The organism is Shewanella sp. AC91-MNA-CIBAN-0169 (assembly GCF_040310165.1).
GTDB lineage: Bacteria > Pseudomonadota > Gammaproteobacteria > Enterobacterales > Shewanellaceae > Shewanella.
In genome coordinates, this window is record NZ_JBEOPM010000025.1 from 1 (window position 1) to 57,671 (window position 57,671).

The window sequence follows — 57,671 nt, forward strand, 5'->3', positions numbered from 1 at the left end:
GAACGGCAGGGGTGATCCAAGAGGGGATTGCTGTTGATCCCCTTTTGGCCCGTGCAGGGTGGAACCTTGCGATGTTAGTCTGGTGTGGGTGAAGCGCCACGACGTTAGTGGCCGCAGGCCATATTAATCCAATCCCTACTCCCCTATTCTACCGATTATCTGCCGTTGGCTTTTTCAGCAATTTGCGCTGCAAGGTTCTGCGGTGCATGCCGAGTTGACGGGCGGTTTCTGATACGTTGCCATTGTTGTTGGCAAGGACTTGTTGAATGTGTTCCCATTCGACCCGTTTGGGGTTAAGGGGTAGTTCTTCAATATCATCGTAAGTCGTTGTAGTGTCTGGTGTGACTAATAATGCATTTAATAAGGTTTGGGTGTCGACGGGTTTGGCGAGGTAATTGTCTGCGCCGAGGCGGATGGCTTCTACTGCAGTCGCGATGCTGGCAAAGCCAGTGAGCAATACCATGTGGACGTTGGGTAATAATTGTCTTAATGGTTTAATTAACGACAAACCATTATGTTCAGCCAGTTTCATGTCTAACACGATATGCGTTGGCACAAATTGCCTGGCCATTAATAAACTGTCGCTGGCGTGATGGCAGGTTTTACACTCAAAGCCATATTTGCCAAGGCGGCGAGCTAAAATGGCGGCTAGGGCTAAATCGTCTTCTATAATCAATAGCTTGTTCATGATGTTCTCAATTCAGCTTGTATTTATTTCAACGTCTATTTATTTCAACATCTATTTATTTCAACGTCTGTTTACTTCGACTCGCGTCTATTCGTTTAAAATAGCTTCAACTCGTTTTTTATACGCTTAACGGCAACGTCACGATGGCTTCGGTGCCACATTCTGGGTGAGGTTTAAGGTATAACTTACCGCCTAAACGCTCAAAGCTGGTGTGACTTAATAATACCGCAATGCCCATGCCTTTGGGACTTTTCACCATGTTACTGCCTAAAGTTTGCAATACATGAGTCGCAATGCCGACACCGTAATCACGTATAGTCATAGTCAGCTGATTGGGTTGTGACAAACCAATATTGATATCTACGCGAGTCTGGTGTTGATTATCTTCACTGGCTTGAATGCCATTTTGAATTAACGCCATTAATGCGGGTAACAAGCTCATGTCGGTCAACACGATACGTGACTCAACTTGTGGTGCTATGGATATATTCAGTTGCGCTTCTGGCATCAATAAACTTATCTGCTCGGTTAAAGTTGCCACTAACTCATCGACCCGCTGTTGTGCTAGTTTTTGCTCCCGTATCGATTCGGTCGCTAAACGTAAGTCAACTAAGGTGACTTCGCAGCGATTCAGTGCTTGCTGCATTTCGCTGATCAATTCCAGTTGTTCTGCATCATGATGGGTATCGACTAACTCATCGGTGAGTAAACGCAATGTGGCTAACGGCGTTGCCAGTTGGTGGGCCATTTGCGCTGATGCGGTGCCTAAGGCCAATATTTTTTCCTGGCGTAACTGCGCTTCTCGTAAATAACGTAGCTCGGCATTTTTTTGCCTAATGCGTTTAGCAATAAAGCCTACGGTAACGGTTAACACCAACGCTGAAATCACAAAATTAAACCACATGCCTAAATAGTGCGAGCCCATGTCCATACTGTGGCTTGCAGGCATAGCTTGATTTGCGGCCATTGCCTGGTTTGCTTGCATAACGTGGTCAATTGGCATTTGGCTCATGTCATGGTCCATTACCGAACCACTATTTTGTTCGGTAATATCAACAATCATCAAAGTATAAAATATCGTCGATACGATGGTTAAGCACCACGGTGCCCATCTGGGTAAGGTAATCGCTGAAATAGCAATCGGTAATAACAGCAATGAAACAAAGGCATTGGTTGCTCCACCGGTAAAATATAACCAGGTAGCCCAAAACAAGGTGTCTAACAATAAGGTTAAAAACAACAAACCATTGTTGTTCATGCTGAGTCGATGAAATCGGTAGCTAAAGCCGACATAACAAGCTTCAAATATGAGCACGTAAGACAAGGTTACTGGAGGCGTGGTTAAGCCAAATAAGTCGGTAGCAAACAGAATAAGGCCGATTTTAAGGCCCCAATTGACTAATCGCAGTAAGGCTAATTGTTGCTGACTTGCATTAAAAGGCAGACTCGCATTTGTCATACTATTATTTATCCTAATTTTTATGATGCATTAAGCTAAAGAACCCGCTTTCAAATGTTAGAGCCTTACAACACGGCAATTGTGGAGCATTTTATCAAAAATTTACCCTTGCAGTGCCAATATTAACGATATTAATTCAGCGAAGCAGACTCACTTTTTTAGTCAAAAATAAAGTTAACAAGTAACAAAAACGCCTCGCCTGGCGTTAAATATGTAGATACAATGCATATCGATTCAAATAACGAAATCAACCAACTGCATTATAACCCCTCTGACAGGGTTATTAACGCATTTGGACGTTGGCTATGTTTGCATTCATAGGTCATTTTTTCGAAATGTAACCTTTTTAAATATCTAATAATAAAACGATAAAACCAAGGAAGTTGTTCAATGATTAACGACATTATATCGCTCGTCAACAATGTGCTATGGGGCGAGTACCAAGTACTCATTTATATATTGGTATTTGCCGGTGTGTGGTTTTCATTGAAGTTAAGATTTATTCAACTTCGCCATTTTGGTTATATGTTTAAAGTAATGAAAGGCAGTACTCAAGGTGACAAATCGGGCATTAGCTCGTATCAAGCCTTGTGTACCGGTCTTTCTGCCCGTGTCGGTACTGGTAATTTAGCCGGTGTCGCCATGGCAATATCACTCGGTGGTAGCGGTGCGGTATTTTGGATGTGGGTTATCGCGCTACTGGGTATGGCGACCGGATTTGCCGAAAGCATTTTAGGTCAGCTATATAAAGTGCGCGACGATCATAAAGAATACCGCGGAGGACCCGCCTATTATATCCGCGCAGGACTGAATAAACCTTGGTTAGCGGTATTATTCGCATTATGTTTATTCCTGGGTTACGGCATTAGTTTCAGTGCCATGCAAGCCAACACCATCACCGACGCACTCAACCACACCTTCGAAATTTCACCCGTTTATTCTGGAGCGGTCATTACTTTAATTGCTGGCATCATTGTTATGGGAGGCCTTCGCAGCATTGCTCGTTTTGCCGAGTTCGTGGTGCCTTTTATGGGCTTAGCATTTATTTTGGCAGCGGTAACCGTCACCATTATTAATATCCAGCAAGTACCTGGGGTATTGATGGATATTATTAACTCTGCTTTTGGGTTAAATGAAGCAGCAGCTGGTGCGCTCGGTGCTGCGATTAAAAATGGTATTCAACGCGGGTTATATTCTAACGAAGCTGGCGCAGGCAGTGTGCCACATGCGGCAGCGGGCGCCACTCCGGTGCCCAATCACCCGGTTGCGCAAGGTTACGTACAAATGCTTGGGGTGTTTATTGACACTATGGTGTTGTGTAGCTGTACCGCCATTGTGATTTTATTGGCCCAAGGCAATATTGGCAGTGAAATGGAAGGTATTAGGATCACTCAAAACGCCATGACCTACCATATGGGCATAAGCGGCGATATGTTTGTTGCCATCATTATTACGCTATTCTCTTTTACGTCTGTAGTAGCAAACTACGCCTACGCCGAAAGTAACTTGCATCTGTTTAAACTCGACAACATCTATGGTCGCACCATTTACACACTATTGTATTTAGGCATGGTGTATTGGGGAGCGAATGCCTCATTAAAAGAAGTGTGGAACATGGCCGACATGGCACTAGGTTTAATGACGGTAGTGAACATCAGCGCCATAATGCTGTTAACCCCGACCATCGTAAATTTAACTCGCGATTATCAAGTTAAACTTAAAACCACTAACAAGCCTGAGTTCAAACTGGCCGATGTAGAAATACAAGGTAAAACCGAAAAAGGGGTTTGGTCTTAGCCTTTATTCAGCGCATTTTTACAATGGATTTAACTTTGAGTGTAAATTGAGCACTTAGTTTTGAAAGCGGAATTGAATACATTAGTTCAATTCCGCTTTATCGTTAATAACGGCTCATTATAGCCGTACTAATATAACGCCAATATCAAAATGCCACCATTACATCATTACTAGTACAACGCTAATGTCACAACACCAATATCACAACACCACTCATGCTTATCCACTGCATTTACCCGTCAATTTTGTAATTCAAATAACCTCTCGTGAATGCAGTTTTGTTGTTTAATCGACATTATTTGCTCAATTAGGAATCGTTCATATCAAATCCATAATTAAGCATAATCAGCAACAATGGCCATTATGGTTAAAAAATTGCCAAAAGATACTGGCCTTATCTCATAGGGTTAACGTAAAATAGCCAACTAACCAAAGAGGATGTAATGGCTAATATTTCTAAATTTGATCGCGATGACGTACTTGAAAGAGCAAAAAATCTGTTTTGGCAGAAAGGTTTTTTGGCCACATCAACGCGAGAAATTCAAACAACTATGGACATGCGACCAGGCAGTATTTATGCCGCATTTGGTAGTAAAGCTGATTTATATCAAGCGACACTTATTCGTTATGCTCAAACGGGCGAACGTAATTTAAATAATATGTTAGAACAACATGATCGTGCATGGGTTGGATTAACACATTATCTACGTGGGCTGATTAAACCATGCTGTGAAGGTTCACCCAGTGAATTGTGCATGTTAGTAAGGACGTTATCTGAATTAGATGAATCTCATCTAGATACATTAAACGTTGCCCGTGAGCAGCTCAACAAATTTGAACAACGATTTGCCAGTATTATTGACCAAGCCAAACTTGAAGGCGACTTACCTGCCCATTTAGACAGTCAACTCACGGCGAAGAAAATTCAAATCAACATTATTGGTTTGCGATCTTATTTAAAAGCAACCAATGACGTTGACACAGTGAGACAACAGCAAGAAGAATTTTTTAAACAACTTGCTACTGCTTAAACACAAAAAAGCGCCTTATTGAGGCGCTTTTTTAATTCACGTTTTAACTCACATTTTACTTAATGCCAGAATATCATGCTAACTATCGACTTCATGAGTAGATCGTCGCATCTCAAATTCAAATTCAAATAATAACAGCACTAACCATCGCAAATTGTATCAACACGGTTCAGTATCGTACAGATTACTTACGTGTCGCTCTTAACATCCACGCCGTTTTCTCGTGTATCCGCATACGGTCAGACACTAAGGCTACCGTTGACTCATCATCAGCAGCTTGTGCTAACTTAAGCACTTGTCGCGATGTTTTAACAACTTGCTCATGGCCTAGGGTAAGTAAGTCAACCATATCAGTAGAACTCGGCACACCTTCTACTTCTTTAATAGAACTCAGGCGCGCAAACTCTTTATACGTTCCCGGTGCGGCCACATCCAAGGTACGAATACGTTCGGCAATATCATCGACCGCTGTCGCAAGTTCAGTGTAATGTTCTTCAAACATTAAGTGTAATTCGCGAAAATGTACCCCGGTAACATTCCAATGGAAATTATGGGTTTGCAAATAAAGCGTGTAAGAGTCAGCCAATAAACTTTTTAAGCCTTCGGCAACTTTTAGTCGGTCATCTTTTTTTATACCAATATCGATGTCAGTCATTTTATTCCTCGTAAAGTAGAATTAATTAGTCATAACATTACAGCATTTGTATAAATGGTGATTACAAGCCAGCAAGATTAACAATAAACACCTCTACTATTAACATGTTGCTTACATTGTATCTCAGCGAATATTTATCGTCGTTTTATTAAACCAATAAAAACACTCGCCGTTAAAACAAATTTACACCACTAATAAAACGGGTCTCAATTCAAATAAAGTGCATTTAGTAAAGCAAATTACTTAATTGAATGTCTACATAAATTAACGTCATAAACTCGCGTAAAATAAATCATTTCGAGTCAATCAATCGTGTTTTCGCTAACTCATCGTTAATGCTAGTGAGTATTTATACTAACATTACCACTTAATGGATCAACCGCTGGCCATTAAACTCTGTTAATAATTTCAGATTAATCTGCTTAACGGACATTGAAGCGGAGCTCATATGGCTGCTTTACGCGGAAACAACACAAAATACATATATATCACCACCACAAGATTAATTAGCAACACAATCACACTGAGCAGGCTAAAGTGGCTCATCATTTCGTAAAGCTCAAAAGGTAAATAGATTGCGCCACTAAAAAGTGCAAACCATTGAGTCCAACGCATGTTATGCCATAAACCATAGGCTTCAATGAAGCGCACCAAAGTATATGCCGCAGCTCCTAATGCTAATAACGTCAGACTTGATTGCGATACCGATCCTATCGCTGCAATAAAAATACTCGGGTAATGACTTGCAGGGTTTAGGTGTAAATGTGTCACCCATTGTGTTGCCAACACCGACAAATTTGCACCAGCATACGCATGTAAGCCTATTGCAACCAATAAAGCCAATACGCCTTTACTTGCTTCTAGCATCGCTATAGCTCGTATCCCTTTATCTGAAGGTATCATCTCTCGCGTTTCCAGTTTAAACAGATTGACCTATCTTAACGGCTGTTAATAACCACGCCTATGAATATTTTATCGATAAAAAAAAGCACTTCGGTTGAAGTGCTTAGTCAGCGAATGTCATCCAGTTTATGGTAGAGAATAACGTAAAATACGTTTAACCACTTGGCTATATTGACGTAAAAAAGGCCCTGTATGATAAGCAATCCCATGGCGGGCAAATATTGCCACCACTTGTGGCGCCACTTGCTGGTAGCGTGACGATGGTAAGTCTGGGAACAAATGATGTTCTATTTGAAAACTCAAGTGACCAGTAAATATATGAAACAATTTGCCACCGAGAATGTTTGACGACCCTAACGCCTGACGATAATACCATTGACCTTGAGTTTCATTTTCACACTCTGCTTGGCTAAAGGTATGTACATCGGTGGTAAAATGGCCACAAAAGATAATGGTAGACGTCCATAGATTGCGAATTAGATTAGCCATTAAGTTACCACATATCACCCACAAAAATAGTGGACCGGCCAGCAGAGGAAATAGCAGGTAATCTTTGATTAGTTGCTTACCACCTTTACTAAAAAAGCGACGTTTGAGCTCACTAGCATCAACTTTTGATGATCGGTCTTGTTTCTTTTTACCCATAAAAACACGTTCTGCAGCGAGTTCATGGTAAGACACACCCCATTGAAATAGCATACTTAAATTAACGTAAGTAATAAATTGCCATAGGTTTTTAACCCGCCACGAAAAATCATTCGACAAACGCAGCAAACCATAACCAAAATCACGGTCCTTACCTATTACATTGGTGTAAGTGTGGTGTTCGTAATTATGGATCCGTTGCCAACTTTTACCATCACAGGCGATGTCCCAATCAAACTGACGCGAGTTAATATGAGGATCGTTCATCCAATCATATTGCCCATGCAGCACATTATGACCAATTTCCATATTGTCGAGAATTTTGGCGCTCGCTAAGCTCAACACCCCCACAATCCAGCATAGTGGATGGATAAACCCGAGCATCAATAACACACGACCGCCCCACTCTAAAGCGCGTTGCCACACAATCACTTTACGAATGTAAGCAGCATCAGTGGCACCAACCTCGCTTAAAGTTTGGCGCTTTAAGTCATCTAACTCGTTAGCTAACAACTCAAAATTAATATTTTTATTCATCGATTTATAATTCCAACTCAAGTGGCGTCACTGCCTGAGAAATGCATAATTGGATCAATTGTTCACCTTGTTGCGATAGCTCACCGGTGCGTAAATTTCTAACCACGCCCGTTTTTTTCACACACTGGCATTGGTGACACACACCAATACGGCAGCCAAAATTGGCAGTTATTCCCTGTAGTTCTAAACCATTTAGCAAAGTATCGTTCGTTGCTAATATAAGTTGGGTTTGTTTGCCTCGCTGCGTTAACTGAATATGCTGGTGGCCGTTATCTGTTTGGGGCAATACCGGTGCTTGAAAGTACTCGGCTTGACGGTGTTGTGGCGGGTGATTAATGGCATCTAATTGGCAGTCAACATCTTGCTTAAACTTGCCGGGACCGCAGATCAACACTTGGCTCGCTGCTGGGCACTCCTGTAATGCAGCAGCTAAACTGTCGCCATTTTTACGCACCAACATTTTCACAGAGAGCTGAGGGATCTGTTGCGCTAAAGCAGTAAGTTCATCAACATATAAGTGCTCGCCGGCTTTAGCAAAATAGATGAGCTGAATAGGGCTTAATGATTGCAATACTGATCGTTCTATAGACAATGTCAATTGATGCAACATAGCCATAAACGGAGTAATACCGCTGCCTGCAGCAACAAACCATAATGGGGTTTCAGGCAGGTCAACAACACTCTCACCTAGCACAAAATCACCTTGCGGCGCGCTTAAGTTAACATAACAACCAGCAGTGATATGCCGACTTAACCCTGAGGTAAAAGCGCCATTCGCGTTATGTTTAATGGTTAAGCGAATAACCCGTGTTTTGGGGTATTGAACATGATGTTGTTCGGGCGACGACGAAATAGAGAAAGGCCGCGTCATTAACCGTCCATTTAGCTCAACCGTTAATAACACATGTTGGCCAGCTTTGGCTTGCGGCCAAGATTTTTGCGGGGCTAACTCAAGCTGTAATACATCATCGCGAAGCGGTTTAACTGACAAAACCTGGGCACGAAACCAGTGGGCTCGCCACGCAGGCTTAACACGTTGGATAAGCGGTTCGAAATAACTGCCTAATGATTCAGTATGAAATAAGGTTTTAGCAGTGACTTTGTTAAGTCGGGTCAATAAATTCATTTATAGCGTACACGTGTTAGCTCAATCTCAGCGCACGATTGTATGCTGAAATAACATCGAGGCGCAAGTGGCTGTTGACGCTATTTAACACATTATTAAAAAGGCGATTGAATGAGGCTTCAAATGACAACCCATTTCTAATAATAGAGATTATGACGATAAATAGTGGATATTGAGATGTTATCGAAATAGCAAATATAACGATTAAACACTCATGGGATAGCTTAACGGCGTGAGGTTTTAATTAAGCTTAACGGTTTTTGGCATCGAAATGACACTGGTGACATCGGTTTAATCGCCAGGACCAGATGATCTTTCAAGGTTGTTTTTGCAGCGAATTGTTGGTTATGACTTAAATAAAAGCTACAAGGCAGAGGCTTTGTAGCTCTTATTTGCATTAAAAGCCGATAACACAGTAGAAATGACCAACAAACGCTGTCCGAAGGGTTCGGCTAAAAAATCTTACTCTTTGTTGAGCTTAAAAGTGAACGCGAATAAGACCAATAACCAACGGAACCACAAACATAAATGATATGGTAATCAGGCCACCAAAGTCATTTAGCGCTGGTATATCGCCAATATTGCTAACGATATGCCATATAACACGCTTAAAAGAGTGCCGATGTGTTGTGGTGATTTTGTTGTCATATGATTAATGATTACTTTTGCTCTTGACCAAAGAGTCGTTCTACTTGTTTGTGCTCGTCTTCAGTTAACGAACTGTAATCTCTTGGGTATGACCAACCATAACCCCAGCGAAATTGGGTGGGTAAATATGGCGAGCCACCCACTCTTACACCGGCTAACATTAATAAAGCAATTTGCGGTTGGCCCACATTGGTAACACAGGCACGTAATGCTTTATCTGATGCGAGGCGTTCATCAAATGTGCCGCCCTTCCAATAGTCATAATCATGTTTTTGGCAACACGCTAACCATAATTCGCTTTGTTCAAACGTGCCATCTGGAAATGCGCTGCAACCATCACTAGTAAACGGTGCGAGTGTATCCGCTGCGACAGGATTAATTAACATCAATGCACTGGCGATAACGATGGCAGCATAATTTAGGCGGTAATTTTTCACTTTTTGCATCCAGCTTATCATTATTCAACTATCATGATGCCACAGCAACCATGACACTAATAGAAAACAAACGTTGCGTCGTGGTTAAATCCTCTGTTACATCAATGGTTAACTAATAATGAATCTAGACGAAAAGCCACACTAATAAACCATATTAATGTACCAAATGAGCAAACCATTTTTGGTACGGTTGATACACGTCGTAAAGCCAATTAAAGACTGCGGTATACACTAAAATAAAGCCTAAAACCCCAGCGTCTAATATTAAGGTGTCAATCAGACTTAATGCCAAATACCATGACACTAACGGAATCGTCACCAATAACATACCGCCTTCAAACCCCAACGCATGCACAATTCTAATGCCAATTTTACGCTCAACTCTATTTGGGCCGATTAACTTATCAAACTGCAGGTTGTAAACATAATTCCAAAGCATTGCAAATAGCGTCAACCCTATGCTGACAAGTAACATATCTAATGGATTTTTTTCAATTAATAATGCACTTGCAGGGACAATAATGGCCATGGCAACGAGCTCAAAAGACACGGCGTGAAACACTCTTTCTCTTCTTTGCATGTTTATCTCTATTTAATGGTGACGTTTTCGCTATTTTCATCCAATATAAAGATACATTAAAGTTAGTAAGTATCGGTAAAAACGATATGTATAGTATTGAACAGCTTGAAGCGTTTGTGCTGACAGTTAACACTGGGTCTTTTTCATCGGCGGCTAGAAGCCTTAATAAAGCCCAGTCGGTTGTCAGTCAGCATGTGATAAACCTTGAAATAGACTGCAATAGCGAGCTATTTGATCGCAGCGGACGTTACCCACAATTGACACCAGCAGGGAAAAAACTACTGCCCCATGCTCAAGTATTACTGAGCCAGCATCAACGCCTGCGTGATTGTGCCCAAAGCCTAGACCAACAAGCAGTGTCAGAGCTAACGATTGGTTTAGATGAAGGCATCCCGCTGCAAAAACTGTCCAATATTATTAATGAGCTCGAAACTCAATTTCCAACTATCACGCTTGAGTTTTTAACTGCATCAAGTATTGATATTATCGATATGATTGACACAGATCGGGCTGTGACCGGGATTATTTTCAGTGAGTTAACGATTCCGAATCACATTGATTTTGAATCAATCGGGTCAATTAAGTTTGATATGTATGTGGCAAGTTCTCACCCTTTAGCACAACAGGTGTGTGATAATTTAGCCAATTTAAAATTGCACCGCCAACTGTTGATCCGTTCGCGAAATACTAAATCCAGTAGCTTTCAGTCAGCCATGAGCCCAGATGCTTGGTACGCCGACAATTACTATATTTTGCTAGAACTGGCATTGCAGGGCCATGGTTGGTGTTTACTGCCCAATCATATTGCCAATAACTATGTTAATAGCGGTCAACTAGTTTTGTTACCGTCTGAATTTAAAGAGATTGGCTGGCAAGCGAATGTTGATGTTATACAGCACAATCGTTACAGTCACGAACCGGTATTTAAACAACTCAGGCATTCATTACGCCAATTATTGTCGTATTCAGCATGTTGATGAAACACTTTTAAAAATTGTTATTTGAATCCACAATAACCTCATAGTTAATGACATTAAACGAGAAACCTAATATGCAACAGCATCAAAAACCTCTGTTTATTTCACACGGCTCTCCTATGATGGCTGTTGAAAACAGCAAAACATCTCGATTTTTACAACAATTAGGCCAGCAGCGGCCTGCACCTAGAGCTATTGTGGTGTTTTCTGCCCACCTCGATGTCGCTGACGATGTGGTGATAACCGCCGGGGCGCAACCTGAAACCGTTCATGATTTCTATCGTTTTCCTGATGAACTGTATCAAATTCACTACCCTGCGCCAGGAGAGCCTGTACTGGCTCAGCAAATTTCCAACACATTTACTAACGCTGGCATCAAGGTGAATTTAGACCCAACACATGGCTGGGATCATGGTGTGTGGATCCCATTGAGATTAATGTATCCACAAGCAAACATTCCTATCGTACAAATATCCATTAACACCCGTGTTAGCGCTGAAAAAAATTATCAATATGGACAATTACTTGCGTCGTTAAAACACGATAATATTCTCATCTTAGGTTCGGGTGGAATAAGCCATAATTTAGGTGAAATATTTCGTCAGCCTAAAACACCAAATGGCGTTGATATGATGAATCAATTCACCAAATGGGTTGAAGAAAAGCTAGCAAATAATGATACCCAATCGTTATTAAACTACTTACAGCTCGCACCATTTGCTAAGTTTAATCATCCGACTCAGGAACATTTTTTACCGCTTATTGCTGTTTTAGGGGCGAGCGAAGCAAGTGTTGCTAAAAAAATACATCAAGACGTTGAGTATGAATTGTTAGCACTCGATGCTTATTCATTTAATTAAACACGATGTGTTAAGTAATAGGGATAGAGTAAAATATTTAAGCTCATGTATTAGTAGAATTAATCATAAATTTTGAATAAAAAACGCGCAGTTACATGCCGATAATTCAAACACAATGGACGTCGTTGGTAATTCATCATAAACTGCGTTTATGTTTATATTTCATTGTCGTTACATTTATAAGCACTCGCTAAGTATTTTTTTGGTAAAATATTGATCTTCATTAAGTTATCACGCTTATATTGCAGCACTACATACGCTATATTATTAAAAATGTCGTACTATAGCAGTACTATAGCAGTACTATAGCAGTACTATAGCAGTACTATAGCAGTACTATAACTGTACTTTGACTCGCATCGCTCATACGTTGAAAATAGCCCCAAGGAACCGATTTATGCTGATTGAACATGACATTACTGACGTTTGTGTTGGAATGTATGTAGTCGAAATAACCGAACCCAAAGATACTTTTTCGCTCACTAAACCTGGTGTGCTTAAAAGCGAAAAGGTTATTGAAGCATTAAAACGTAAATCAGTTACCAAACTACTCATTGATACCAGTAAAGCTGAAGTTGATGTCGCAACCATTGAGCAAAATATCAGTTGGCCTAAGCCTCAAGCGCCCCGAAAAGTGACGCCTGTACGCACCGATGTAAAAGCAAATTTCTTTAATCAAGAAATAGTTAGAGCGCGCCAAGTGTTCAATGAATCAAAAGACATTCAGAAAAAGCTGTTTCATAATGCGCAGCACGGTCTTCCGTTAGACATGGATCCGGTACAAAAGATCACCTCAGAATCCACCGATTTAATTTTTAATAATCCCAATGCCCTATCATGTGTGATAAATATTCGTAATAAAGATGAATATTTATTAGAACACTCTGTGTCTGTCTCTGTTTTGATGACCATGTTTGCCGTCTATAAAAAAATCGACAAAGACATAGTTAATCAACTGGCTATCGGCGCATTTTTACATGATGTTGGGAAAATCATGATCCCCGATCGAATTTTAAACAAACCAGACAAACTGACCGATGAAGAGTTTCATATTATGAAAACTCATGCCAGTTACTCGATTGAAATTATGAAGAATACCCCAGGCATCAGCCAACTAAGTTTAGAAGTGGCAAGCTTACATCATGAAAAACTCAATGGATTGGGTTATCCATTTGGCGTACCAGCAGAAAAAATTACCCTTTATGGGCGAATGATCAGCATATGCGATATTTTTGATGCGCTGACTTCGCACCGCTGTTACAAGCAGGGTTATGCCCAAGTTAAATCGTTCAGTATTTTGCGCGCGTTAGCTGAAAAAAATGAATTGGATAAAGACTTAGTCGACCAGTTTATTCGTTGTATGGGAGTTTACCCTATCGGTTCAGTGGTTCAACTTGAGTCAAATAGACTCGCTATTGTTGAAGGTCATAACCCAAAAGACCCTATCCGACCATTAGTCAGACCTTTCTATCATTTAAAACCAGACCGCTTTGAAGTAGGAAACAAAATTGATTTAGCGACTGTCACTGATGACTTAATTGTTAAGTGTGTACGTGCTGATGATTTTAATCTGAACATGGAACAAATTATTGAGTATTTAGCGCACGAAGGCTAATCCACTCCCGCTTTTTAATTGATTGTTTTATGTACTAAGCTAAGGCGAATATTAAGCGTGTTGCGCCTTTGGCGGACTTTTCACATCTGGGTGTTTCAATTTGATTAAATGTGAGCTATTACGGTTAAATTCCTTAATATCAAAAACTTAATCAATAGCTGTTATTTGGATTTAGACATAATTTTAAGTCCAAATAAATACCGCGTAACGTTAAATGGCCGTATCAACCAATAACATAGCAATGCACACACTATAAAAGCACTCAATAATAAACTTACCGATTTAATTGCGATTGAAGCTTGCCACTGCACAATATAAAACGCCAACATCACAATCACAGTTTGATGCAAAATATAAAACGGGTAGATCAATTCGTTGGTTTGATGCAGCCATGTTGGCGTCTTTTTAATATGAGCAATCGCAAAACCTGCCATGGTTAATAACCCAGACCAAGACACTAGCGTACAAACTAACCACCATAATTGCCATCGTGTGGTAAGTGACAAATACGGGCTTAAATCAGGTGAGTAATAGTAGCCATAAAACAGGATTGAACTCACTAACAAACTGGCTAAATAAGTGTATCGATGTTCAGCTAACGCGCGCCAAATAAGCTCGCTTTTGACAAAGCACATGCCTGCAATGAAGAAAAACAAATAAAACACACTCAATGACAGGTTTTCGATATGGTGACTGTCTGATGGCGAAACATATTTGAGCGCACCACGTAATACGATTAACACTAAAACTAAACTGAGCAACCCAAAACGATGACGGCTTATTCGTTCAAGCCAATGTTGTAACTTAATACCGGTCTGGCGTATTAACAAATACCTAAGTGGCACCGCAAGCAGCATAAAGATAACTAAAAATTCAATAAACCATAAATGATTACTATCAAACGACAACATCAACTCACCATACGCCGATGTTAAAGAGCTATATTCAGTAATGTTTTCATAATAATGTTGTGGCGGCACAATCAATATCATTCCCACCAGCAAAGGGATAAAAAGCCGATGAAACTTACTCGAGAGAAATTGGCGCACGGGCATTTTTTGCAGTAACAAAAAACTGGCTGCACCAGCGATAAAAAACAATGTTTGCAGTCTGAGTTGTTCAAAGTACACCATGATATCGTCAAGCACTTTGCTCGATTCATTATTCATCACATGCCAGTCGTCACCATTAAATGGCATCAATACATGGTGTAAAAAAACTGCAAAAATCAGTACCACCCGCAACCAATCAAGTTCTGAATAACGCCTGTTTTGTGGTAAAACCTCATCCATAGTCAATGCCTTCCTCTGGCCTGTTAGTATAAAATGTTGAGTATCTAGCTGGCTTAAGTGCAATGTTCCATCTCACTTAAACTTCATCACTTAGCTGCACTTCTTAAACTCTATCATTCAAGCTCTATTAATTAAGCCATACTTTTGGCAATTTTAGCTTTGTTGTGTAATGCCAACGCGACAAAAGCATCTACAGTAGCACGATCATTAGCACGCTTTACATGTAGCTGAGTGGGTATAGCTTTATGTGCATCAGTGAAAGGTAAAAAATGACAACCTTGACTGTATAATTTACGAATACAATAAGGCGCAATAGCAACACCTAGACCAGCAGCCACCTCAGTTAACAAGGTCTGCATATGTTTAGGTTGGCTAATAATATTGGCCGAAAATCCTGCTTGTTTACACAGCATAATAGTATCGTCAAACAAACCTACTGCTTCGTCACGGTTAAAGATGATCAACTTTTGCGGTTGTAATTGACCCAATTCTATTTGGCTATATTCAGCCAGGGGATGGTGTTGTCCCACAACGGCCACCAACTTGTCGATGTAAATATCACTACTGTTAAATTCATCAATAATCCCGCTGGGTAATGGCCGCGAAAACCCAACATCTATGCGGTTATCTTTAAATGCTTCAATTTGTTCTGTCGCGGTCATTTCAAATAACGTGACATGCACATCAGGATATTGCTGCGAATAGCTGCGAACTAAATCTGCCATAAAAGTCAAACATGCTGAACTTAAATGAGCGATATTAAGCTCGCCTATCTGCCCCTGCTGTGCTCGTTTTACCTGACTTTTAGCGTTGTCTGCCAATGCAATAATCTGTTTCGCATCGTGTAGCAATTGCTCTCCCGCGTTAGTGATTTTCACCTGGCGCGAATTGCGGATAAACAGCATAACTCCTAGCTCTTCTTCCAACATGGCAATATGACGGCTAATCGCCGGCTGTACCGTATTGAGATCACGCGCCGCGCCAGAAAAGCTGTGGTGTGACGCTACGCTAATAAAGCTTTTCAATGTTTTTATATCCACAATCACCTCTAATACGCTTTTGCTATAGATTCAATAAAATAATAACATTTTTATTATAGACGCTAACACTTTACTCTTTAGCCTAGTTATATTTACAAAGTCCCAATCACAGAGTCGTCTGCCAAAGGCTAGCTAAATTAGTTGCTATCGAGGGAATATATGAAAAGTTTACAACAGCAAACCGACGCTAAAATGAATGAGGGACGACAAAAGAACCCTGATTTCATGAAAGTCGTTGACGATATTATTGAACAAGCAAAAGCATTTCAACAAGGTGATAGTGCAATTAGTCTTGGCCAAAAAGCGCCCAACTTTTCGTTACCTCATTCTGATGGGAAATTAATATCTTTGGTAGATTTACTGCAACAAGGCCCTGTTGTAGTGACATTTTATCGTGGCAGTTGGTGCCCGTACTGCAACTTACAGCTGCGTGCTTTACAAGCACGGTTAGCCGATATTCATACCCTTGGAGCTCAATTGGTTGCCATCAGTCCGCAAGTGCCGGATGGCTCTATGACAAAAGATGAAATGCACGACCTAGAGTTCTTGGTATTGTCAGATCAAGATGTAAAAGTTGCATCACAATATGGGGTTGCATGGCAAGTGCCTGAATTTCTCGCTGAACATATGCGCGTTGATCGCAAGCTCGACCTTGAAGCCATCAATAATGGCAATGGCAGTGTGTTACCAATCCCCGCGACATTCATTATCGGTCAAGACGGCGTTGTCACCTGGCGTTATGTCGACGTAGATTACCGAACTCGTTCAGAGCCAGAAGACATCATACAAGCATTAAAGCTGCTGGCTTAACGTTCAATGCTGATACCAATGACAGAGTGATAGAACAATCACTCTTTCGCCCTCTTTTCTTAATCTTAGTTCTTCAGCAAATCACAGGTAAAACAATGACTCGTTTATCTAAACTTGGCAGCTTTTCGCTGCTGTGTATCGCCAGCCTCACCATTATGGTTGGCGCCCTTGTTGCGCCGGGGTTAATCAGTATATCCAATGCCTTGGGCATCAATGAATATGCTGTATGGTTGGTGACATTTCCGGCATTAGGCGCAGTATTATTTGCCCCAATAGCGGGTAAATCAATTGATAAGTTTGGTGCTTATCGGGCGCTCATCGTCGGTTTAATACTCTATGGGGCCTTGGGCTTTGCGGTGTATTGGCTGAATGGCCCTTGGTTTGTATTGTCTAATCGTATTTTATTGGGCGGTATTACTGCGGTAGTTATGGCGAGCAGTACCGTACTTATTTCGCAATGGTACACCGGTAATGAGCGGCTCAGCATGATAGCTAAACAAGGTATGGCTATCGAATTAGGTGGGGTATTGTTTCTGTTTTTAGGCGGTACATTAGCCAGTATTAATTGGGCTTATCCGCTGAGTTTATACTTAATAGCTTGGTTATTTTTACTGATGCTGTTGTTATTTGTGCCGCGTAAACATCCATCCATCACGGTTGAGGCTGAATGTGATAACAACCAGACTCAACAAGGACTATCACTTCATCAGGTTTATCTTTTTGCCACTATGGCAATGGTGATCTTTTTTACCGCTATTGTCGTGCTCCCAAAGAGCATGGTCCAACAAGGCTATAACGAAGCTCAAGTGGGTAATTTATTAGCGTTTATCTCATTGGTTGCAGTGGTTGCTGCGTACTTTATGCCAAAAGTTGCCAAACACATGAGCGCAACGTATTTGCTAGCTGTCGCATTTGTAGCATATGCTCTCGCACATGTTGGTTTTGCAAACGCAAACGGTATGCCGATATTACTCATTGGAGCTGTCTTTGCGGGTATTGGCTTTGGTTTTAGTATTCCGTTACTTAACCATATGACGGTAGAAAAAAGTGCAGCCAACGTTAGAGGCAAAAATTTATCCTATTTTACGATGGCCGTATTTGGCGGTCAGTTTATCACTTCGTTTGTTGAATTTATTCCCGGTGGCACCACGGTGAGCTTTTCTACCGCCATGCTATTAGCCAGTATTATGGCTGTGATATTGGTCGCCATGCAGTTCCGCGACAATAAAAGTTTCAGCAAACCCGCTACCGAAAAAAAGAGTTAGCCCGCTCAATGATTGGCGGCCGCTATATTGACTATATTGCCAGCATAGCGGCTGAATCAATCTTAAATCAGTGCCTTTATTCTCGCTAGTTGCGACTGAAACAATAAGCTATGTTGATGTGTTACTACCCTACTTTCAAGATCGCCTTGTTCGATGAGTCGACATGCTTCATCCGCCTCAAAGTGATAGCCCAATGATGCTCTGCTATCAATAAAGCTATCGACCAACTCATCTAGATGATACAAACTGCATTCAGACGCTCTGAATGCATCAGGAATAACAATGTAACCTTTATCGCCAATAAGATAAGCGTTATTACTTAATCGGCACTGAAACGACGAAGCTAAACTCACAGCGATATCACCACTTTTACCAATAATAATCACATCATCTTCAACACCGGTTTCACATACATGTGCTTGAACATACAGATTATCGATGTCAGCTTTAATAAAATAATCTGCAATCGCCAATGGGTAAATACCCATATCCAATAAACATCCACCCGCTAATTGCGGATTATATTCACGCCCATCAGGCGTAAAGGGGATCGGATAGCCAAAATCGACTTTGACGTGTTTAAGCTGACCAATACGGCCTTCATCTAACCATTTTTTTGCTTGTTTAATTGCTGGCAAAAAATAAGTCCATAATGCTTCCATTAACAGCAAGCCTTTGTCTTTGGCTAACGTAACCAAAATATTGCATTCTTCAACCGACACTGTCATCGGCTTTTCGCACAACACGTGTTTACCTGCCATTAAAGCATCATAAGCTTGCTGAAAATGAAAATTATGTGGCGTGGCGACATACACAATATCAACGTCTGGATCATCAAATAATGCTTGGTAGCCTTGATAGGCCTTTTCGGCGCCGTATTGCTTTGCAAAAGCATCGGCATCCGTTTGTTGCCGCGCGGCAACGGCATATAAATGACTGTTAGCCGAAAAGACTAAATCTTGACAAAATAAAGCCGCTATTCTGCCAGTACTCACTATGCCCCAGTTTATTCTAGTCATTCATTTTCCTTAATATTATGTCTAAGCCAAAGGCTATTAATCTATTCACAATACCTCCAAGACTAATGAATTAATAGTAAGAGCTAAATATCATCATTTTTTGTCGCAGTAGCCATTACGCTTTTCCTGTTTGTGCTACTTTATTGTATCGATATGCAAAATTAACTCGCGAGTGCCAATGAATACGTTAACCCTGGAATATATCAAAAGTATATTGCCTCCAAGGCCGGATAACAGCCATAAAATGACTTTTGGCCATGTATTGAATATTGCTGGTTCATTGCATTATCGGGGAGCGGCTTATTTGTCGAGTTTATCCGCATTACGAGTTGGTGCGGGTTACGTCACCTTAGCCAGTAGCCCATCGGTATGTGACAGTGTGAGTGCATTAACGCCAAATGTTGTTACCTTGCCACTACTCACTCATGTAACAGAAAGGCATGATGATGCAGGGCAAGCAACAGACTTATTATCAACAAAGATGCAGCCATCGAATACTCAGTCGAGTGACCTACAAGCTATTGACGTACAGGCCATTGATAAAAGGGCTGTGTTACAACTTCGCGATAAACTCAACCAAGCCAGTGTCATTTCCATGGGCAGTGGATTAAGTATTGGCCACAGTACTGACCAACTCATTATTAGCCCTAACATTAGCACTAACATTAGTTCTCTCGCTAACCCTCCACTCAGTAACAAACATCTTAGCAACGGCCATTCACAGGGTTTATCTGTTCCTGATGGCAATAATGGATTTTTTTACGCCCTATTAACTGAGATACAAGCTAATCCTAATCCGGTCATCTTTGACGCAGACGCACTTAACTTTATTAGTCACTTACTTCATCCTAGCGGCCCATCGAAAACATCTATCAACTTGCCCAAAAACAGCATTATCACACCACACCCAAAGGAGTTATCAAAGTTACTCAATGTTGATGTCAGCGAAATTCAAGCCAAACGGGTGCACTATGCCAGTATTGCCGCTAAGCAATTAAACACTGTGGTGGTACTTAAAGGCAAACACAGTGTGATTAGTGATGGCGAGCGAGTATTTATCAACCCAACAGGTAACAGCGCGCTAGCCAAAGCCGGAACCGGCGATGTGTTAACAGGTATGATTTCAGGGTTTTGCGCTCAAGGCGTTAGCCCAATAAATGCAGCGTGTTTGGGTGTCTATTTACACGGTTTGGCAGGCGACATTGCTGCAGAGGACTTAAGCCAATATGGCATGTTAGCCAGTGACCTACTTAACTATATTCCTAACGCTATTTTAAAAGTATTAGCCGTTTAACCGATGCTAAATCAGCGCGTGATGGTGACCAATACCGAGATGGCTTACCAAAGGCTAGATCGTAATAATCTAGCTATAAATGTTTATTCATACTCTGTTTTCAAACACAAAAGTAAATGACCTCTTCATTGATAAGTAGTGGTTATATGTCAAATTGTCTTTATACACACCAGTCTTATCTTTAAAAAACCCGGAAACATGGTATGTGTGCTCCGGGTTACCATTAGTTACTGCTGGTTGAGACTATTTAGCCGCGTTACGTGCTTCAGTCAGCCAACCGTTCCATTTATCCTGATTTTTGGTAATCCACTCATCCACGTGGCCTTGAATATCCTTGGCACTCTTTTCGCCTTCGTTCATCCGAGTGTTTTGTTCGTTGATATCGCCAAGCGGCAAGGTAAATACCTCAAAAAATTTCCTTGCTGCCGGATTCTGCTTGGTGAATTTTTTGTTGGCAACTATCTGGATGTCAGAAACAACAAAACCAAGTTTTACTGGGTCAGAAACCGCGCCTTCAATGCCACTCAACGTCATTCGTTCAACACCAGAACGTTGCGCTTCGGATGGCTTAATTTCAGGAACGTTTATCCACACAACGTCCTTGCCTGGTTTCAGTTTGAAAATGGTCCAGTTTGGTGCCCAGGTATAGAAAAATATTGGTCCACCATTTTTATAACCCGCCATCGCTGACGCCATTCCTGCTGCATATGAAGCGGTCACCGGATTAATAACATCTTTGAGATCGTATACATCCATATGGTGGCTGATGACTTTTTCACATCCCCAACCTGGAGGGCAAGCGGTCAGATCGGCCTTGCCATCGCCATTGGTATCAAAGGCTTTTTTCACCTCAGGGCGTTTAAAATCTTCAAGGGAGGTAATATTATATTTATCGGCCTCTTTCTTAGACACCAAATAGCCCTGCAGACCCCCGGCCTTAACCACAAAACCAACTTTCTCACCTTTGTCATAAAATCCTTTCGGCATCTGGCTGTCATGATTTGGAAACCAGCCATTGGTCCAATAATCAACATCACCGAGAGTCACGGTTTTGTAAAAGATCGGATTCGATAGATCTTTAGGTTTTTCTACATCATACCCCAGTGTTTCAAGACCTCGTCGTACAAGCGCTTCCTGAAAAAATCCCGTGTCCCACGTGGCCCGCGCAGGTTTAACGGTTACGCCTTCACCTGGTTGGTGATTATCGGCAAGAGCTGCAGACCCTGTCATGGTTATTGCAGCTAAAGCGACACCCATTATTACTTTCTTAATTATCATTTTCGTTCCTTATTTTTTGTTGCCATAGATTGGGTCATTATCTTTAAATAATTACCAATAATAGACCTGTACCTTTGGACTTAAATAAGCACATTCATTTTTTTATGAATTATATTTTAAATAATATGTTGAATTCGAAATGTATTTTGAAAAATATGATAAGAACTTAGGCTTGTTCCTTTGAAAAACATCATTGCCTCTTTAGGGGCTAAATCACTATCAGCTTAGTCCTCTATTTTGAAAGCGCTGGCATACGTTTTACTAAACACTTGGGGGGTTGTATAAAAATAACCCGTAAGCACGGTATGTGTGCTCCGGGTTACCAATAAGCTATTGCAGGTTGAGACTATTTAGCAGCATTACGTGCTTCAGTCAGCCAACCGTTCCATTGATCTTGGTTTTTGGCAATCCACGCATCAACGTGGCGTTGAATGTCCTGTTCACTCTTTTCGCCATCGTTCATCCGAGTATTCTGTTCGTTGACGTCGGCAAGCTGCAGGGTAAATACTTCAAAAAATTTCCTAGCTGCTGGATTTTGCTTGGTGAATTTTTTGTTGGCGACGACCTGGATGTCAGAAGCAACAAAACCAAGTTTTACCGGGTCAGAAACTGCGCCTTCAAGTCCCTTTATCGTCATTCGTTCAACAGCAGAACTTTGCGCTTTGGTCGGATTGATTTCAGGCACGTTGATCCACACAACGTCCTTGCCTGGCTTTAGTTTAAAAATGGTCCAATTTGGTGCCCAAGTATAGAAGAAGATTGGTCCACCATTTTTATAACCCGCCATCGCCGATGCCATTCCTGCTGCATATGCCGCTTTAACTGGATTGATAGCATCTTTGAGACCATACACGTCCATATGATGGGTGATTATTTTTTCACATCCCCAGCCTGGAGGGCACGCAGTCAGATCGGCCTTGCCATCACCATTGGTATCAAAGGCTTTCTTCACCTCAGGGCGTTTAAAATCTTCAAGGGAGGTAATATTATATTTATCGGCCTCTTTTTTAGACACTAAATAGCCACCCAGTCCACCGGCTTTCATTACATAACCAATCTTTTCAGCTTTTTTATCAAAATTTTTCGGTAATTGATCGTTATGCATTGGAAACCAACCATTGGTCCAATAATCAATATCACCGAGAGTGACCGTTTTGTAAAAGATTGGATTCACCAGCGTTTTGGGCTTTTCCACATCATACCCAAGAGTCTCAAGACCTCGTCGTACAAGCGCTTCCTGAAAAAAACCGGTGTCCCATGTCGCTCGAGCTGGTTTAACGGTTATGCCTTCTCCTGGCTTGAGAGTATCAGCAAGAGCTGCAGACCCTGTCATTGTGATTGCAGCTAAAGCTGCGCCCAGTATTACTTTTTTAAGTATCATTTTACGTCCTTATTTTTTGGGGTTGCCATTGATTGGGTGATTCTATCTAGAATGATTGCTAATAAAACAATCGCAAGACCGCCAACCGTGGCCAAACCAATATCAAGTGTATTTAAGCCCAGAACGACAGGTGCCCCGAGGCCTCCTGCGCCAATCATTGCGGCGATAACCACCATGGAGAGCGACATCATGATGGTCTGATTAAGACCAGCCATGATGGTCGGAAGAGCAAGTGGTATCTGAACTTTAAGTAAAACCTGCGAGCTTGTTGCCCCAAAGGCGAGCGCAGCCTCGACTAACTCTGGGTGTACCTGCCTGATACCGAGACTGGTTAATCTAACCAACGGTGGCAGGGCAAAAATGATGGTTGCAAGAACACCCGCAGTGTTGCCAATAGAAAAAAGCATCACTATAGGTACCAAATAGACAAAGGCTGGCGTTGTCTGCATCGCATCCAAAATGGGTCGTAGAATGTTATTAACACGATCACTGCGTCCAGCCCATATACCAAATGGCACGCCAACAACGGTGCAGAACACAACAGATGAAAATACCATGGCGAGGGTTATCATGGTTTCAGACCAGAAACCAAGCAGACCAATGAGAATCAACGATGCAAGCGTAAAACCAGCAAGTTTGAAACCTGACACCCGCCAAGCAATGACGCCGAACAGTGCAATAACAAGCAGAGGTGAAGTTGCCAGAAGTCCATCTGATACACTCGATAAAATGAAATCTACGGGCCATTTTATCATCTGGAAAAACCATCGATACCCTTCTACCAACCAGTCAACAAGGCTTGTAATCCATGCATCTAAGGGAATAACTCTTTCATTAAAACTGAACATGATATAACACTCCTGAAGCTAGTATTCTAAGATGCTGACTGCTCAAAATAAGTCCCCTTCTCTGCACGGTTTAAGGTACGAAGAAACAGATTTTTAGAAACAACTCCGCGATATCTATTTTCTGAGTTTACAACTGGAATAGGCCAAGAATGAGAAGCTACCAAAGGTAAAATGTCCTGAAGACTATCGGTTTCCTGAACAGATTTAGCTTCTGCAAGAAAGGCATGCTCAAGTTTGCTGGTACCATTTCCTTGGTCAATAGCGTCGCGCAGGGAATCTGAAGAGACAACACCTAAAAACCGGTGTTCTGAATCTAATACATAGGCAAATTCGCGATCTTTAATACTTAACATTTCTAATGTGGCTCGTGGGCTACCTGCTTTAGTATGCCAAACGACCGTTGGCTGGCTATCGCGGGCAATGTCCCCTGCCGAGATAACACCGGTTGGATCCACGCCACGGAAAAAAGCGCGTACATAATCGTCAGCGGGATTTTGCAAAATCTCTTCTGGCGTCCCGACTTGGATAACTCGGCCGCCCTGCATAATGGCAATTCGGTCACCAATACGTAATGCTTCGTCTAAATCATGGGAGATAAAAATGATGGTGCGCTCATGACGGTCTTGCAGTTTAAGCAGTTCATCTTGCATCTCTGTCTTAATAAGAGGATCAAGCGCCGAAAATGCCTCATCCATGAGCAAGATATCAGGATCAACCGCTAAGCCTCGCGCCAATCCCACTCGCTGCTGCATACCACCACTTAACTCTTTGGGATATGCATTCTCCAAGCCTTCGAGTCCGACTTGTTTTAAAGCATCTAGAGCTCGCTCTTCACGTTGTTTCTTATCCATACCATCAAGCTCGAGTCCAAATGCAGCATTTTCTAACACTGTTTGGTGAGGCATAAGAGCGAAAGACTGAAAGACCATACTGGTTTTGCTTCTGCGAAACTTTACCAGCTCATCCTTATTCATTTTGAGGATATTTTGACCATCAACTAACACCTCTCCAGACGTTGGTTCAATAAGCCTGTTTAGCATTCTTACTAGAGTTGATTTTCCTGAGCCGGACAGACCCATCACGACAAAAATTTCACCTTTGTTCACAGTAAAGCTTGCACCTTGAACTGCAACAGTTAGTCCTGTCTGTTCGTAAATTTCTTCTTTACTTTTCCCTTGTTCAAGTAATTTTACCCCCTTGCGAGGTTCAGAACCAAAAACCTTATAGAGATTTTTTATTACTATTTTTTCCATAATATTTTCCATGACGCTCTTTTACGCCGTTCTGCTTTTTTGTACTAACGCTACATAAAAAGCACGTGAATAAATTTTGCGCTGTTAAATATTTACCACACACTTTCGCGATATATTTTATACAGTAGTCCTTAAACGCTAATCATGTCAATGTTAGTGTTTTCAGAAATAGACATAAATCATTGAATTTAATTGTAAAAATAAAACCTAAATTACCCTTATATTTGTTAGGGGTAATTTATTGATTTAGTTGTCTACATCATCCTCGTTAACTAAGCACTATGTGGTTAATCATTTAGGCTTATCGTTAATTGGCTAGTTAGTAAATTTATAGGCTTCAGAAACTGAATTAATTTGCTGTTTTTTAATTCACATGAATCAAGTGTTTTATGCAGTGATGACTTATCTTTTCATGGCTAGATTATGAATATTTATCGTACGACTACACTACTACTTTGACTCACTAACGTTATTGTTGGCTTATACTTTTGTTAAGAAGTATTACATGAGTTTTTCTGGTTTCTCTTGTCACATTAATTACGTTGATGCTCCTCGCCAAGCAAGTCACATCACCCGCCCTCTGTTTGATGGGTTATTTATGAGTGTTACCCCTGTCATCGCGGGTTGTAAGCGATGACAGCAAATTACAACCTTCGTCTATAGCCATTTAGAATGATTACAAAAACAGGATGATTATAGAGTCGGGATCGGATCACATTTAACATGATAGTGAAAATTCTATAACCGCAAATAATGATATTTGGTGATGCTGATAATAGCGATATTCGCCATGTGCCTAGCTTACTTGCGGTGATCCTAACAATGACGATGTTTATGTTTGTATCAGCGGCAATTATTCGTGAGAAAGAACTAGATAATACGGCGTTTTTAATTGTAACTCCGATGTCGCTATTGGATATTTTTAGCACCGCTACGCGCTGGTTTAGATTCGTTATTATTGGTATCTTTCTCGTCTATCTGTGTCTGTTTACCATTGACCTTGTTTATTAATACCATTGCAAAAAACCAACTTCAAACGCTGTAATTATCCATTATTATATTGATGTCATCGATTTGGTTGTCTGAATTTGTGTTCCTTTATTAAACGATGCCTATATGCGGCACAATCGGTAGAAGAAGCATTGCCTACAGCCCATTTATGGCCAGAGGCATTGTACTTAAATGAGCACAAGTAATGTCATTAGGCCACAATCAACAGTCATTATTCGGCTTTATGTATTTTAGCTGTATTGGTTTTTTAGCGGCAAAGAACGTTAATAAACCTTTATAAACAGCTTAAATAACGATAGTTAGGTAGCATTGATTAAATGACAGTCCTAAATCGCGGTACTTATATAATCAGGCTGCCGCTTAATCGCTACTGCCAATGAGAAGTGTAACGAGCCTTAACATCCAATAGTCAGCGATATGCCATTATATTTTAAACCGACTTAGTTGCTGTTTTAGCATATGGACTTCATGATCTAATCGGTCTCTTTCATCAAGTAATTGTAAAATTAAACCAATGCCACCCCAGTCGAGTGCCAGATCACGTTGAATGCGCGTGGCTTTTTTAACTTGATGTAAATTCTCGACACTAAATTGCCATGTTTCTATCACCTCGCCCTGCAATGGAATCGCAATACTGTGCTCCACAAGTTCAAGTAGTAAGGCTGAGCTGATATCACTGCACTCACACAGTTCATCACTACTCAACCAACAATCTTGTTCGCTTATATTAATCTGCAGCATCGTTATTTACTCCAACTGGCACGTGGGTCGAATTTATTTTTCTCTGCTAATTCAGTCCACAATTGTGTGCTTGTTTCGTCTGGTGATGTCGGGACGACTATTTTGAGTACAGCAAATAAGTCCCCATGTACTTTTTTACTGAGTAAGCCTTTTCCTTTTATACGTAATCGCTGTCCTGACTGACTATTAGCAGGGATAGTGAGCTGAATATGACCGGTTAACGTGGGCAGTTTAAGCTTGGTACCCAGCACGGCTTCCCATGGCGCTATTGGCACAACAATGCTCAAATCTCGGCCATCAACATCAAACATGGGATGAGGCACAAACCGAATTTGTAAATAGAGATCGCCATTGTCGGCCTTGGTCGGTCCCGGACCGCCCTGTCCTTTCAAGCGAATACGTTCGCCATTAACAACGCCAGCAAGAATTTTAACTTTTAACGATTTAGGTTGCTCAACGATACGACCGCTAGGTTCTCGTTGTTGTAAGGTAAACTCGACTGGCTTAAGAGTATCGACCAATGTTTCTTCGAGAAACATCGGAAACTCAATTTCAATATCTTGGCCTTTTGGGGGCTGGGTTTGGCGTTGCCTATGTTGGCCACCTTGTTCAAAACCACCGTGGCTTGAACCAAAAATTGAACTAAAAAAGTCTGAAAATTCTTGATCGGTTTGAGGATCGCTTTGCTGTTGTCCCCAATTTTGACTGGCGCCATTCGCTCCACCTTGATTGGCATAGCTATTTTGGGTTCTATTAAGATGATGATGACGTAACTCGTCATATTCGGCTCGCTTTTTAGTGTTATGCAACACCTCATAGGCTTCACCAATTTCTTTGAATTTTTCTTCTGCATCTGGATGTTTACTCACATCGGGATGATACTGCACGGCGAGTTTTTTATAAGCGACCTTTACCGCTTTATCATTCGCTTTAGGGTCTATGCCTAATACAGTGTAATAGTCTTTAAAATTCATTTTATCCCCTCACAGAGAGCAAGTTTGCAACGGATCAATAAACAGCTTTTAACCCATCTACAGTAATCAGTTTAGGCCCACAGACAAACTATACGCTTGATCTTGATCAACTCTATTACAGTATGGTCAGTTTAGATAATGAGCATTAATTGATTAAAAAACATCTCTCCTTTAAATAACACTACATCAGCATAGCCCTATGAAATGGATTTATATCCTAAACACGATGCCTTAACTTCATTCACAAAAGTGCCAAGCTTAGTTAACAATATAAAGCTAACTCAATGACACAATAGCAGTACTATCATCCATTTTTGAACACGATGACACCTTACACAACGGCATGAAAACATGGTGTCAGCAGCATAAATTTGATCTGTAAAATATTCAGCCAAAATGGATAACACGCCCATCATCTCGGGCTATATATGTTGATAAATATCAATAAATTGACTTAGATTGTGCTGCTTAGTCTTGCTTAGTCTTGCTTAGTCTTGCACTTAAATTAACTGGCACCTCGAGTGCTGCGTTTGCTATCGAATTACATTACGTTCTCCAACCTTATATCGATGTTCACATAATAAGAGACTCTGCTTCATGAACAGCCTTTATCCTCAGAGAAAATTCGTATTTTTAGCTTCTATGGCGTTAATTACGCACGAATAAGTATGGATAGATTAACCACTTAGGCTGGAATTTATAAAATTGCCTTATTAAAATCGAACAGTAAATGTCATCATTGATGACAATATTCAGCAATGTCACTTGTTTCACCAAATTAACTCAATATCTAACCACACAGAAATGCTTTGGGTACAATATCAGAACAGCAGTGCTACTATGGCTAATAACATAAGTAGATTATCGTTCGTCTTGGCTAGGCCACCATCATTACTGGTTAACACGTAAAGGTAACTAATGGCCTCAGCAACCGCTATATATTCGAACACAATAGCAATTTTCACTCGTATGATAGCTAAATAGATATTAACAATTCTCCAGTCATCACCAACTAGCAGGTCTATTCATGACAGCCGAAGTACTCGAAATTCAGAGCTTTATTGCTCAGTACGCCCCATTTGATCAGCTTCCAGAACAAGTGTTAATTGACGTTGCTAAAAGTGTTGAGATTTCTTATTACCGCACAGATAGCATGATTGTTAACTTTAATGACAACGTTAAAGAGCTATATATGATCCGCAGCGGAGTCGTAGAGTTATATCGCCGTAAAGGTGAACTTTATAATCGTTTAGACCAGGGGCAGTTATTTGGACAAATGGGCTTGTTAACCAATAATAAAGTGCGCTTCCCAGCCAAAGCGGTAAAAGATACGCTGGTATACTGTATTCCTGAGTCGGTATTCAATGATTTGTGCGAGAATTATGATGATTTTGCTGATTTTGTTGAAGCTGAGGATTCCACCCGTTTAAAACAAGCGGTAAAAGGAAAAACCGATGATGCTAATGCACTGACCACTTCCAAAGTAAAAACCTTAGTTACCAGAGAGCCTGTGGTTCTGTCCTGTAATAGCAGCATACAAGCTGTGGCCAAAATTATGGCCGAAGAGAATATATCTGCGGTATTAATTAATGACCCAGATATAGATGATCAACAAGATAGCAGTTTCGTTGGTATTATTACCGAACATGATCTCTGCGCTAAGGTCATTGCAGCCGGGGTAAGTGTTGATAATCCTATTTCACAAGTCATGTCGACCGATTTAATTTCGCTGGATCACAACGCGTATATTTTTGAAGCGATGTTGCTTATGCTGCGCAACAATATTGATCATCTGCCCATTCTAAAAAATAAGAAACCGATTGGTCTGATTGAAGTTGCGGATATCATTCGCTACGAATCGCAAAATAGTTTGTTATTTGTAAGCAGTATCTTCCAGCAAAAAAGTAGCGAAGATTTAGTGCTGCTTTCTGCGGAGTTAAAAAACTGTTTTGTACGCATGGTTAACGAAGACGCCAATTCACACATGGTCGGACGGGCAATGTCTGAAATCGGTCGTAACTTTAAGCAGCGTTTATTAGAACTTGCAGAAGAAAAGTTCGGCCCGCCACCTGTTCCATATTGCTTCTTAGCTCTGGGTTCGATGGCTCGAGATGAACAGCTAATGGTGACCGATCAGGATAATGCTATTATCCTGGATAATAGCTATAACGTTGCGTTGCATGGAGCATATTTTGAAAAGTTAGCAGATTTTGTTTGTGATGGTTTAGCTGCCTGCGGGTACAGTTACTGCACCGGTGATATTATGGCAAGTAACCCTGAATACCGTAAAACACGCGAACAATGGGAAGAATGTTTCGGTGACTGGATAGAAAACCCCAACCCTCAAGCCTTATTAAACTGCTCTATTTTCTTTGATCTTACGGGGGTGTATGGTCGCATAAAATGGGCCGAACAACTCAATGCCTTTATCTTAAGTAAAGCCAAGAAAAACAACCGCTTTTTAGCCTGTTTAGCACACAATGCCCTCAACCGAAAACCACCTCTGGGATTCTTTAAAGATTTTGTGATGGAAAAAGATGGTCGTCATAATAACTCTATCAATTTAAAACGCCGTGGTACTGCGCCATTGGCCGATTTGATCCGAGTGCATGCCCTAGCCATCGGCTCACAATCACAAAACTCATTTGAACGTTTAGAAGACATTATCGATTCGGGTATTCTGCCTACATCCAAGGGCGAAGATTTACAACATGCCATGGAGCTTATTTCTTTGGTTCGTTTGCGTCATCAGTCAACAGACATAGAGTCTGGGATTGAGCCTGATAATAATATTGAACCCGAAAGTATGTCTGATTTTGAAAGACGCAACCTTAAAGATGCTTTTTTAGTGTTAAGCAATGCGCAAAACTTTTTAAAATATCGCTACAGTTCTAACAAACTTTAAAGGTTAACTCATGACTAATTTCAGCGACCAGGAAATTTTAAACTGGCAAGCCTTTCTAGAATTAAAAGCCAATAACAGTAAAGATAAACGCCTGCATGATTTTTATCATGCAGGTACTTATCACAATGAAACACCATTAAGTGATATTGAGTTTGTCGCATTGGATTTTGAAACTACCGGTTTAGATTCACAGCAAAACAGCATCATTAGTATTGGGCTAGTGCCATTTAATTTACAGCGAATTTTTTGTAGTAAAGCAAAAAAATGGTATCTCAACCCTATAGATAAATTACAAGAAAACTCAATTATTATTCACGGTATTACCCACTCAGATTTACAAGGTGCGCCAGATTTGTTGTTGATTTTGGAACAGCTTTTAAATGAATTGGCAGGAAAAGTTGTGGTGGTGCATTATCGGCATATTGAGCGTGATTTTCTTGACCACACTTTACGCATGTTAATTAATGAAGGTATTGTGTTTCCGGTTATCGATACCATGCAGATTGAGGCTAATGTGCAACGGGCGAAGTCACAAGGGTTGCTTAATTTATTTAAAAGAAAGCGCACAGAATCAATTCGGCTTGCCAATAGCCGTGAACGTTATCACTTACCTGCTTATGCCCCTCATGATGCGTTAACCGATGCAATTGCCACCGCAGAGTTACTGCAGGCTCAAATTAAATATCATTTTAGTCCAGACACTGCGATTGACAAATTATGGTTGTAATGTGCTTTGATTGAACAAAAATTATGCTTAAAAAAAAGCCGATGAATCAATCATCGGCTTTTTTGTAGCAAATAAAAACTAGTTTTTATTATGTTTTTCAGTGCGCATGCCCATCAACAAACTGACACACATTACCAATAAAATAATGGTAAAGGGTAAGGCCGTCGAAATGGCACCTGCTTGTAATGCCTCAATCGCCTGAGTGCCACCAACCCAGAGTAATACCGCTGCGATAGCACCCTCAATTGTAGCCCAAAAAATACGTTGTGGGATCGGCGCATCAATTTTACCACCGGCAGTAATACTGTCTATCACCAACGACCCGGAATCGGAAGAGGTAATAAAGAAAACCAGTACCAGTAGCACAGCTATCATTGATAAAATATTGCCTAATGGCAGTGCATCAAACATCTGGAACATAGCAAGCGGAACGTCCGTTAGTCCTTCACTGCCTAATATGCCGACTTCATTGACAACTTGGTCAATAGCGACACCACCAAATACTGACATCCATAAGATAGTCACTGATGTTGGTATAATTAATACTGCGGTAAGAAATTCACGTACCGTACGGCCACGAGAAATACGAGCAATAAACATACCCACAAATGGAGACCATGAAATCCACCATGCCCAATAAAACACGGTCCAGCCGTGCATCCAAGCTTCATCTTCACGACCAATTGGATTACTCAAGGGAATGATATTCTTAACATAACCCATTACTGTGGTAGGAATAGTGCCCATAGAAACAGCAGCGGTCACAAGCGCAACAAAGACAACTAAAACAACAGCAAGTAACATATTGACGTTACTGATTACTTTAACACCACCTTCAAGCCCGCGTACCACAGAGACAATAGCCAGCATGGTCACTACAACAATAATAGTGATTTGCAAGGATAGGTCACCTTCAATACCAAACACGTGCTGGAAACCACCCGCAGCTTGTTGAGCACCTAAACCGAGTGATGTTGCCAAACCAAATAATGTGGCGATTACAGCTAAAACATCAATCACATGTCCGGGCCAACCCCAGGTACGGTCGCCTAATATAGGATAAAAAGCAGAACGTATGGAAAGCGGTAAGCCTTTGTTGTACGCAAAGAAAGATAACGATAAGGCGACTACGCCATAAACCGCCCAAGGGTGTAATCCCCAATGGAACATAGTTGCACCCAGTGCAAGCTCTGCTGCTGCCGGGGTATTGGCGACCACATTCAGTGGTGTTTCATACCAGCCGGTGTAATACGCTAACGGTTCTGCAACGCCCCAAAACATCAAACCAATACCCATACCTGCAGCAAAAAGCATCGCTATCCAGGAAAGTCTTGAATGATCGGCTTTTGCGCCGTCACCACCTAGGCGAATTTTACCATAAGGTGAAACAATTAATGCCAGACAGAAGATCACAAATAGATTCATAGACCACATAAAGAGGCCGTCAAATGCACTTATTATCTGCCATTTCATACCATCTAAAAATTCTTTTGATGTTGCCGGGTCGATAATTAAAATGGCAATTAAAAAAATAGCGATTAAGCCTGCACTCGTTCCAAATACAGGGTTATGTATATCAAAACCCCATTTTTGAATGTTATCTTGCCCGACAGTATAATCGGAGTTATCTATACTGTATTTGTCCTTATTTATCTTCATAAAACCTCAATTAGAGCCGCCTTGCCCTATTAAATTGATACTCGATTGCATCTTCAGGCAAAGATTTTAACAAAATCGGCTCGTGATTTCAGGCTTATTTCAAAATCAGGTTAATTTAAAAATAAAAAACATATAAATAATCATATATTTATATATCACATTCTGTATTTTCGCTTCACCAAACACGAACATAAATAACAGCTATTAACAGGCTAATTTTGCGATCACTTTTGTTGCAGTTTTTAGCCTTAAACAGAAAAGCCTAAATATTTAACTAAGCTAGCCTTTAAAGACTAATAAGTTAAAGATAATGTTTTTACCGATATGAATAAACGGTATGTTTATGGGCGGTTTCTACAAGGTAATAATTTTAGCTTACTTGATTTTTTATGCTGGTAATGTTGATTGTTAATAACGCACAACAAGTGAATTTAGATTGCTGTTCATGTTAGAAATTAGTCAATGAATGAAAAACATGATTCCCCTGTGTTAAGTTTCGTTGGCTACATACTCATAAAATCATAAAAATTAGCCGGATAGAGCTAATTATTTATGACTCTTCGGCCTTGTAACCAATTCTAAATCCTCCCCAATGTTTGCCGTTAACATAAATTGGAGCAGAGAGATCATGCATCACCTCACCGGTATCACGCTTATATGTTTGCAGTAAAAAACTTTCAGTATTGTTGCCGCATCGCTTTCCTGTAGGGTCATTAAAAATGCGTTTGGTGCGATTACCAGCAAGATCTTGCTCCCGGTTTCCGCTTAAAGGCTGAGAAAATTTGATATTGTGGGTAGGGAAATACCCTCTTACATCTACAGCTCCGGCATAAATAATATCGGTATTATTTTTTAAAATGGCCTCTTGAATGCTAGGTAAATTGGAGTCTGTAAAACGGTCAAAACCAGTGGTAAATTTTTGAGGGTCGGTTTTAGGGATTGGCTGGTAATTTGAGTCAAATAATTGGGCTTGTGTGAGTGAACCTTTTAACAGAGCATTTTCAAAAATCGCTCCGACATCAGCCGCAGCATTGAGTGCGACATTAGCGATAATTGCGTGTTTATCCGATAAATCGAAACTTTGTAAATGACGAAATATCTGTTCGGCAAAGCCACTAAGCTCAAGAACTCGATCTGAAGCTTCTATTAAATCGGTATCAACTTTGAGTATAGAGGCCCCTATTCCTTCAATATTGGCACCTATGCCATTGGTGTTATCAACGGTAAAACCTACAGTTTGATCCATTTGCAGCATTTCGCTTGCTGCATCGGCCATGCTTTCTTGGCTTGCCTTTGTAAGAATATAAATCTCATTCATACGCTGAGAGAGTTTTCCCCCCATGTCACTGACTCGTTGCATTGCTTGTACAGATTGAATGCTATTTTCACCAATTTCTGACAGCAATGATTCTATACCTTGCGTTGCTTCAGCCGTTTTATGTGCCAGATTACGAACTTCATCGGCAACCACGGCAAATCCTCTGCCTTGTTCACCAGCTCTAGCCGCTTCAATTGCAGCATTGAGTGCCAACATATTGGTTTGATCAGATAGTTTATTAATAGTGTCGGTGATACTGCTTATAGCGTTTGCTTTGTTGTTAAGTTCTATTAATAACACTGCAGTTGATTCAATTTCAGTAGACAAGCTGCGTTGTTGTTCATCAACTTGTTTTATTTCTTTGGCGTAGCTTGAAGCTTGGGTATTTGCCTCTTCAACCAGTAAACGTACTTTGGCTGATTGGCCTAACAGTTGTTGAGCACCTTGCTCTAAATTACCCGCACGCTCTGATATTTCTTGAACATGCTTAACTTGCAAACCCATTGCATGTGCTAGGTTTTCAATAAAAAATGACACTTCAGCCCCACCAATAGCAATTCGAGTGGCGGCTTTGCTGATACCACTCGCAACATGCTCATCTTGTTGAGATGACTCAAGGATTTCTGGGCTTATTTGTTTTTTGTGGGTAAGCAGTAGCGTGGCTACGGACGCGAGTGCGATCAATAATGCATACAGCCAAGGAGGTAAGGTTAAATAACTCAGCAGTACAGTGATGGCAAATACCACTAAACCATTAATCAAAATCATTCTATTTAGCATGAATACTCCAATCCATTTTTACTCAGATTAGCACTCTCTATGTCATTGTTGGCTATCGACTTTGGTCTAAGCGTTAATCGTCATCTCAACCGATGCGTTTAAACCGTATCAATGACGTAATCGAGCCATTGCATGATCTTGTTATTGCACATTATTTTCATAGATTGTTTTTCAACAAGCATTGCGTGACCGATTCAAGTATTTGAGTGAAGTTTACCGATGCAACAATTTGACATAACAGTCAGTACTAATACCTAAAGCAGCACGAATGAAACGTTTTTTGTTATCAATAGAGCACATAAATAACATGTCGATTTACCGCAAAAAACCAACGATTAGTTAAGAAAAAGTCTCTTCACATTTGAATTAGATAAAGCGTTAGTGACTACATCAATTAAGTACAAATGTAGTTTATAGATTTTAAACGTCAGATTTTACACGTTAGGCGTTAGGCGTTAGGCAACATTGAGTGTTTGCAACTTCTTGTCACCTTTTAGACTAAATGGTCTGATTATTCAGCTTGTTTTTGGAAGGAATGGTTATGTTGTACACTGAATCAATGGAGCAGTTACTCATATCGTACAAAACAGCAAAGGTAATATGATTTACTCTTATCGAGGTCTATTTTTAATGCTTTGGCACTGCAAAGCTGCATAAAATTTATGCAGCCTCATGTTTATTATTGATGTAGTGATAATTTGCTACTTCCAGCGCCCGCTTGACCAAATAGAGAATAACAACCAAATCCCACCGACGGCAGCACTCAGAAATCCAAGTATGCCAAATAACGGCAAACCAAATAAAGTTGGTCCTCCATCAACTGTCATCACAATAGAAGATCCAATAATCATGGCCGCTACCACATTGCCAATGGCGACTCGACTAGCAGCACGATCAAGTTGATTGCCAAAGGCTTTTAGTCTTGTGACATCAATATGCAGCTGAAATCGACCGCTACGGGCTGAACGTAAAAGTTGTTGTAAGTCTTGCGGTAATCCACTTAACAATTCACCGGTATCGACAATGGCTTGCCAACCTCTTTTGGCCAATGCGTCTGGTGCGTATCGTTGTAACATTAACTGGTGTAATAATGGCTTTGCTTCAGACACCATATTAAAGTCAGGATCTAATTGCAGGGCAACACCTTCAAGCGCAATTAATGCTTTGATCAATATAATAATATCAGGAGGTAAGCTGAGGCCATATTCTCTAAGCAGTGATATCAGTTCAGTCAACATCATGCTCAAATGGAAACTTTTTAACGAAACGCCATGATACTTATCAACAAATTCTTCTACTTCAAAAGTAAGATTCTCACTATTGAGCGGAGGATCGCCAGCCCAAGTCAGTAATACATCAACAACACGAGAAGCATCCAATTCAACCATGCTATGTAAAAGTTGCACCACTTGATGGCGGCGTTCGAAAGACAATCGACCCACCATGCCAAAGTCAATAAATGCGATTCGATTTTCAGGCAGATAAAAAATATTACCTTGATGGGGATCCGCATGATAAAAACCATCAATTAAAATCATTTTCAACGCAGCTTGACCACCATACTTAGCTAACAGCTTCCTATCTAATCCAGCCTGCTCCACTGCTGCTATATTCCGTCCAGAAATACCATCAATAAACTGTTGAACATTGATGCGTTCACTGCACCACGACCAATACACTTTTGGAATAACGATGTTAGGGTTATTTTTGAAATTGTTTGCCACCCTTTCAGCATTACGACACTCGGCCAATAAATCCAGTTCCCGCCGTAGAGAATGGGTAAATTGACGGACCACCTCACGAGGCCTAAAACGGCGTAGTGTCGGTGACTCTGACTCCATCACCTCTGCAATACGGGCAAGTAAACGTAGATCAGCTTCCATAACAGGTCTTATGCCTGGCCTGCGAACCTTAATAATGACTTCAGCACCATCGTGTAGGCGAGCCCGATGAACTTGGGCAATCGATGCGGCAGCAAAAGGGGTTGGATTAAATTCGGCAAAAGCCTGTTGCGGACTACAACCTAAGTCTTCCTGTAACTGTTTACAGATTAATTCAAATGATACCGGCGGCGCATGATTCTGCAATTTTTCAAATTCAGCAGTCCACTCTGGTGGAAATAGGTCTGAACGCGTAGCAAGGATCTGTCCTAGTTTGATAAAGGTTGGTCCCATTTCTGCCAGTGCATGGCAAAACCTAACCGGTGATTCTAACTGGGTTATTTCAGCTGCATGCTTCCAATGCAGAGCCTTACCGGCGACATTAAACACATTAGCAAGGCCAAGCCTGCGCAACACATCGCCGAAGCCATAACGAATTAAAACCGAAGCAAGCTCATTCAGTCGGCCAATATCTCGCGCGGTACCTAACGTTTCCCAAAGCATGCTTCACCCATTATTGACTCTTATTTGAGTTGGAATTAGATGTTGATTTCTCATCCAATTTTTGTGCAAAAGCATCAAGAAAACCTGCTGCCGCATAAGCGAGGTTACGGGTTACTTTAGCTGCAGAATCGACTCCAGCTGCCACCGTGTCGCTTAACCGCTCAGTTAATTGTTGGTTTAATAATGTAGAAACTTCAGTTACTTTCTGGCCGACGGCGGTGCCGCTTACTCGACCATGACGAGCCAAATCATTTAAAGTAACGGATACCGCCTCATTAGCCTCTTTTGCCACGTCTTTTAACGTCTCTAAATACATAGCTTCAAGTTCACTAAGGTCATTAAGGGTGCGCTGTAAATCTTGTTTACTAAAGGTGTTAACATGCGAACTGGCTTCTTCAACAGCTAATTTGGATGCCTCTACGGCAGAACATAAGGCATCCTCAAGCCCAGCAACCGCCTTAGTGAGCTGGTGGGATTGACCATCACGACTATGTATAACTGCACCTAAACCGGCACCTTTAATCACGCAGCGTGCAATCTGTGAGAGCTCATTGAGGTCTAATTTTCCTTCACTCAATGCTTTAAGAGTAATGCACCGAACGGTGTCCCGAATATCCTTATCTGCCTCAACAGCCTCTTTAATGTCTCCTTCGAGATTGTCACGATGTTTATTGGTATCACTTTTAGCTTTACTCATATTGATTCACCTATAAAACGTCAGGCTGCTAGGACAATCCAAACATTATCGGTCTATTAATGATGCTATTTTACCTTTTTGCTAACCCACCTTGGCTAAGTAGAGCTGAAAGAATCTGATACATAACAGCAAATAAAAATAACACTTACCTAATAAATTTAAGTCAAATGTGTCGATGAAACCTTGATGCACCTCAAAGATGTCGTAAATAACGGACAATAATCACACAACCCTGAAACCTCACTTTTTTAAATGTTTATATTTATGTGAATGTTAAAAATCTAAATCCACTAAATGTCCGAAGCGGTCGAGAAGACGAACTGGAGTATTTTAAAATTAGCAACAATTCAAATATTTACTATTGCGTTGAGTGGCCGTTAAGTGATTGGATTGTAGATATTTTTAATAGAGTCAATTATGATACTCAGTTGAATTAAACTGAGTTCTAAGTGTATCAATGACCTCATCGACATATCGAATAACATCATCAATGCAGGTTTAATGGTCAATAGCCCTAAGCTGATACGATATTATTTTAGATAAAATTATCCTAACGCCGTTACTAAGTGATCTATCAATTTTCTAATCCGAGCTGTTAAATGACGTGCAGAAGGATATACAGCGTATAAGTTAAATACGCTAACCATCTTATCGTCAAACAACAATACCAACTCACCACTTTTAAGAAAGGGTTCAACGGTGTACAGCGGACAACGACCAATACCTAAACCTCCAACGGCCATATGCGCGACCGCCCGAGGCGAATTTGCCGTAAAAGACCCATTTACCCGATATTTTTGTTCTGTGCCAGCAACCGTAAAGGCCCAATGCTCCGGATCTGCTGACGATGATTGTAATAAACAATTATGTGTTGATAAATCGCTAGGATGTAATGGTTCACCATGTGTATTGATATATTCCGGTGATGCAAACACCACTAATCGCATAGTAAGCAACTTACGAGCAATAAGCGTAGAATTTTGCAGTGGACCAAAACGAATGGCGAGATCAAAACCTTCGTCAAGTATATCGACATGCTGATCGGACAGATGCAGATTGATAGACACTTTAGGGTGTGCAATTTGAAAAGGTCGAATCGCTTCTACCAATTCCCTTGACCCAAATCCTGTTGGCGCAGTAATACGAATAGGCCCCGCAAGTTCGGATTGACGCTCTTGAACTAAACCTTCTAACTCATCAAATTGATCAATTATAAACACGCAGCGTTCAAAATACGCGAGTCCTGTATCACTCAAAGTGACACGTCTAGTTGTCCGATGAATAAGTTGCGCACCTAAACGGGCCTCTAACTGTCGCACATGCTTGCTGGCCAAATTGGTACTAATACCTAGCTGTTTTGCCCCCGCCGTAAACGATTTTTGCCCCGCTACAGCAACAAAAATACGCATACTATCAATCGTATCCATAGATGATCCTCACATGAGTAATGACCATTAATAACAGCCATTAATATTATATCCATAATAGAGATAATGTTTCAATAAAACAGGTCATTGTATTTATGCCGTGTGAACTTTATTCTTTTCTCACGCACAAATCATTCAACCCTTAAAGGAACACATCATGTCTAATGCCATTAAAATTCACAGTTTCCCACTTTCAGGTCATGCTCATCGCGTGCAGCTATTTGCGAGTGTCGCGGGGATTGCGCACAACATTATCCACGTAGATCTTCCTGCTGGGGAGCATAAAAAAGCACCGTTTCTTACCCTTAACCCTTTGGGTTTGGTCCCTGTTATTGAAGACGGTGATGCGGTTGTTCACGACTCAATTTCAATCCTCATTTATCTGGCTCGTAAATATGCGCCTTCGTTTATCCCTCAAGATCTGCAACATGAAGCAGAAATGCATCGTTTTCTTGCGATGTCAGCGGGCGAAATCTCTTATGGCGTAGGCGCAGCGAGGTTAATTAATGTTTTCAATTCACCATCAGATCCGGTGTTTGCTAAAGCCACAGCAGAAAAAGCGTTAACAAAATTAGAAGCACAACTTATCGACCAAGATTATTTGGTCGCAAATAAAATCAGCTTAGCTGACTTTGCTATATACAGTTACGTTGCTCATGCACCTGAAGGCGATGTGTCATTAGCACCTTACCCAAATGTACGTCGCTGGTTAACAAACATTGAAGGGTTGAGAGGATTTGTTGCTATGCCAGCAACCAAAGCTGGATTAGTAGCATAAGACGACTAGCTCTTGGCAGCTCGCACATCCACTGCGGATTTTTGGTACCGATGAGTTTGTGAGCCAGTCGTAGGGCCTGTTGATTTATTCAATATCCAGTGCCACCGAAATCCCGCTAAGAGATGCCTATTATGCAAAACCAAACTCGCGATAAGACCCATCAAAAATCAGCTTTATCGCCATTTCATCCTGGTGAACAGAACATTCAGGATCGTGTTGGTAAACGCGCTGTGATGGAGAGTTTTGGACAACGCGCAATACGTCCATACATTCCGGAACAACATCGTGAGTTTTATCAACAACTGCCGTTTATTGTTGCTGGCAGTGTTGACCAACAAGGTTGGCCTTGGGCATCGATACTTTCGGGATATCCAGGATTTATAACATCACCAGACTCAACAACATTAACGATTAATGCATCGGCAATAGCTGGAGACCCTATCGCGCCACAACTAAAAAATGATGGTAGTCCTTTAGGGTTACTTGGTATTGAAATGCACTCTCGTCGTCGTAATCGTGTAAATGGCCGGGTTCATAAAATCAGTCCTACTCATTTTTCAATATCTGTCGATCAATCTTTTGGCAATTGTCCGCAATATATACAAAGCCGCAGTATTCAATTTAATAAACAATCTCACGTCACTAATCCAGCCTCTAACATAGAAGAATTTACGGTATTGAGTCATGATGTTAGTAAGATAATCCGTGATGCTGATACCTTTTTTGTGTCCAGTTATGTGCCAGCTAAAGAACACCCAGAACATGAAGGTGTCGACATTTCACACCGTGGAGGACGGCCTGGTTTTGTGAAAGTAGACGGCAATACACTGACTATTCCTGATTATTCAGGCAACAATTTTTTTAACACTCTCGGTAACTTTTTGGTTAACCCTAAAGCAGGCTTGGTATTTATCGACTTTTCGACTGGTGACTTATTTATGTTAACCGGCACTGTCGAATTATTATGGGAAGACACTCCAGAAGTCAGCGCTTTTAAAGGTGCTGAACGAGCATGGCGTTTCACTCTCAGCCACGGAGTGACATTAAGGAATGCACTACCCTTTCGCGCATCGTTTACTGCGTATTCACCAAATACTTTAATGGCTGGTGATTGGGAACAAGCACATGCTTCACTGGCAGCTGAAGCCACAAGAGAATCTTGGTTATCTTATACAGTCAAACGTATTGAAAATGAGAGTAGTGTTATTCGTTCATTTTATTTAGAACCAAAAGACAACACCCCGTTAGTGTCTTCAAAAGCGGGGCAGTTTTTAACGGTGCGTCTTACCCCACCCAATGCAAACACAGCCGTGATAAGAACTTATACCGTATCATCAACACCAGACGACATGTATTACCGCATTTCAGTTAAACGAGAAGCTAATGGCACTATTTCGCAATGCTTACACGATAATGTGCGCATCGGCGATGTTATTGAAGCTAAAGCTCCTTCGGGTAATTTTTATATTGATGCAGCAGAAAAGCGCCCGGCCGTATTAATCGGCGCAGGCGTAGGGATTACGCCAATGATTGCGATGACCTCGCATATCCTAAATGAAGCTGAGCGTACCCGTCATTTAAGACCATTGACCATATTACACGCCGCTAAAACGACCCAACAACGCGCTTTTACACAAAACTTCCGTGATGCTGAAATAAAATCTAATGGTAAAATTCGATATTATTCAATTATCACTCAACCTAGTGAGCAGGAAAAAATAGGCATTGATTTTAATGCAATCGACCACATTACCGCCGATACACTTCGGCAAATATTAGCACTAGACGATTATGATTTTTACTTATGTGGTCCACCTGCGTTTATGCAAGCACTCTATGATGAAATACGCAGTTTAGGAGTACGTGATGCACGTATTTTTGCCGAAGCGTTCGGGCCTGCGGCACTTATTCGCCAAATCGATAATGAATCAATGTTACTTGAAGAAAAAATGTTACTTGAAGCAAAAAAGTCACTTGCAGCAGAAAACGAAGCCGATGAAGCCGTCATCAAATTTGTTAAGTCTGGTTTTGAACAAAGATGGAACGCAAATGATGCGACACTTTTAGAAACAGCAGAAAACCATGGGCTCACGCCTAACTTCAGTTGCCGTAACGGAACTTGCGGCACGTGCGCAGTAAGACTGCTAAAAGGATCAATCACTTATCGAACTAAGCCAGTGGTCACTCCAACCGAAGGTGAGGTATTGCTTTGTTGTGCGGTTCCTAAAAAACAATCATCACACAGCAATTTAAATGAAATAAGCATCGTCGAAATCGATTTATAAGCGTTGTAACACATAACGATACCGCCATTGATGAATGAACGTTATGAAAATAAAACCACAACGGCCTGCTTTCACCGCAGTATCCACTTGCCAAAAGATAGCACGCCATAATATACCGCTACAGCAACGGTATTATGGTGTGCTTCTGGTATTTGATTTCATTTGCTCACCTAAAGTCATGTACGAGGCAATAATATTACCTCTATTTAGGTGGCTAAAATACCATGTCACTACACAATTAGTTGCCGTACTTCTTCATGTAGAAGGCCATGATTTTTTATTTGTAGGTTCCTCTTATTGGGTAATTGTTTTGTGGATTACGGATAAAACCTAAACCCATAATCATTGACTTCAGCTCTGGGCGAGAGAAAGGAACATTCGATATATCAATAATTTGTGCCTGTTTTTTATCATTAATAATAAACAATCCGGGTTCGGCAAAAGGTCGGTCAGTTTCGTCCGGCGAGCGAGGATTTGAAATATACACCCCGATTTTTTGCATTTGTTCAATACTTAAGCCGTACGCCACATCAAATAAAGGCTTAACCAGCTCCATTTGAGCCATCGCTTTTTCTATGGGATCGGCGGATACAGCTACAACATCAACACCTAACTTCTTGAATTCAGGCAACAGCTCGTTCAACGTCGATAGATATTGAGTACAAATGGGACAGTGCTTACCCCGATAAACAACCACCATACGCCAATCGCAGCCCTCTGCCGGAACAGCCGTAAGATTAATTTCACCACCACCAAGCAGCGCTAGAGTGATGTCTGGAAAGGTTTGTCCTGCTACTAATTTAGATGAGTTCATGTTTATTCCAATGTTTTGTAGTGAATATTATAAAAACAAAATAATGCCAAGGTGTCAATATTTCATAGTGATCGTTACAAAATTATATTGCCAATATAGACAACTTCCTAGAGCATAATCATTACCTTACCGAGGTTAATGGGTTTTAATTAATTGAATTATGTATCAATTGATACTAAAATAAATCATTAAATCTACAGTGTTGAGGTATCCGATATGATTCAAAATAAGGCTGGTAGGCCACGCGCTTTTGATCGTAGCGAAGCACTTTTGTCCGCCATGCATGTTTTCTGGAAACAAGGATATGATGCCGCCTCCATTAAAGATTTAACCCAAGCAATGGGTATTAACAGCCCTAGCCTTTACTCGGTTTTTGGTGACAAACGTAAACTCTATTTAGAAGCTATAAACTGCTACGCCACAATTGATGCATGCGCACCATTAGTAGCCTTTGAAACAGAACCCGATATTAACCAAGCTGTCCGCTCGTTCATGATTGCAGTGATTGATTACAGTACTGCAAATGGTAGCGGCGCAAAAGGCTGCTTTCTCAGCTCCAGCGTTGCCACAAGTGCTGGCGAGGTCGAGGGAGCACAAGAACTATTACAAAGAGCAGTATTAGATACCGATGCGCGATTATCGCGACGCTTTGAGCTAGAAAAAGCAAGAGGTGTTTTACCTGCCAATTTTCCATCATTAGCACGTGCAAAGCTTATGTTTGATATTCGACAGGGCTATGTATTTCGTGCCCGCGCGGGATTCGAATCAGAAAGTATGAAACAAGATGTCGAGTATAGAGTGCACATGATATTAGCAAGCCCTTGACTGTATCAAAACAAAATTGCCAGCCAATTTTAAGCAACAACCTAATCCAAAGCGCCTGCATGAGTGTTTATCTTTCATTCATTAAAGTAAATCCAGCCACCATTTAAGCTTCATCGAAACGCTTAATTTAGTCGACACGTTTGAAGAGTATTTAAAGGTCTGTGTGTCTCAGGCCCGCGAGGTTCTTTGTGTAATGGTCTAATGAATCTGATGGAGTCTTTCATCAACACAAAAAAGCTTCATCATGTCTGATAAAGTTTTATCGTTAAATGTTGAAAACAGATAGCTTGTTTTTATAAAGGGTACCCCTTGGGTTCAAAGTCATCGTCTTAAATATTAAATTAGTCTACTATTTTCAATTGATTGCAGCAATTTCAAGAAGAAAAAACTGCAATGACTAACTGATATTGACTATATTTTCATATTGAAATAGATAACTTACTCCAAGAACACTTTTTAAACAAACAACCTAAACACGACAGCCAAACACCTCATAGAGAGGTAATAATGTTATCCATCATTATGGCCATAATGAGTATGCAGATTTTGCTCATGTTCAAGATCGAAAGGCACTGATGGATCGTATGTGGGAGCATCTTTCACTTGCTGCTGCGTCATATCAACATAAATTTTAGAGGTAGGCCAACTCACCTCTTTAATCCATTTGGGCGCAATCAAAACCAGATGACCCAACCACCAATTACTAGTGTTAATAATCAAATAACGAATAGCCCAAGTGTCGATATCTATTAACATACCTTGCAAATGACCCAATTCACCGTCTATGGCATCAAGGTGATAACCCGCCACGGCATGACTGCTGCGTAGATGATGATCATTATCCCGTGATAGTGCTGCCTCAACATCTGCGGACATCTCTGGGTTATCTAAGTTTTCTGGCTTTGGCGCGACACTATAATAACCCGTTGCCATCATGTTAGGACTGGGCTCACTTCCCCAAATGCCAGTGTTACCCCAGTATTGTGAGTAACCATAATATTCCATATGATCGACCTCATGCTGCCTAGAGACTGGTTTCTCGCTATCGATGTCAGGGCTGTTTTTTACCTGCTCTCTTGAGATTGTGACAGTAAGCGTCTTTTGTTCCTGATTAAATTCTTTGATTGATATGGGTGAAAGCAATATTTTTTTGCTTGATAACCAAGATCCCGTTTCGACTACCAAATATCGGATCACCCAATGCTTGTCATCAAAATAAAAATCTTTGGTTAATCCAATATCGCCATCAGAGGCGTGAATGGCTAAACTTTTTAAATCATTCAGTGTATATAACATGATGTATTTACTCCAGATTAAAGATGGTAAACAATAAATCATTGCTTTACTAATAGAGTGGATGTCTATCAGCTTGCACCAAATTTTCTATTCAATCTGTTCGGTGTCGCACCGATGAAGCATGAATAATAGTCTAATCTAGAGTTATCTATAAACTTTTAAGGTGAACGAGCATGACTGACATAGAAAAATTAGAGTTAGCGGCCCATCGCAGCGATATCATCGAAGACGTCAACAATTTGATTGAGAAATATCGCGCTATTTTTGGATGGGATGTACCCGATATCGATGAAAAAGTGGCAAACAGATTAATTTTGGATGAAGTTCGTCAGGCGCTTGATGATATTCAAAATGATTAAATTGTAAATATCAGTCAAAGCGCTTCAACATGTGAGTTTAGGTCGACGAAAAAATCAGATGTTAAATGCATCTTGCATCAGACTGCACATAAACTTAAAGCACATAAACTTAACTAACTCCGGCGGCAAAAGCCGAATGTATAGCCACTAGAGAAATGGATCTTGCAATCACTTTGCTGCTCAGCCCTTTTATGCCATCCATCTTCACAAAACAGCAGCCTTAGCAGCTGACTTGCGGCCTAAACGTAATCGCTGTAGGCCGTTGTTTAGTCTCTTTCCTATGAGCGAAACGCAGCTTTGCAAAGGTCTTTTTACTATCTCCCCCCCCAACTAAATATCCTGTCGATGAGTATAAATACAACTCATAAATACAACTCAACATGCAATGCCTTTTGAACGAAAAATAATGGTTCCACTCGCCTGCTGTGATCGCAAATCACGCTAAACAAGGCATTTTAACCCTCTCGATTCAACAAACTCTGTTATATTGATAACAAGATTACTGAAGTATTATGCAATATTGAATAAAATCAATAGCATAAGAAAGATCATGGCGAGTAGTGAATGTCTCACTTTAATATATTGAAAGGTTATCAATGATTGACCCAAATGAGAACGCATTACTTAAAGCATTACCTGAAGCGACAAAACAGCGCTTATTTCCACAGTTAAAGATAATAAAACTGCCCTTAGGTAAAGTTATTTATGAAGCTGGTCAAAACCTTGAAAATGTCTATTTTCCCATTGATAGTATTGTCTCTTTACTGAATGTTCTCGAAGATGGCGCATCGGCAGAAATATCTGTTGTCGGCAATGAAGGTTTAGTGGGTATTGCCGTGTTTATGGGGGGAGAAAGCACCATAAATCGCGCCATAGTTCAAAGCGCAGGCCGAGCCTATAAATTGTCCGCATCGATATTGTTCGATGAATTTAACGACAATCAAAATCTTCGCGAACTGTTGTTACGTTACACTCAAGCACTGATGGCACAAATGGCGCAGACGGCAATATGTAACAGGCACCATTCTATCGACCAGCAACTTTGTCGTTGGCTGCTGCTATCACTTGATAGACTGGCTAGCAACAATCTCACAATGACCCAAGAGTTGATCGCCAACATGTTAGGCGTCAGACGAGAAGGCGTAACTGAAGCCGCCGGTAAACTGCAAAAACTTGGGGTAATCAACTATAAGCGCGGTCAAATTACCGTGACCAACAGACAAAAACTCGAAACGCTGTGCTGCGAATGTTATGCCGTAGTAAAAACAGAAACCGATAGACTAGAAACCTATTAACTAATCATCTATTAACTAATCATCTATTAACTAATCATCTATTAACTAATCATCTATTAACTAAATTATCTATGCCAAGCTACCCCTCATTGGTGGCTTGACATGGTATATTTGGCCATCTTGTCGTTTATAACAAATCATCCCAAACATTAAAAACAATAACGTCATGCCCTTTCTATATCCTCCCAAGCAAGATTAATCGGCTTCACAGCTAGACGCTTAAAGTGCTATGAATTAATTTCATTCAAACTCAGCGCTGTTAAACCATAGCATTGTTAAACCATAGCATTGTTAAACCATAGCATTGTTAAACCACAGCATTGTCAAACCATAGCATTTTCAAACTACAGCCACCTAACCCATCGATTTAGTTAAACTCTCGATAACTATGTCGCTATCTTAGATAACTAAGCTCGTTCGCCATCTTATGCCGTTGCCATATAGGGTATTGCTTGTGAAATATTAATATTTTCAGTTTGCTAGCCCCTAGCTGTGCAACCGTTACACCGGTGCTGCCATCGAAATGGTGCGAACCAGCTTCTTATTAACGAACTGCTGAATGCCCATTTCGCCGAGTTCGCGGCCATAACCGGAATCTTTGACCCCGCCGAACGGAAGCGCGGCATCGGTCCAATCAATATTGTTGATGAACATCATACCGGTATCAATCTGACTGGCGACGCGTTTGCCACGAGCGGCATCTTCGGTAAACACAGATCCACCAAGTCCGAAGTCAGAATCGTTGGCAAGCGCTATGGCCGCGGCTTCGTCCTTGACCCGAAAAATCAACGCAACTGGGCCGAAGAACTCAGTGCGATAAGCAGGGTTGCCTGGCGCAATGTTGGTCAGTATCGTGGTCTGCATGAAAGAGCCCGGGCAGTCGATACGCTTGCCGCCCATTAACACCTTAGCACCATGGGCTACAGCATCATCGACCTGCTTCAAAATATTAACCAGAGCGGCTTCTTGCGACATCGGTCCCTTGGTCGTTGTTTCGTCCATCGGATCGCCAGGTTGCTGAAGTTCAAGCGCGGTTTGAAACTTTTCGATGAATTTGTCAGCAATCGAATCGAGCACAATAAAGCGTTTAGCAGCACAGCAGGTTTGTCCCTGGTTGTACATACGGCCCCAAACAGCCCAAGGAATAGTGTTGTCGAGATCAGCGTCATCAAGCACGATAAAGGCATCACTGCCACCGAGCTCCATCGACGAGGGTTTGAGGTTTTGCCCTGCTCGGGCGGCAACGCTTCTGCCAGCGGCAAAACCACCTGTCAGTGCCACGCCCTTGACGCGCGGGTCGTCGATAATCTGGTTAGACTGTTGGTGCGAAACCAGCAGATTTGTGTACAACCCCTCAGGTGCGCCCGCATCAATCAACAACTGCTCAAAGGCAATAGCACATTGGGGTACATTGCTGGCATGTTTCACCACCAAAACATTGCCCGCCATCAGTTGCGGGCCTGCGACACGAGCAAGTTGATAAAAGGGAAAGTTCCACGGCTCGACGCAGAAAATCACGCCTATCGGGCTGCTTTCCATATGGGCTTCGCCATGTTCCGGGTCAAGTTGCTCTGGAGCTAAAAACGCTTCTGCGTGGTCTGCATAATAGCTGAGGATTTTATCACTGAAATTGACTTCGCCACGGGCTTCATCAATTCGCTTGCCCATCTCCAGTGTTGCCAGCTTGGCATAGTCATCAGTATGCGCATGCAGAAGTTCTGCAGCCTTGGCCATAATAGCGGCGCGTTGCTTATAGCTGGTGTTTTTCCATGTCTGGTAACAGGCATGCGCAGTGGCAAGCTTGATCTCAAGCTGTGCATCACTGATTTCATCAAAGGTCTTCAATATTGTTCCGTTATTGGGATTAATGCTTTTGTAAGTCATAGTGAAATCCTGTTTCAATTTGGTCTTATGGACGCCGCAAGCTTCTACTGAATTGGGCTACCTCGGCGATAACTTTTGGCGTTAACGCTCTGGAGAAGTCGCGAGAGCTGGATAGTCGGTATAACCCTTGGCGCCAGGTACGTAAAAAGTCGCTTCGTCTGGCGTGTTGAGCGTTGCATCTTGGCGCATCCGAGCGACGAGATCAGGGTTAGCCAAAAACGGACGGCCAAAGGCTACCAGGTCGCCATATTTATCGCGTAACGCCTGTTCAGCGCTTTGATGATCAAACCCTCCAGACAGAATGAACAGACCATCGAAACCAGCGCGCAGCTTAAGCTTAAAGTCGGCGGGTACCGTTGGTGCCCCCATGGATGAATGATCAACCAAGTGGATGTAGAGAAGCCCCTGTGAGGAAAGTGCCTTAGTCAATGCCAGGTACTGCGTCTCTATGTCGGGGAATGCGCCGGTGCCATTGAACACACCGTAAGGAGAGAGCCGGATACCAACCCGATCGCTGCCGATGGCTGCCACTGTCGCACGCACAATCTCCAGCGCGAGTAGGTTGCGGCCTTCAATGCTGCCGCCGTAACCGTCAGTGCGTAGGTTGATCAGCGGATTCAAAAACTGCTCGATTAAGTAGCCGTTGGCGCCGTGTATTTCGACACCGTCGAAACCTGCCTCCAGCGCGAGCTTCGCTGACGTCACATACTCTTTTACCACATGAGCGATGTCGGCCTCGGTCATTTTACGGGGCGTACTGTGGGGCTGCATGCCTAGGGTGTCGGTATACATCTCGCCGGGACATGCCGCGGCATCTGGCCCGAGTATTTCGGCACCTGTTGGCAAGTTGTCGACATGCGCGACTCGACCGCAGTGCATCAACTGTAAGAAGATTTTACCGCCTTTGGCGTGTACCGCTGATGTGCTTGCCTTCCATGCATTCATCTGCGTGCTATCGAAAAGACCGGGGATGCGTGGGTAGCCCAGTCCGTTGGGGCTGGGCGAAGTGCCCTCGGTAATAATCAGTCCAGCCGTCGCACGTTGGCCGTAGTACGTTGCCATCAGCGCGTTAGGCGTGTGCTCAGGCGTAGCCCGACTGCGTGTTAACGGCGCCATTACCATGCGATTGGATAGCTGCAGCGAGCGGTTAGAAAATGTTTCGAAAAGCATAAGCTAGATATCCTGTTATGTATGATGAGGATGAATCCTGCCGAACCCGAGGAAAAGATCATTGCGGCAAGTCCTGAGAAATACAGCTTGCGCGCTGGCTTTTAGCTGGTCTGTTCGTTAGAACACATATCCACAAATGACGCCTGCAGATCTAATAGGGTCATTGGCTGGCAGAAAGTTCGCTAGCGAACAGATGAAATGTCGTCAATCGCATATTGTATGTGTGATGCTTACTCGTCAGACATGAGAGCCAAGATGATTTATGAAGGCGTTTCACTGAATGCTGCGACTTCTGTATTTGGATCTGGCTTGGCCTGCTTGTTCGCACCCCTACTACTGAGCGGAGGAATACTATGCTAACCAGACCAATGATACCGACAACACTTTGGGGCTCAACATCCCGACGCGTTACTGAACTGACCCTACTTGCGATACTAACCCTATGTGGGCCGTCTGCTACTGCTACTGCAGGCGATGGACCATGGCCATCATTTACAGCGACGGCGCTTAGCGGCGAAAAAGTTGACAGTAACAAACTGATAGGTCAACCGACACTGCTCATACTTACGCCGTCTCGCAATGCCGCAATATCCACTCGGGAGTGGGTTAACACATTGCGCTCAGAGATTGATCATAGTAAATATCGGGTTCGCGACGTACTGGCTGTCAATTTACCCTTCTTTATGTCGGAAGAAGATGTCATTGGCCGAGCCAAAGAACAAGTGCCACAGCGCTATCACGATCAAACCTGGATTCTCAACTCACAGATCATGGAAAGCGCGTTGGGTGTGCCCTCCGATAGCGAAGAGGCGGTCATTGTTGTTTTGGATAAGAACGGTAATCTGATATCGCAGGTTCATGGTAAAGTCACGGCGGCGCGGATGAGTGAAATCACCAATGCCTTGCAGAGCCTGACTAGTGACTAACCGCCTCCGTCGCCGTCCATTATCACTGTAATATCGCTTTGCCAATATCATATTGGTCGGGCTTCTATGTATCGTTATCGAGTTTTGAAAGAATGTTTTGCGATTGCGGATAGCAAAATTATATGAGTTATAGTGAACGATGAGATTGTAAATAGAGTGCGTTGGATGTACACCCAGGAAAAGCTAGCGAATTGGTCAACAAAAAAATGAATCTTGTATGCTAGGGTCTGTTGATCTTTGCTGGTTAAATTTTGTTCGAGATAAAAGCGTTTTAATCGAGGCGAGTGGATTGCTGCCTAGCAATCTAAGCACTACTCGCTTAATGAAGATTTTCTCAACAAAGAGTAAAACGTTTTTAGCCGAACCCTTCGGACAGCGTTTGTTGGTCATTTTTACTGCGTTATCGACTTTTTATGTAGAATAAAAAGTCTCTGCCTTGTACAAATGAGCGACAATTCACTGAAAAACCAACCTTGAAAAATCAACAGCCCCTTGTATCCGTCTAATTTACATAAAACTAATCTTTCCCAACTAATGCGCTCAATGCAAACTGACCGTCCAACGATTCACGCACCTTGGACAGTCGCATTTCGAGCCGCGCGCGATCATAACTGGATTCAAAGCAGCGAGCGGTCAACTCTGCAATCAACTGCAACTGTTGGTCAAGTGCTCTCAAGCGGCTCGGACAGATCGTTAAACTTCCGATGGTCTCGAAGGCACCGAGCATGCGTACCAGTATCGCAAGATTCTTTTCAGCGCTACTTCGAATCTGGTCGAAAGCATCGGCCAATAGACTATCAAAGCTCGGAACCATCGCCACCATTCGCAGAGTGTCTCCCTCATAATGGTACAATGGCGGAAATTGCCGACTGGCCAATCGAGCCATAATCGAGGTGAGATAATCCACGCACATCACTGCCGTTGAAGTGTCGTTAACCCCGGGGGACAGCGCTTTTATGGCCATATCCACAATCTGTCGAATACCGAAAGTAGGATCCTGATCCACTGTGCGATGGCTACCAATACTGTAAGCTGTATTCAAAGCATCAATGAGTTTCTGCTCTGGCGGGTAAGTAAGAGCTAGCGACACCAGAGCCGTATCTTGGACAATAAACGAGCCGATGCCTTGTTCCATACGCACTATGGTTCTGTTGTCACTCGCCAAGCAAATTAATGTATTGTTGTTCACGCCTAAAACGTAACCACTGCGAGCTGCCGGCACGGGATACCAGACCCGCTCATCCAGAGACTTTAGTATCGGGTGTCGCATTTCATCTTCATCAAGTTCCTCATCCGGTTTTATCGGCAGCAACTTATCTATGGCAGCATTGGTTTCCTGAGCGACCGAAGCAATGATGCTTGATGCCTGGATAGACAAGGCAATATGATGAATAAAATAGATAAGGACCCCCACACCACCAAGCGACATCACAAAGGCAAAAAACACCGCAAGACTGGGCACAAATTCATCACCACCACCACTGCCACGAATGGTGCGTAAGACTATAAGACAATAAGCGAAAATGCTCGCAAAAACCCCCAGTGTTGCTTGCGTGACACTGTTACGCATGAAGTTCCTCAAAATGCGAGAGGTGTACTGGCCCGACGCAAGCACTAGGGCCAGCAGTGTCATGGAGAAGGTGATCCCCATTACAGTCATCATCGAACCAGCCAAGGTGGACAACATCTGGCGAGCGCCTTCTGCACCGACCCCAAACAGTCGTGGCCACTGAATTAGCCATTGGTTTAAACCGGCAGACTCTACTTCGATCAACACAACCGCTAAGGTCATACTGACAGCGACCATCAGTGAAGGCATGAACCAAAAGCTCGATTGCAGATTCCCCCAAAACTGTCTTAACTTAATCATGTGGCCACTCCTAATTTGAATTTTCAACATGTATCGTCGTGTTTAAGGAACTAGGCTTTCTTCTTAACCAAACTAATTATGAATAACAAAATAACAGCGCCTATAGTAGCCATAATGATAGAGCCTAATAAACCGCCTGTTGATATGCCGAGTAAGCTAAATATAAAACCACCTACTACAGCACCAACAACTCCTACAATAATATTGCCTATGACACCAAATCCTCCACCCTTTATTATGTTGCCTGCAAGCCACCCTGCCAAAGCGCCTATTCCCAAAAATATGAGTAAACTAATAATGTCCATGTTGCACTCCTGTGCTAATTTATAGTGCGCCTATTTGGCGTAATGACCATGCTGTTTATTTGAATCTGGAGGTAGCCGACTTCAGCGAATTGCCAAGCGAGTTCCACGCACCATCCATACCTGCCTTGAGCTCCTCCCATGCACCGTCACTCGATTCCTTAAGTTCGGTAAGTTTGCTGTTGGCCGATTTTTGCATCGTTCGCAGTTCCTCGATTTGTTTGTAGTACTCAATTTGTGCATCGGCCTCCGCGTGATCAGCTTTGGCCTTGAGCTTATCGATCTCTGCGCTCCACTGGTCTAATTGTGCCTGTAGTTTTTTTTGGTAAGCTTCTTTCTTGTTCATGGTTAAACTCCTTTGTCGTTGTGAGACCTATTAGGGCCGATATTGATGTTATGGCACTTTTAATGTCGCTCATCCCTTCTGGATAGCGCTAAGATCAATCAAGATATGATCAGATCAAAAACCACAAAATAAGCAATAAAACGATACATAAAACCACAGAATCTAGAAGCTGCGGTGCTTTAATTAGATACAAGATGTCATCGATTTTCGATAACAATTTAATCCATCTGGGTCGATATTGATCCAATACGTTAACTCGTTTATCTATCGCTTTGGCCGCTCTTCTGCCACTTTCAACAGCACCTTCAATACTCCAGACTTGAGCCTGAGTCTTAGTGTGGGCTCCGGCCAAGAATAGATTAAACACTGGCGTTTTTTGAGATGGCATAAATGCTTGAGTGTTGGTGGTGTTTACCCACTTTGGCTGTAGCGGCGTTATTCCATCACGGGAAAAGTGCCATTCATGCCACACTTCAACTTTTTCAATTGTAAAATCTTTCAACTCTTTGCCGTCATTCGCTTGTTTAATCAATTGATTTAGTGCACCGCAACTCAAGATTTGAGCCTTCACTTCTTCGATAAATTCTTCTTTGGTGCAGAGATTGACAGGCTTATGGAATATCCTCCCAGGGAAGCCGCCAATACAAGACGTGCCAGTCCAAAGAGATTTGATGTTTTGCCCCAAATCCACATCCTTGTCCCAAACTTGTTCTTCGGCGAACACGGTCAAATTAAATTCTGAATCACTGATCACCGCTGCAGTCCGCTTTCGAGGAAGTTTGATTTCGTCTGAAAATGCTAACCGAAAAGAGACTTGAGTGTGTGGGCCGTCTTGAACAAGCGGTGTAAACAATTTTAATTCTTCTTGCCGCTCAAGCGCGGGAGTTTTACTTAAAATATCAACCATCAAGTAAGGATTGATGGCCACAACATAAATATCGCCTTTGATCTCCTCATCACCGACAAAAGCGGAGACTATTTTGCTGCCGTCGAACACTAATTTGGTGAGCGGTTTCTGCCAATAGAATTTCACGCCCTTGTGTGCAAGGTGTTTAACCCAAGGATTGAACCAGTATTCACTACTGGGCCCTTTTAGGAGTAGCCAACCGTCTCCGGCACCTTGCTGCCATGCGGGTCCATCTTGATCAGATTTATGCTGGTGCGCGGGCTTTGTCGTAAATTGCTTTCTAAAAAAATCCCCTGCGGTGTGCAGTGACACGTTGGACCAATCAGAGCCAATCCAAGGACCGAAACAAGAACGCCACGCGTTATAACTTTGCACGCTAAGCATAGGTTTCCAAGCTTGAGCCGCATTCACCTTGGCATATACCACATGGCTTCGATGATTTGAGGTCCAAGTCTTTAACATTAAATAGCACGCTCTGGTAAACTCCCAATTGCTCATGCCAAACATCTTGTTAATACTTTTAAATCCCTCATCGTAAAATTGCGCCTGACCAGCATCAGGGAATATGCCAAAATCAATGGGCCGAGACAGGGCCAAATCATAAACGCTGCCCTCTTCATTGAATGGAATTTTTTTCATCAAATCAAAAACATTATGGTACCAAGGTCCCATGCCGTGCCAAGAATACTCGGTCGGTATATTGTCGTGACTAAGGCGTGAACTTCTGAAGAATCCCCCCGGCTCATCAGCCGTTTCATAAACTGAAACAAGATACCCCAGTTCGGCCAGCTCATGTGCGGCGCTTAATCCGGCAATGCCAGCCCCAAATATAACGACAGATTTCATTATTTATCTCCATGATTAAAGTTCGTCCTAGGGAGTGAGCCCCTACACAGCTGCATTCAGGCTGTCTCGGGCAGTTAGCACTAGAAGGTAGTATTGGGTTATTTTCATCCGTGGTTGTGGTTTTTTGGCTCGATAGGGTTATGTCGTAAAAATAGGATCTCAACAAGCAGAATAACCAACATGACAACACCAGCGACACCTAACACCAATGGATCGCTGTTTATCTTGATCCAGACAAAACCGGCTAGAACGATCAAGTCAAGGATAATCGCGACCATAGGGAATGCGCGTTTAGCACCGACTTCGTCTCGCAGGTGACGTAAAACACCCCAGTGGATCGCCATGTCCATAATCAAATAAAAGATGATACCCATGGCCGCAATCCGCGTCAGGTCAAAAAATATGGTCAACAGCAAACCTAAAATGACGGTATAAACCAGGGTGTGCTTTTGGATGCTACCGGGCATGCCAAAATGGCTGTGGGGAACGAGTTTCATATCAGTCAGCATTGCCAACATCCGCGAAACCGCAAATATACTGGCAATAACACCGCCTGCTGTTGCTATCATGGCCAAAACAACCGTAAACCAGACCGCGTATTCGCCCAGTGCAGGCTTTGCGGCTGCAGCCAACGAGTAATTTCTTGTTTCGATGATTTGCACTAGTGATAAGTTACTTGCGACGCCAAAACCGACGAGCGTATAAATTACCACACAAAGACCGATGGAGATCATGATAGCTCGGCCCACATTTCTGTGAGGGTCAGTAAGCTCTGAACCACTATTGGTAATGGTGGTAAAACCCTTAAAGGCCAAAATACCCAGCGCGGTTGCACCAATAAAACCAGCTATTGTTGCACCAGAAGTTGAGGCGTCTGGACTGACTGTTGAGAAATCGACTTCAACCGTGCCAGCAACCATTACGCCAACGATACCGAACAAAACGATACCGCCAATCTTAATAAAGCCGAGCACCGACGCGACACCTTCGATCATCTTGTTGGCGGATAAATTGATCAGAAACGCCACCAGCAATAATCCAGCACCCAGTGTTGGCACTAACACGCTGCTATCATCGATACCAAACAGCTGTAATGTATAAGTCCCAAAGGTACGCGCCAGAAAACTCTGGGCAATCACCATAGAAAAATACATCAACAGGGAATGAAAGGCGGTTGTCACCGTGCTGCCATAGGCTTTTTTTAGGTACATGGCAATCCCACCGGCGGAAGGATAAGCATTGGACAATTTTACGTAAGAGTATGCGCTGAATAACACAACCACCGCAGCCGAAAGAAAAGCCAGCGGGAAAAGACCTCCGGTCATCTGGGCCATCTGCCCTGTCAAAGCAAATATGCCAGCACCAATCATAACGCCGGTGCCAAGCGCAACCGCACCAACTAATGTCAGACTATCTTTTTGATAATGTGACTTTTTATCTTCATGGTCATGCATACGCCCTCCGTGATTTGTCTTTTATATAAGCAACTTTTTATCCTGCTATCCTAAAGTGCCTGTTTCAACAACGAGAAAGCGAACACACCAAGTTTAATCATCGAAATAAACGTCTTTGATATGACCAATGTTGCCATCTGTAGCACTGATGACATAGTCCTCTATATTGTTAACGGTGCGTAACATAAACACCGTCTCCTTCGAATGTTAAATGTACCAACATGAGAGCGATACAGAACTATTAAAAGGTAAA

Annotated in this window: 48 protein-coding genes; 17 read left to right on the forward strand and 31 right to left on the reverse strand. The window is 41.9% G+C overall.

Going from position 1 to position 57,671, the window contains the following annotated elements:
- Positions 1-148: 148 nt before the first annotated feature.
- Together AAEY98_RS17835 and AAEY98_RS17840 are read right to left on the reverse strand one after the other, a co-directional pair.
- On the reverse strand, positions 149-688 hold the full coding sequence (locus AAEY98_RS17835; RefSeq protein ID WP_351018556.1) for a response regulator transcription factor: 540 nt from the start codon (positions 686-688) through the stop codon (positions 149-151).
- A gap of 118 nt (positions 689-806) precedes the next feature.
- Positions 807-2,147 carry a sensor histidine kinase gene (locus tag AAEY98_RS17840; RefSeq protein ID WP_351018559.1) on the reverse strand — a complete coding sequence of 447 codons (1,341 nt, stop codon included), beginning with the start codon at positions 2,145-2,147 and terminating at the stop codon, positions 807-809.
- Between the two features lie 390 nt (positions 2,148-2,537).
- Between AAEY98_RS17840 and AAEY98_RS17845 the strand changes: the two genes are divergently transcribed.
- Positions 2,538-3,944: an alanine/glycine:cation symporter family protein gene (locus AAEY98_RS17845; protein WP_351018562.1), complete on the forward strand. Its 1,407-nt coding sequence runs from the start codon at positions 2,538-2,540 to the stop codon at positions 3,942-3,944.
- A gap of 443 nt (positions 3,945-4,387) precedes the next feature.
- Positions 4,388-4,975: a TetR/AcrR family transcriptional regulator gene (locus AAEY98_RS17850; protein ID WP_351008991.1), complete on the forward strand. Its 588-nt coding sequence runs from the start codon at positions 4,388-4,390 to the stop codon at positions 4,973-4,975.
- A 184-nt stretch (positions 4,976-5,159) separates the two neighbouring features.
- Here the strand turns inward: AAEY98_RS17850 and AAEY98_RS17855 are convergent, their stop codons facing one another.
- The 6 genes from AAEY98_RS17855 to AAEY98_RS17880 all read right to left on the reverse strand — a co-directional run bounded on the left by AAEY98_RS17855 (position 5,160) and on the right by AAEY98_RS17880 (position 10,506).
- Positions 5,160-5,630: a Dps family protein gene (locus tag AAEY98_RS17855; RefSeq protein ID WP_101088438.1), complete on the reverse strand. Its 471-nt coding sequence runs from the start codon at positions 5,628-5,630 to the stop codon at positions 5,160-5,162.
- Between the two features lie 444 nt (positions 5,631-6,074).
- On the reverse strand, positions 6,075-6,533 hold the full coding sequence (locus AAEY98_RS17860) for a DUF2127 domain-containing protein (protein WP_351018565.1): 459 nt from the start codon (positions 6,531-6,533) through the stop codon (positions 6,075-6,077).
- 126 nt (positions 6,534-6,659) lie between these two features.
- Positions 6,660-7,715, reverse strand: a complete 1,056-nt coding sequence (locus AAEY98_RS17865; protein ID WP_351018568.1) for a fatty acid desaturase family protein — start codon at positions 7,713-7,715, stop codon at positions 6,660-6,662.
- Between the two features lie 4 nt (positions 7,716-7,719).
- Positions 7,720-8,841 (reverse strand): flavin reductase family protein, encoded by a 1,122-nt coding sequence (locus tag AAEY98_RS17870; protein ID WP_351018571.1) that lies wholly within the window; start codon positions 8,839-8,841, stop codon positions 7,720-7,722.
- Between the two features lie 659 nt (positions 8,842-9,500).
- The gene (locus AAEY98_RS17875) at positions 9,501-9,935 is read right to left on the reverse strand and encodes a hypothetical protein (RefSeq protein ID WP_502959654.1); all 435 of its coding nucleotides are present in this window, start codon (positions 9,933-9,935) and stop codon (positions 9,501-9,503) included.
- A 145-nt stretch (positions 9,936-10,080) separates the two neighbouring features.
- Complete coding sequence (locus AAEY98_RS17880; protein WP_351018574.1) at positions 10,081-10,506, reverse strand: PACE efflux transporter; 426 nt, start codon at positions 10,504-10,506, stop codon at positions 10,081-10,083.
- 86 nt (positions 10,507-10,592) lie between these two features.
- Here AAEY98_RS17880 and AAEY98_RS17885 point away from each other — a divergent pair, with 86 nt between their 5' ends.
- From AAEY98_RS17885 to AAEY98_RS17895, 3 genes are all read left to right on the forward strand, one after another.
- Positions 10,593-11,483 (forward strand): LysR family transcriptional regulator, encoded by an 891-nt coding sequence (locus AAEY98_RS17885; protein WP_351008988.1) that lies wholly within the window; start codon positions 10,593-10,595, stop codon positions 11,481-11,483.
- Between the two features lie 74 nt (positions 11,484-11,557).
- Positions 11,558-12,343: a DODA-type extradiol aromatic ring-opening family dioxygenase gene (locus tag AAEY98_RS17890; protein ID WP_351018577.1), complete on the forward strand. Its 786-nt coding sequence runs from the start codon at positions 11,558-11,560 to the stop codon at positions 12,341-12,343.
- Between the two features lie 397 nt (positions 12,344-12,740).
- Positions 12,741-13,958, forward strand: a complete 1,218-nt coding sequence (locus AAEY98_RS17895) for a cyclic di-GMP phosphodiesterase (RefSeq protein WP_101088445.1) — start codon at positions 12,741-12,743, stop codon at positions 13,956-13,958.
- Between the two features lie 161 nt (positions 13,959-14,119).
- Here the strand turns inward: AAEY98_RS17895 and AAEY98_RS17900 are convergent, their stop codons facing one another.
- Together AAEY98_RS17900 and AAEY98_RS17905 are read right to left on the reverse strand one after the other, a co-directional pair.
- On the reverse strand, positions 14,120-15,250 hold the full coding sequence (locus tag AAEY98_RS17900) for an acyltransferase family protein (RefSeq protein WP_351018580.1): 1,131 nt from the start codon (positions 15,248-15,250) through the stop codon (positions 14,120-14,122).
- Positions 15,251-15,381: 131 nt separating this feature from the next.
- A complete protein-coding gene (locus AAEY98_RS17905) occupies positions 15,382-16,290 on the reverse strand; it encodes a LysR family transcriptional regulator (RefSeq protein WP_351018583.1) in 909 nt (302 codons plus the stop codon).
- Between the two features lie 159 nt (positions 16,291-16,449).
- Between AAEY98_RS17905 and AAEY98_RS17910 the strand changes: the two genes are divergently transcribed.
- Positions 16,450-17,100 carry a peroxiredoxin-like family protein gene (locus tag AAEY98_RS17910; RefSeq protein ID WP_351018586.1) on the forward strand — a complete coding sequence of 217 codons (651 nt, stop codon included), beginning with the start codon at positions 16,450-16,452 and terminating at the stop codon, positions 17,098-17,100.
- Positions 17,101-17,195: 95 nt separating this feature from the next.
- Positions 17,196-18,365: an MFS transporter gene (locus AAEY98_RS17915; RefSeq protein ID WP_351018589.1), complete on the forward strand. Its 1,170-nt coding sequence runs from the start codon at positions 17,196-17,198 to the stop codon at positions 18,363-18,365.
- Positions 18,366-18,427: 62 nt separating this feature from the next.
- Here the strand turns inward: AAEY98_RS17915 and AAEY98_RS17920 are convergent, their stop codons facing one another.
- Positions 18,428-19,384, reverse strand: a complete 957-nt coding sequence (locus AAEY98_RS17920) for a Gfo/Idh/MocA family protein (protein ID WP_335692135.1) — start codon at positions 19,382-19,384, stop codon at positions 18,428-18,430.
- Between the two features lie 178 nt (positions 19,385-19,562).
- On the opposite strand from AAEY98_RS17920, the gene AAEY98_RS17925 reads away from it, so the two are divergent.
- Entirely contained in the window at positions 19,563-20,678 is a 1,116-nt protein-coding gene (locus tag AAEY98_RS17925; RefSeq protein ID WP_351018592.1) for an NAD(P)H-hydrate dehydratase, read from the forward strand.
- A 243-nt stretch (positions 20,679-20,921) separates the two neighbouring features.
- Here the strand turns inward: AAEY98_RS17925 and proX (AAEY98_RS17930) are convergent, their stop codons facing one another.
- The 4 genes from proX (AAEY98_RS17930) to proV form a co-directional block, all read right to left on the reverse strand.
- A complete protein-coding gene (gene proX / locus AAEY98_RS17930; RefSeq protein WP_351018595.1) occupies positions 20,922-21,956 on the reverse strand; it encodes a glycine betaine/L-proline ABC transporter substrate-binding protein ProX in 1,035 nt (344 codons plus the stop codon).
- A gap of 346 nt (positions 21,957-22,302) precedes the next feature.
- A complete protein-coding gene (proX, locus tag AAEY98_RS17935; protein ID WP_162022988.1) occupies positions 22,303-23,337 on the reverse strand; it encodes a glycine betaine/L-proline ABC transporter substrate-binding protein ProX in 1,035 nt (344 codons plus the stop codon).
- On the reverse strand, positions 23,334-24,185 hold the full coding sequence (locus AAEY98_RS17940; RefSeq protein ID WP_101088453.1) for an ABC transporter permease: 852 nt from the start codon (positions 24,183-24,185) through the stop codon (positions 23,334-23,336). Before AAEY98_RS17940 ends, proX (AAEY98_RS17935) begins: the two co-directional genes overlap by 4 nt.
- Positions 24,186-24,211: 26 nt before the next feature.
- On the reverse strand, positions 24,212-25,438 hold the full coding sequence (gene proV, locus AAEY98_RS17945; protein WP_351018656.1) for a glycine betaine/L-proline ABC transporter ATP-binding protein ProV: 1,227 nt from the start codon (positions 25,436-25,438) through the stop codon (positions 24,212-24,214).
- A gap of 753 nt (positions 25,439-26,191) precedes the next feature.
- Between proV and AAEY98_RS17950 the strand changes: the two genes are divergently transcribed.
- The gene (locus tag AAEY98_RS17950; protein ID WP_351018598.1) at positions 26,192-26,449 is read left to right on the forward strand and encodes a hypothetical protein; all 258 of its coding nucleotides are present in this window, start codon (positions 26,192-26,194) and stop codon (positions 26,447-26,449) included.
- A 423-nt stretch (positions 26,450-26,872) separates the two neighbouring features.
- Here the strand turns inward: AAEY98_RS17950 and AAEY98_RS17955 are convergent, their stop codons facing one another.
- Positions 26,873-27,190 carry a chaperone modulator CbpM gene (locus AAEY98_RS17955; protein ID WP_101088456.1) on the reverse strand — a complete coding sequence of 106 codons (318 nt, stop codon included), beginning with the start codon at positions 27,188-27,190 and terminating at the stop codon, positions 26,873-26,875.
- A 2-nt stretch (positions 27,191-27,192) separates the two neighbouring features.
- Positions 27,193-28,164 carry a DnaJ C-terminal domain-containing protein gene (locus AAEY98_RS17960; protein ID WP_351018601.1) on the reverse strand — a complete coding sequence of 324 codons (972 nt, stop codon included), beginning with the start codon at positions 28,162-28,164 and terminating at the stop codon, positions 27,193-27,195.
- Between the two features lie 1,027 nt (positions 28,165-29,191).
- Here AAEY98_RS17960 and AAEY98_RS17965 point away from each other — a divergent pair.
- Both AAEY98_RS17965 and AAEY98_RS17970 read left to right on the forward strand, forming a co-directional pair.
- The gene (locus AAEY98_RS17965; protein ID WP_101088458.1) at positions 29,192-31,069 is read left to right on the forward strand and encodes a DUF294 nucleotidyltransferase-like domain-containing protein; all 1,878 of its coding nucleotides are present in this window, start codon (positions 29,192-29,194) and stop codon (positions 31,067-31,069) included.
- Between the two features lie 10 nt (positions 31,070-31,079).
- On the forward strand, positions 31,080-31,796 hold the full coding sequence (locus AAEY98_RS17970; protein WP_101088459.1) for a 3'-5' exonuclease: 717 nt from the start codon (positions 31,080-31,082) through the stop codon (positions 31,794-31,796).
- A 78-nt stretch (positions 31,797-31,874) separates the two neighbouring features.
- On the opposite strand, the gene AAEY98_RS17975 is transcribed toward AAEY98_RS17970, so the two are convergent.
- From AAEY98_RS17975 to AAEY98_RS17995, 5 genes are all read right to left on the reverse strand, one after another.
- Complete coding sequence (locus AAEY98_RS17975) at positions 31,875-33,455, reverse strand: BCCT family transporter (RefSeq protein WP_182744383.1); 1,581 nt, start codon at positions 33,453-33,455, stop codon at positions 31,875-31,877.
- A 550-nt stretch (positions 33,456-34,005) separates the two neighbouring features.
- A complete protein-coding gene (locus AAEY98_RS17980; protein ID WP_182744384.1) occupies positions 34,006-35,553 on the reverse strand; it encodes a methyl-accepting chemotaxis protein in 1,548 nt (515 codons plus the stop codon).
- 701 nt (positions 35,554-36,254) lie between these two features.
- Positions 36,255-37,937, reverse strand: a complete 1,683-nt coding sequence (locus AAEY98_RS17985) for an ABC1 kinase family protein (protein WP_351018605.1) — start codon at positions 37,935-37,937, stop codon at positions 36,255-36,257.
- A 10-nt stretch (positions 37,938-37,947) separates the two neighbouring features.
- Positions 37,948-38,634: a DUF6781 family protein gene (locus tag AAEY98_RS17990; protein WP_351018608.1), complete on the reverse strand. Its 687-nt coding sequence runs from the start codon at positions 38,632-38,634 to the stop codon at positions 37,948-37,950.
- 545 nt (positions 38,635-39,179) lie between these two features.
- A complete protein-coding gene (locus tag AAEY98_RS17995) occupies positions 39,180-40,061 on the reverse strand; it encodes a LysR family transcriptional regulator (RefSeq protein ID WP_101088464.1) in 882 nt (293 codons plus the stop codon).
- A 157-nt stretch (positions 40,062-40,218) separates the two neighbouring features.
- Here AAEY98_RS17995 and AAEY98_RS18000 point away from each other — a divergent pair, with 157 nt between their 5' ends.
- Together AAEY98_RS18000 and AAEY98_RS18005 are read left to right on the forward strand one after the other, a co-directional pair.
- A complete protein-coding gene (locus tag AAEY98_RS18000; protein ID WP_101088465.1) occupies positions 40,219-40,839 on the forward strand; it encodes a glutathione S-transferase family protein in 621 nt (206 codons plus the stop codon).
- 131 nt (positions 40,840-40,970) lie between these two features.
- Positions 40,971-43,124, forward strand: coding sequence for a pyridoxamine 5'-phosphate oxidase family protein (locus AAEY98_RS18005; protein WP_101088466.1), 2,154 nt, complete (start codon positions 40,971-40,973; stop codon positions 43,122-43,124).
- Positions 43,125-43,401: 277 nt separating this feature from the next.
- On the opposite strand, the gene AAEY98_RS18010 is transcribed toward AAEY98_RS18005, so the two are convergent.
- Entirely contained in the window at positions 43,402-43,938 is a 537-nt protein-coding gene (locus tag AAEY98_RS18010; protein ID WP_351018613.1) for a peroxiredoxin-like family protein, read from the reverse strand.
- A 216-nt stretch (positions 43,939-44,154) separates the two neighbouring features.
- Here AAEY98_RS18010 and AAEY98_RS18015 point away from each other — a divergent pair, with 216 nt between their 5' ends.
- A complete protein-coding gene (locus AAEY98_RS18015; protein WP_101088468.1) occupies positions 44,155-44,763 on the forward strand; it encodes a TetR/AcrR family transcriptional regulator in 609 nt (202 codons plus the stop codon).
- Between the two features lie 510 nt (positions 44,764-45,273).
- Here AAEY98_RS18015 and AAEY98_RS18020 read toward each other — a convergent pair.
- Positions 45,274-46,059: a PRC-barrel domain-containing protein gene (locus AAEY98_RS18020; protein ID WP_351018617.1), complete on the reverse strand. Its 786-nt coding sequence runs from the start codon at positions 46,057-46,059 to the stop codon at positions 45,274-45,276.
- A 173-nt stretch (positions 46,060-46,232) separates the two neighbouring features.
- Between AAEY98_RS18020 and AAEY98_RS18025 the strand changes: the two genes are divergently transcribed.
- Complete coding sequence (locus tag AAEY98_RS18025; RefSeq protein ID WP_162022975.1) at positions 46,233-46,418, forward strand: hypothetical protein; 186 nt, start codon at positions 46,233-46,235, stop codon at positions 46,416-46,418.
- Positions 46,419-47,014: 596 nt separating this feature from the next.
- Positions 47,015-47,713 (forward strand): Crp/Fnr family transcriptional regulator, encoded by a 699-nt coding sequence (locus tag AAEY98_RS18030; protein WP_101088470.1) that lies wholly within the window; start codon positions 47,015-47,017, stop codon positions 47,711-47,713.
- 501 nt (positions 47,714-48,214) lie between these two features.
- Here AAEY98_RS18030 and AAEY98_RS18035 read toward each other — a convergent pair.
- Together AAEY98_RS18035 and AAEY98_RS18040 are read right to left on the reverse strand one after the other, a co-directional pair.
- Positions 48,215-49,597 carry an NAD-dependent succinate-semialdehyde dehydrogenase gene (locus AAEY98_RS18035; protein WP_351018619.1) on the reverse strand — a complete coding sequence of 461 codons (1,383 nt, stop codon included), beginning with the start codon at positions 49,595-49,597 and terminating at the stop codon, positions 48,215-48,217.
- 81 nt (positions 49,598-49,678) lie between these two features.
- Positions 49,679-50,767 carry an alkene reductase gene (locus AAEY98_RS18040; protein WP_351018621.1) on the reverse strand — a complete coding sequence of 363 codons (1,089 nt, stop codon included), beginning with the start codon at positions 50,765-50,767 and terminating at the stop codon, positions 49,679-49,681.
- A 614-nt stretch (positions 50,768-51,381) separates the two neighbouring features.
- Here AAEY98_RS18040 and AAEY98_RS18045 point away from each other — a divergent pair.
- Positions 51,382-51,693, forward strand: a complete 312-nt coding sequence (locus tag AAEY98_RS18045; protein WP_335692147.1) for a hypothetical protein — start codon at positions 51,382-51,384, stop codon at positions 51,691-51,693.
- A gap of 517 nt (positions 51,694-52,210) precedes the next feature.
- On the opposite strand, the gene AAEY98_RS18050 is transcribed toward AAEY98_RS18045, so the two are convergent.
- The 5 genes from AAEY98_RS18050 to AAEY98_RS18070 all read right to left on the reverse strand — a co-directional run bounded on the left by AAEY98_RS18050 (position 52,211) and on the right by AAEY98_RS18070 (position 57,418).
- Positions 52,211-53,563, reverse strand: coding sequence for a DUF2254 domain-containing protein (locus AAEY98_RS18050; RefSeq protein WP_101088474.1), 1,353 nt, complete (start codon positions 53,561-53,563; stop codon positions 52,211-52,213).
- Positions 53,564-53,613: 50 nt separating this feature from the next.
- Positions 53,614-53,868, reverse strand: a complete 255-nt coding sequence (locus tag AAEY98_RS18055) for a GlsB/YeaQ/YmgE family stress response membrane protein (protein WP_123777473.1) — start codon at positions 53,866-53,868, stop codon at positions 53,614-53,616.
- A 55-nt stretch (positions 53,869-53,923) separates the two neighbouring features.
- On the reverse strand, positions 53,924-54,211 hold the full coding sequence (locus AAEY98_RS18060; protein ID WP_162022971.1) for a sll1863 family stress response protein: 288 nt from the start codon (positions 54,209-54,211) through the stop codon (positions 53,924-53,926).
- 109 nt (positions 54,212-54,320) lie between these two features.
- Entirely contained in the window at positions 54,321-55,964 is a 1,644-nt protein-coding gene (locus AAEY98_RS18065) for an FAD-dependent oxidoreductase (protein WP_351018625.1), read from the reverse strand.
- 104 nt (positions 55,965-56,068) lie between these two features.
- Entirely contained in the window at positions 56,069-57,418 is a 1,350-nt protein-coding gene (locus tag AAEY98_RS18070; protein ID WP_351018628.1) for an APC family permease, read from the reverse strand.
- Positions 57,419-57,671 lie beyond the last annotated feature (253 nt).

What these genes read in the sequence shown, in the direction of transcription:
- AAEY98_RS17835 (WP_351018556.1), bottom strand. Translation starts at nt 688, where the DNA reads ATGAACAAGCTATTGATTATAGAAGACGATTTAGCCCTAGCCGCCATT.
- AAEY98_RS17840 (WP_351018559.1), bottom strand. Translation starts at nt 2,147, where the DNA reads ATGACAAATGCGAGTCTGCCTTTTAATGCAAGTCAGCAACAATTAGCC.
- AAEY98_RS17845 (WP_351018562.1), top strand. Translation starts at nt 2,538, where the DNA reads ATGATTAACGACATTATATCGCTCGTCAACAATGTGCTATGGGGCGAG.
- AAEY98_RS17850 (WP_351008991.1), top strand. Translation starts at nt 4,388, where the DNA reads ATGGCTAATATTTCTAAATTTGATCGCGATGACGTACTTGAAAGAGCA.
- AAEY98_RS17855 (WP_101088438.1), bottom strand. Translation starts at nt 5,630, where the DNA reads ATGACTGACATCGATATTGGTATAAAAAAAGATGACCGACTAAAAGTT.
- AAEY98_RS17860 (WP_351018565.1), bottom strand. Translation starts at nt 6,533, where the DNA reads ATGATACCTTCAGATAAAGGGATACGAGCTATAGCGATGCTAGAAGCA.
- AAEY98_RS17865 (WP_351018568.1), bottom strand. Translation starts at nt 7,715, where the DNA reads ATGAATAAAAATATTAATTTTGAGTTGTTAGCTAACGAGTTAGATGAC.
- AAEY98_RS17870 (WP_351018571.1), bottom strand. Translation starts at nt 8,841, where the DNA reads ATGAATTTATTGACCCGACTTAACAAAGTCACTGCTAAAACCTTATTT.
- AAEY98_RS17875 (WP_502959654.1), bottom strand. Translation starts at nt 9,935, where the DNA reads ATGCAAAAAGTGAAAAATTACCGCCTAAATTATGCTGCCATCGTTATC.
- AAEY98_RS17880 (WP_351018574.1), bottom strand. Translation starts at nt 10,506, where the DNA reads ATGCAAAGAAGAGAAAGAGTGTTTCACGCCGTGTCTTTTGAGCTCGTT.
- AAEY98_RS17885 (WP_351008988.1), top strand. Translation starts at nt 10,593, where the DNA reads ATGTATAGTATTGAACAGCTTGAAGCGTTTGTGCTGACAGTTAACACT.
- AAEY98_RS17890 (WP_351018577.1), top strand. Translation starts at nt 11,558, where the DNA reads ATGCAACAGCATCAAAAACCTCTGTTTATTTCACACGGCTCTCCTATG.
- AAEY98_RS17895 (WP_101088445.1), top strand. Translation starts at nt 12,741, where the DNA reads ATGCTGATTGAACATGACATTACTGACGTTTGTGTTGGAATGTATGTA.
- AAEY98_RS17900 (WP_351018580.1), bottom strand. Translation starts at nt 15,250, where the DNA reads ATGGATGAGGTTTTACCACAAAACAGGCGTTATTCAGAACTTGATTGG.
- AAEY98_RS17910 (WP_351018586.1), top strand. Translation starts at nt 16,450, where the DNA reads ATGAAAAGTTTACAACAGCAAACCGACGCTAAAATGAATGAGGGACGA.
- AAEY98_RS17915 (WP_351018589.1), top strand. Translation starts at nt 17,196, where the DNA reads ATGACTCGTTTATCTAAACTTGGCAGCTTTTCGCTGCTGTGTATCGCC.
- AAEY98_RS17920 (WP_335692135.1), bottom strand. Translation starts at nt 19,384, where the DNA reads ATGACTAGAATAAACTGGGGCATAGTGAGTACTGGCAGAATAGCGGCT.
- AAEY98_RS17925 (WP_351018592.1), top strand. Translation starts at nt 19,563, where the DNA reads ATGAATACGTTAACCCTGGAATATATCAAAAGTATATTGCCTCCAAGG.
- proX (WP_351018595.1), bottom strand. Translation starts at nt 21,956, where the DNA reads ATGATAATTAAGAAAGTAATAATGGGTGTCGCTTTAGCTGCAATAACC.
- proX (WP_162022988.1), bottom strand. Translation starts at nt 23,337, where the DNA reads ATGATACTTAAAAAAGTAATACTGGGCGCAGCTTTAGCTGCAATCACA.
- AAEY98_RS17940 (WP_101088453.1), bottom strand. Translation starts at nt 24,185, where the DNA reads ATGTTCAGTTTTAATGAAAGAGTTATTCCCTTAGATGCATGGATTACA.
- proV (WP_351018656.1), bottom strand. Translation starts at nt 25,438, where the DNA reads ATGGAAAAAATAGTAATAAAAAATCTCTATAAGGTTTTTGGTTCTGAA.
- AAEY98_RS17950 (WP_351018598.1), top strand. Translation starts at nt 26,192, where the DNA reads ATGATATTTGGTGATGCTGATAATAGCGATATTCGCCATGTGCCTAGC.
- AAEY98_RS17955 (WP_101088456.1), bottom strand. Translation starts at nt 27,190, where the DNA reads ATGCTGCAGATTAATATAAGCGAACAAGATTGTTGGTTGAGTAGTGAT.
- AAEY98_RS17960 (WP_351018601.1), bottom strand. Translation starts at nt 28,164, where the DNA reads ATGAATTTTAAAGACTATTACACTGTATTAGGCATAGACCCTAAAGCG.
- AAEY98_RS17965 (WP_101088458.1), top strand. Translation starts at nt 29,192, where the DNA reads ATGACAGCCGAAGTACTCGAAATTCAGAGCTTTATTGCTCAGTACGCC.
- AAEY98_RS17970 (WP_101088459.1), top strand. Translation starts at nt 31,080, where the DNA reads ATGACTAATTTCAGCGACCAGGAAATTTTAAACTGGCAAGCCTTTCTA.
- AAEY98_RS17975 (WP_182744383.1), bottom strand. Translation starts at nt 33,455, where the DNA reads ATGAAGATAAATAAGGACAAATACAGTATAGATAACTCCGATTATACT.
- AAEY98_RS17980 (WP_182744384.1), bottom strand. Translation starts at nt 35,553, where the DNA reads ATGCTAAATAGAATGATTTTGATTAATGGTTTAGTGGTATTTGCCATC.
- AAEY98_RS17985 (WP_351018605.1), bottom strand. Translation starts at nt 37,937, where the DNA reads ATGCTTTGGGAAACGTTAGGTACCGCGCGAGATATTGGCCGACTGAAT.
- AAEY98_RS17990 (WP_351018608.1), bottom strand. Translation starts at nt 38,634, where the DNA reads ATGAGTAAAGCTAAAAGTGATACCAATAAACATCGTGACAATCTCGAA.
- AAEY98_RS17995 (WP_101088464.1), bottom strand. Translation starts at nt 40,061, where the DNA reads ATGGATACGATTGATAGTATGCGTATTTTTGTTGCTGTAGCGGGGCAA.
- AAEY98_RS18000 (WP_101088465.1), top strand. Translation starts at nt 40,219, where the DNA reads ATGTCTAATGCCATTAAAATTCACAGTTTCCCACTTTCAGGTCATGCT.
- AAEY98_RS18005 (WP_101088466.1), top strand. Translation starts at nt 40,971, where the DNA reads ATGCAAAACCAAACTCGCGATAAGACCCATCAAAAATCAGCTTTATCG.
- AAEY98_RS18010 (WP_351018613.1), bottom strand. Translation starts at nt 43,938, where the DNA reads ATGAACTCATCTAAATTAGTAGCAGGACAAACCTTTCCAGACATCACT.
- AAEY98_RS18015 (WP_101088468.1), top strand. Translation starts at nt 44,155, where the DNA reads ATGATTCAAAATAAGGCTGGTAGGCCACGCGCTTTTGATCGTAGCGAA.
- AAEY98_RS18020 (WP_351018617.1), bottom strand. Translation starts at nt 46,059, where the DNA reads ATGTTATATACACTGAATGATTTAAAAAGTTTAGCCATTCACGCCTCT.
- AAEY98_RS18025 (WP_162022975.1), top strand. Translation starts at nt 46,233, where the DNA reads ATGACTGACATAGAAAAATTAGAGTTAGCGGCCCATCGCAGCGATATC.
- AAEY98_RS18030 (WP_101088470.1), top strand. Translation starts at nt 47,015, where the DNA reads ATGATTGACCCAAATGAGAACGCATTACTTAAAGCATTACCTGAAGCG.
- AAEY98_RS18035 (WP_351018619.1), bottom strand. Translation starts at nt 49,597, where the DNA reads ATGACTTACAAAAGCATTAATCCCAATAACGGAACAATATTGAAGACC.
- AAEY98_RS18040 (WP_351018621.1), bottom strand. Translation starts at nt 50,767, where the DNA reads ATGCTTTTCGAAACATTTTCTAACCGCTCGCTGCAGCTATCCAATCGC.
- AAEY98_RS18050 (WP_101088474.1), bottom strand. Translation starts at nt 53,563, where the DNA reads ATGATTAAGTTAAGACAGTTTTGGGGGAATCTGCAATCGAGCTTTTGG.
- AAEY98_RS18055 (WP_123777473.1), bottom strand. Translation starts at nt 53,868, where the DNA reads ATGGACATTATTAGTTTACTCATATTTTTGGGAATAGGCGCTTTGGCA.
- AAEY98_RS18060 (WP_162022971.1), bottom strand. Translation starts at nt 54,211, where the DNA reads ATGAACAAGAAAGAAGCTTACCAAAAAAAACTACAGGCACAATTAGAC.
- AAEY98_RS18065 (WP_351018625.1), bottom strand. Translation starts at nt 55,964, where the DNA reads ATGAAATCTGTCGTTATATTTGGGGCTGGCATTGCCGGATTAAGCGCC.
- AAEY98_RS18070 (WP_351018628.1), bottom strand. Translation starts at nt 57,418, where the DNA reads ATGCATGACCATGAAGATAAAAAGTCACATTATCAAAAAGATAGTCTG.